49 protein-coding genes and 1 riboswitch (2 of these 50 running past the window's edge) are annotated in these 56,876 nt (G+C 69.4%); of the genes, 31 read left to right on the top strand and 18 right to left on the bottom strand.

Features of this window, described 5'->3' with window-relative positions:
* The 8 genes from FM069_RS15040 to FM069_RS15005 all read left to right on the top strand — a co-directional run.
* A protein-coding gene (locus tag FM069_RS15040) for a lipopolysaccharide kinase InaA family protein (protein WP_143489182.1) crosses the window boundary here: on the top strand, window positions 1–378 show its 3' portion. Its footprint begins 369 nt before the window's first position; 378 of the gene's 747 nt are visible here — the last part of the coding sequence; its start codon lies off the left edge, out of view; the stop codon is at window positions 376–378.
* Window positions 375–1,859, top strand: a complete 1,485-nt coding sequence (locus tag FM069_RS15035) for a lipopolysaccharide kinase InaA family protein (protein WP_143489181.1) — start codon at window positions 375–377, stop codon at window positions 1,857–1,859. The genes FM069_RS15040 and FM069_RS15035 overlap by 4 nt, the downstream gene beginning before the upstream one ends.
* Before the next feature lie 83 nt (window positions 1,860–1,942).
* On the top strand, window positions 1,943–3,697 hold the full coding sequence (locus tag FM069_RS15030) for a carbamoyltransferase family protein (RefSeq protein WP_143489180.1): 1,755 nt from the start codon (window positions 1,943–1,945) through the stop codon (window positions 3,695–3,697).
* Window positions 3,698–3,718: 21 nt separating this feature from the next.
* The gene (locus tag FM069_RS15025; protein ID WP_143489179.1) at window positions 3,719–4,861 is read left to right on the top strand and encodes a glycosyltransferase; all 1,143 of its coding nucleotides are present in this window, start codon (window positions 3,719–3,721) and stop codon (window positions 4,859–4,861) included.
* Between the two features lie 7 nt (window positions 4,862–4,868).
* Window positions 4,869–6,140: a glycosyltransferase family protein gene (locus FM069_RS15020; RefSeq protein ID WP_143489178.1), complete on the top strand. Its 1,272-nt coding sequence runs from the start codon at window positions 4,869–4,871 to the stop codon at window positions 6,138–6,140.
* Window positions 6,141–6,176: 36 nt separating this feature from the next.
* Window positions 6,177–6,920, top strand: coding sequence for a glycosyltransferase family 25 protein (locus FM069_RS15015; RefSeq protein ID WP_233282051.1), 744 nt, complete (start codon window positions 6,177–6,179; stop codon window positions 6,918–6,920).
* Window positions 6,914–8,269, top strand: a complete 1,356-nt coding sequence (locus FM069_RS15010) for an O-antigen ligase family protein (protein ID WP_143489177.1) — start codon at window positions 6,914–6,916, stop codon at window positions 8,267–8,269. Before FM069_RS15015 ends, FM069_RS15010 begins: the two co-directional genes overlap by 7 nt.
* Window positions 8,262–9,104 (top strand): lipopolysaccharide core biosynthesis protein, encoded by an 843-nt coding sequence (locus FM069_RS15005; RefSeq protein WP_143489176.1) that lies wholly within the window; start codon window positions 8,262–8,264, stop codon window positions 9,102–9,104. The genes FM069_RS15010 and FM069_RS15005 overlap by 8 nt, the downstream gene beginning before the upstream one ends.
* Here the strand turns inward: FM069_RS15005 and FM069_RS15000 are convergent.
* Window positions 9,074–9,688 (bottom strand): lipopolysaccharide kinase InaA family protein, encoded by a 615-nt coding sequence (locus FM069_RS15000; protein ID WP_143489175.1) that lies wholly within the window; start codon window positions 9,686–9,688, stop codon window positions 9,074–9,076. The two genes, FM069_RS15005 and FM069_RS15000, sit on opposite strands and share 31 nt — an antisense overlap.
* A gap of 35 nt (window positions 9,689–9,723) precedes the next feature.
* Here FM069_RS15000 and msbA point away from each other — a divergent pair, with 35 nt between their 5' ends.
* From msbA to hldE, 4 genes are all read left to right on the top strand, one after another.
* On the top strand, window positions 9,724–11,514 hold the full coding sequence (gene msbA, locus FM069_RS14995; protein ID WP_143489174.1) for a lipid A export permease/ATP-binding protein MsbA: 1,791 nt from the start codon (window positions 9,724–9,726) through the stop codon (window positions 11,512–11,514).
* Window positions 11,514–12,410 (top strand): GNAT family N-acetyltransferase, encoded by an 897-nt coding sequence (locus tag FM069_RS14990; protein ID WP_143489224.1) that lies wholly within the window; start codon window positions 11,514–11,516, stop codon window positions 12,408–12,410. Before msbA ends, FM069_RS14990 begins: the two co-directional genes overlap by 1 nt.
* Before the next feature lie 19 nt (window positions 12,411–12,429).
* Complete coding sequence (locus tag FM069_RS14985; RefSeq protein WP_143489173.1) at window positions 12,430–13,824, top strand: PIG-L deacetylase family protein; 1,395 nt, start codon at window positions 12,430–12,432, stop codon at window positions 13,822–13,824.
* A gap of 319 nt (window positions 13,825–14,143) precedes the next feature.
* Complete coding sequence (gene hldE, locus FM069_RS14980) at window positions 14,144–15,565, top strand: bifunctional D-glycero-beta-D-manno-heptose-7-phosphate kinase/D-glycero-beta-D-manno-heptose 1-phosphate adenylyltransferase HldE (RefSeq protein ID WP_143489172.1); 1,422 nt, start codon at window positions 14,144–14,146, stop codon at window positions 15,563–15,565.
* A gap of 307 nt (window positions 15,566–15,872) precedes the next feature.
* Here hldE and FM069_RS14970 read toward each other — a convergent pair whose 3' ends face one another.
* The 4 genes from FM069_RS14970 to FM069_RS14955 all read right to left on the bottom strand — a co-directional run bounded on the left by FM069_RS14970 (window position 15,873) and on the right by FM069_RS14955 (window position 19,295).
* Window positions 15,873–16,766, bottom strand: a complete 894-nt coding sequence (locus tag FM069_RS14970; RefSeq protein WP_143489171.1) for a metal ABC transporter ATPase — start codon at window positions 16,764–16,766, stop codon at window positions 15,873–15,875.
* A gap of 137 nt (window positions 16,767–16,903) precedes the next feature.
* Window positions 16,904–17,713, bottom strand: a complete 810-nt coding sequence (locus FM069_RS14965) for an aldo/keto reductase (RefSeq protein WP_143489170.1) — start codon at window positions 17,711–17,713, stop codon at window positions 16,904–16,906.
* Window positions 17,710–18,885, bottom strand: coding sequence for an NAD(P)/FAD-dependent oxidoreductase (locus FM069_RS14960; RefSeq protein ID WP_143489169.1), 1,176 nt, complete (start codon window positions 18,883–18,885; stop codon window positions 17,710–17,712). The genes FM069_RS14965 and FM069_RS14960 overlap by 4 nt, the downstream gene beginning before the upstream one ends.
* 77 nt (window positions 18,886–18,962) lie before the next feature.
* On the bottom strand, window positions 18,963–19,295 hold the full coding sequence (locus FM069_RS14955) for a DMT family transporter (protein WP_143489168.1): 333 nt from the start codon (window positions 19,293–19,295) through the stop codon (window positions 18,963–18,965).
* Window positions 19,296–19,391: 96 nt separating this feature from the next.
* On the opposite strand from FM069_RS14955, the gene FM069_RS14950 reads away from it, so the two are divergent.
* The gene (locus tag FM069_RS14950) at window positions 19,392–20,276 is read left to right on the top strand and encodes a LysR family transcriptional regulator (protein ID WP_143489167.1); all 885 of its coding nucleotides are present in this window, start codon (window positions 19,392–19,394) and stop codon (window positions 20,274–20,276) included.
* Between the two features lie 40 nt (window positions 20,277–20,316).
* Complete coding sequence (gene waaA, locus FM069_RS14945) at window positions 20,317–21,588, top strand: lipid IV(A) 3-deoxy-D-manno-octulosonic acid transferase (protein WP_143489166.1); 1,272 nt, start codon at window positions 20,317–20,319, stop codon at window positions 21,586–21,588.
* Between the two features lie 69 nt (window positions 21,589–21,657).
* Here the strand turns inward: waaA and FM069_RS14940 are convergent, their stop codons facing one another.
* Genes FM069_RS14940 through FM069_RS14930 form a run of 3 tightly spaced genes read right to left on the bottom strand, consistent with a single transcriptional unit; the run spans window position 21,658 to window position 24,663 of the window.
* On the bottom strand, window positions 21,658–22,266 hold the full coding sequence (locus FM069_RS14940) for a helix-turn-helix domain-containing protein (RefSeq protein ID WP_143489165.1): 609 nt from the start codon (window positions 22,264–22,266) through the stop codon (window positions 21,658–21,660).
* 57 nt (window positions 22,267–22,323) lie between these two features.
* Window positions 22,324–24,273: an oxidoreductase gene (locus FM069_RS14935; RefSeq protein ID WP_143489164.1), complete on the bottom strand. Its 1,950-nt coding sequence runs from the start codon at window positions 24,271–24,273 to the stop codon at window positions 22,324–22,326.
* Window positions 24,274–24,312: 39 nt separating this feature from the next.
* Complete coding sequence (locus FM069_RS14930; RefSeq protein ID WP_143489163.1) at window positions 24,313–24,663, bottom strand: AraC family ligand binding domain-containing protein; 351 nt, start codon at window positions 24,661–24,663, stop codon at window positions 24,313–24,315.
* Between the two features lie 348 nt (window positions 24,664–25,011).
* Between FM069_RS14930 and FM069_RS14925 the strand changes: the two genes are divergently transcribed.
* Both FM069_RS14925 and FM069_RS14920 read left to right on the top strand, forming a co-directional pair.
* Window positions 25,012–26,025, top strand: coding sequence for an ABC transporter substrate-binding protein (locus FM069_RS14925; protein WP_233282054.1), 1,014 nt, complete (start codon window positions 25,012–25,014; stop codon window positions 26,023–26,025).
* A 49-nt stretch (window positions 26,026–26,074) separates the two neighbouring features.
* A complete protein-coding gene (locus FM069_RS14920; RefSeq protein WP_143489161.1) occupies window positions 26,075–26,854 on the top strand; it encodes a class II aldolase/adducin family protein in 780 nt (259 codons plus the stop codon).
* 51 nt (window positions 26,855–26,905) lie between these two features.
* Here the strand turns inward: FM069_RS14920 and FM069_RS14915 are convergent, their stop codons facing one another.
* Window positions 26,906–28,348, bottom strand: coding sequence for a TolC family outer membrane protein (locus FM069_RS14915; RefSeq protein WP_143489160.1), 1,443 nt, complete (start codon window positions 28,346–28,348; stop codon window positions 26,906–26,908).
* A gap of 194 nt (window positions 28,349–28,542) precedes the next feature.
* A riboswitch (TPP riboswitch) is annotated at window positions 28,543–28,649 on the top strand.
* Between the two features lie 93 nt (window positions 28,650–28,742).
* Between FM069_RS14915 and thiC the strand changes: the two genes are divergently transcribed.
* Window positions 28,743–30,626, top strand: a complete 1,884-nt coding sequence (thiC, locus tag FM069_RS14910) for a phosphomethylpyrimidine synthase ThiC (protein ID WP_143489159.1) — start codon at window positions 28,743–28,745, stop codon at window positions 30,624–30,626.
* Window positions 30,627–30,668: 42 nt separating this feature from the next.
* Here the strand turns inward: thiC and FM069_RS14905 are convergent, their stop codons facing one another.
* Window positions 30,669–31,424, bottom strand: a complete 756-nt coding sequence (locus FM069_RS14905; protein WP_143489158.1) for an RsiV family protein — start codon at window positions 31,422–31,424, stop codon at window positions 30,669–30,671.
* Window positions 31,425–31,629: 205 nt separating this feature from the next.
* On the opposite strand from FM069_RS14905, the gene FM069_RS14900 reads away from it, so the two are divergent.
* The 9 genes from FM069_RS14900 (at window position 31,630) to FM069_RS14860 (ending at window position 40,781) form a co-directional block, all read left to right on the top strand.
* Window positions 31,630–32,247, top strand: coding sequence for an NUDIX domain-containing protein (locus FM069_RS14900; RefSeq protein ID WP_143489157.1), 618 nt, complete (start codon window positions 31,630–31,632; stop codon window positions 32,245–32,247).
* Window positions 32,238–32,690 carry a DUF1249 domain-containing protein gene (locus FM069_RS14895; RefSeq protein ID WP_143489156.1) on the top strand — a complete coding sequence of 151 codons (453 nt, stop codon included), beginning with the start codon at window positions 32,238–32,240 and terminating at the stop codon, window positions 32,688–32,690. Before FM069_RS14900 ends, FM069_RS14895 begins: the two co-directional genes overlap by 10 nt.
* A gap of 118 nt (window positions 32,691–32,808) precedes the next feature.
* On the top strand, window positions 32,809–33,624 hold the full coding sequence (gene cpdA, locus FM069_RS14890) for a 3',5'-cyclic-AMP phosphodiesterase (RefSeq protein ID WP_143489155.1): 816 nt from the start codon (window positions 32,809–32,811) through the stop codon (window positions 33,622–33,624).
* Window positions 33,625–33,681: 57 nt separating this feature from the next.
* Window positions 33,682–34,293, top strand: coding sequence for a YqiA/YcfP family alpha/beta fold hydrolase (locus FM069_RS14885; RefSeq protein WP_143489154.1), 612 nt, complete (start codon window positions 33,682–33,684; stop codon window positions 34,291–34,293).
* A 13-nt stretch (window positions 34,294–34,306) separates the two neighbouring features.
* A complete protein-coding gene (parE, locus tag FM069_RS14880) occupies window positions 34,307–36,196 on the top strand; it encodes a DNA topoisomerase IV subunit B (RefSeq protein ID WP_143489153.1) in 1,890 nt (629 codons plus the stop codon).
* Entirely contained in the window at window positions 36,193–37,176 is a 984-nt protein-coding gene (locus FM069_RS14875; RefSeq protein WP_143489152.1) for an esterase-like activity of phytase family protein, read from the top strand. The genes parE and FM069_RS14875 overlap by 4 nt, the downstream gene beginning before the upstream one ends.
* A 34-nt stretch (window positions 37,177–37,210) precedes the next feature.
* Window positions 37,211–37,558 (top strand): bleomycin resistance protein, encoded by a 348-nt coding sequence (locus tag FM069_RS14870; RefSeq protein ID WP_143489151.1) that lies wholly within the window; start codon window positions 37,211–37,213, stop codon window positions 37,556–37,558.
* Between the two features lie 52 nt (window positions 37,559–37,610).
* Entirely contained in the window at window positions 37,611–39,872 is a 2,262-nt protein-coding gene (parC, locus tag FM069_RS14865) for a DNA topoisomerase IV subunit A (RefSeq protein ID WP_143489150.1), read from the top strand.
* A 186-nt stretch (window positions 39,873–40,058) separates the two neighbouring features.
* Window positions 40,059–40,781 carry a PqiC family protein gene (locus FM069_RS14860; RefSeq protein WP_143489149.1) on the top strand — a complete coding sequence of 241 codons (723 nt, stop codon included), beginning with the start codon at window positions 40,059–40,061 and terminating at the stop codon, window positions 40,779–40,781.
* Between the two features lie 327 nt (window positions 40,782–41,108).
* Here the strand turns inward: FM069_RS14860 and FM069_RS14855 are convergent, their stop codons facing one another.
* Complete coding sequence (locus FM069_RS14855) at window positions 41,109–42,665, bottom strand: AhpA/YtjB family protein (RefSeq protein ID WP_143489148.1); 1,557 nt, start codon at window positions 42,663–42,665, stop codon at window positions 41,109–41,111.
* Between the two features lie 170 nt (window positions 42,666–42,835).
* On the opposite strand from FM069_RS14855, the gene serB reads away from it, so the two are divergent.
* Entirely contained in the window at window positions 42,836–44,053 is a 1,218-nt protein-coding gene (serB, locus tag FM069_RS14850; RefSeq protein ID WP_143489147.1) for a phosphoserine phosphatase SerB, read from the top strand.
* A gap of 30 nt (window positions 44,054–44,083) precedes the next feature.
* Here serB and FM069_RS14845 read toward each other — a convergent pair whose 3' ends face one another.
* From FM069_RS14845 to FM069_RS14825, 5 genes are all read right to left on the bottom strand, one after another.
* A complete protein-coding gene (locus FM069_RS14845) occupies window positions 44,084–46,147 on the bottom strand; it encodes a GGDEF/EAL domain-containing response regulator (protein WP_143489146.1) in 2,064 nt (687 codons plus the stop codon).
* A gap of 66 nt (window positions 46,148–46,213) precedes the next feature.
* Entirely contained in the window at window positions 46,214–48,022 is a 1,809-nt protein-coding gene (locus FM069_RS14840; RefSeq protein WP_143489145.1) for a molecular chaperone, read from the bottom strand.
* A 213-nt stretch (window positions 48,023–48,235) separates the two neighbouring features.
* Complete coding sequence (gene asd / locus FM069_RS14835) at window positions 48,236–49,099, bottom strand: archaetidylserine decarboxylase (protein WP_143489144.1); 864 nt, start codon at window positions 49,097–49,099, stop codon at window positions 48,236–48,238.
* 40 nt (window positions 49,100–49,139) lie between these two features.
* Entirely contained in the window at window positions 49,140–49,955 is an 816-nt protein-coding gene (rhdA, locus tag FM069_RS14830) for a thiosulfate sulfurtransferase (RefSeq protein WP_143489143.1), read from the bottom strand.
* A 43-nt stretch (window positions 49,956–49,998) separates the two neighbouring features.
* Entirely contained in the window at window positions 49,999–51,522 is a 1,524-nt protein-coding gene (locus FM069_RS14825; RefSeq protein ID WP_143489142.1) for an HDOD domain-containing protein, read from the bottom strand.
* Window positions 51,523–51,640: 118 nt separating this feature from the next.
* Between FM069_RS14825 and motA the strand changes: the two genes are divergently transcribed.
* Both motA and motB read left to right on the top strand, forming a co-directional pair.
* The gene (gene motA, locus FM069_RS14820) at window positions 51,641–52,492 is read left to right on the top strand and encodes a flagellar motor stator protein MotA (RefSeq protein WP_143489141.1); all 852 of its coding nucleotides are present in this window, start codon (window positions 51,641–51,643) and stop codon (window positions 52,490–52,492) included.
* A gap of 10 nt (window positions 52,493–52,502) precedes the next feature.
* Window positions 52,503–53,639 (top strand): flagellar motor protein MotB, encoded by a 1,137-nt coding sequence (gene motB, locus FM069_RS14815; protein WP_143489140.1) that lies wholly within the window; start codon window positions 52,503–52,505, stop codon window positions 53,637–53,639.
* A gap of 26 nt (window positions 53,640–53,665) precedes the next feature.
* On the opposite strand, the gene rsgA is transcribed toward motB, so the two are convergent.
* Window positions 53,666–54,697: a small ribosomal subunit biogenesis GTPase RsgA gene (gene rsgA / locus FM069_RS14810; protein WP_143489139.1), complete on the bottom strand. Its 1,032-nt coding sequence runs from the start codon at window positions 54,695–54,697 to the stop codon at window positions 53,666–53,668.
* Between the two features lie 105 nt (window positions 54,698–54,802).
* On the opposite strand from rsgA, the gene FM069_RS14805 reads away from it, so the two are divergent.
* Window positions 54,803–55,600 carry a class I SAM-dependent methyltransferase gene (locus FM069_RS14805; protein ID WP_143489138.1) on the top strand — a complete coding sequence of 266 codons (798 nt, stop codon included), beginning with the start codon at window positions 54,803–54,805 and terminating at the stop codon, window positions 55,598–55,600.
* Between the two features lie 49 nt (window positions 55,601–55,649).
* Window positions 55,650–56,192, top strand: a complete 543-nt coding sequence (orn, locus tag FM069_RS14800) for an oligoribonuclease (RefSeq protein ID WP_143489137.1) — start codon at window positions 55,650–55,652, stop codon at window positions 56,190–56,192.
* A gap of 36 nt (window positions 56,193–56,228) precedes the next feature.
* On the opposite strand, the gene queG is transcribed toward orn, so the two are convergent.
* Window positions 56,229–56,876, bottom strand: partial view of a tRNA epoxyqueuosine(34) reductase QueG gene (gene queG / locus FM069_RS14795; RefSeq protein ID WP_143489136.1) — the 3' portion only. 438 nt of this gene lie beyond the right edge of the window; the window shows 648 of its 1,086 coding nt (coding positions 439–1,086); its start codon lies beyond the right edge, outside the window; the stop codon is at window positions 56,229–56,231.

Here is a 56,876-nt window from a genome sequence, read left to right as displayed (position 1 = left end):
CTGGATCGCTACCTGCCGGACTGGCCGCGCTTGGAGCCGGCGCGGCGCCAGGCGATCCTGCGCGCCTGCGGTGAGCTGGCGCGACGGCTGCACGGCGCCGGGCAGATGCACGGCTGCTTCTATCCCAAGCACATCTTCCTGCGGGAGCGCGACGGCGCCATCGAGGCGCGCCTGATCGACCTGGAGAAGACCCGCCCGCTGCTGTTCGGCTGGCGCGACCGGGTCAAGGACCTGGAGCCGCTGCTGCGCCGGGCGCCGGTCTGGCAGGAGGCCGACGTGCGCCTGATGCTGGCCGCTTACCTGGGGGAGGGCGGCGACGTCGACGGCTGGTGGCAGCGCCTGTCGCGGCGACGCCGGGACAAGGAGACGCGTCGGTGAGGCTGGATCAGCTCGCCGGCGCCGGCCGCGCCCCGACCCTGCCCCTGGACCTGTCGCTGGCGGACGGCGCCGGCACCGCCAGCCTGCGTCTGGAGCGCTGGCTGCGGGTACTGCCCGGGCGCCGCTACGTGGGCGTCGGCGACTGGCGCGGGCGGCGGGTGCTGGCCAAGCTGCTGGTGGGCGCGCGAGCGGCCCGGCAGTTCCAGCGCGAGCGCGACGGTGCGCGCCTGCTGGCCGACCAGGGCCTGGCGACGCCGGTGCTGCTGGCCGACGGCCTGGCGGAGGGGCAGGGCGGCTGGCTGCTGTTCGACTACCTGGACCAGGCGGAAAGCCTCGACGCCGCCTGGCGCGCGGTGGCCGACGACGTGCCGCTGTCCGACGCCCAGCAGGCGGTGATCGGCGAGGCCCTGGGCGCAGTGGCCCGGCTGCACGCCCGCGGCCTCTGGCAGGCCGACCTGCACCTGGACAACCTGCTGCGCCGCGATGGCGTGGTCTACCTGATCGACGGCGGCGCGGTACAGGCGGAAACCCCCGGCCAGCCGTTGTCCCGGGAGCGGGTGCTGGACAACCTGGGGGTGTTCTTCGCCCAGCTGCCACCGCGCCTGGAGCCCTACCTCGAGGACCTGCTGGTGCACTACCTGCTGGTCAACGCCGAGCACGCGCTGCCCCTGGAGCTGCTGCTGCAACGGGTGGCGCGGGTGCGCCGCTGGCGCCTGCGGGACTACCTGGACAAGGTGGGTCGCGACTGCAGCCTGTTCAGCGCGCGCATCGGCGCCTTCGGCCTGCGGGTGGTGAGCCGCGACCAGGTGGATGCCCTGGCACCCCTGCTGCAGGCGCCGGACCCGGCCCTGGAGCGCGGCGAGCTGTTCAAGACCGGCGGCACCGCCAGCGTCGCCCGGGTCGAGGGGGACGGCCGCTCGCTGCTGCTCAAGCGCTACAACGTGAAGAGCCCGCTGCACTGGCTCAAGCGCTGCTGGCGGCCCAGCCGCGCCTGGCACAGCTGGCGCGAAGGGCACCGCCTGCGCCTGCTGGGGATCGCCACGCCGCGCCCGCTGGCCGTGCTGGAGCGGCGAGTCTGCTGGCTGCGGGGACGCGCGTACCTGATTACCGACTACCTGCCCGGCCAGGATATACTCGCGCGTTTCCGGCCGTACCTCTCCGCGGACGGGCCGTTGCCCACGGATGCCGAGCTGGCGGCCCTGGACCGGTTGTTCGCCGCGCTGATCCGCGAGCGCATCAGCCATGGCGACCTCAAGGGGCACAACCTGCTCTGGGAGGACGACCGGGAGGGTGGACGCTGGTCGCTGATCGACCTCGACGCCATGCGTCAGCACCGCAGCCCGCGCCGCTTCGCCCGCGCCTACGCTCGCGACCGCGCGCGCTTCCTGCGCAACTGGCCGGAAGACAGCGCGCTGCACCGGCTGCTCGACGCCCGAATACCGACAACCGGCGATGGCCCTGAGGGCCCGACGCCGGCCTGATGGCGCCGCCGCTGGCGGCGCCGTGTACCCAACCGACTACCGCGGCCCCTCGTTCGGGCTGCGGGCTTGAAGAGGCTTTACCTGTGGCATTGACGATTTTCGGCCTTTCCGGCGCCCTGAGCCATGACCCCTCGGCCGCGCTGTACATCGACGGCAAGTTGGTCGCCGCGGTGGAGGAAGAGCGCTTCGTGCGCGACAAGCACGCGAAGAACCGCATGCCCTACGAGTCGGCCAAGTTCTGCCTGGAGCAGGCGGGCATCACCCCGGCCGACGTCGACGTGGTGGCCATTCCCTTCGCCCCCATCAGCCTGTTCGGCAAGGCCCGCTGGCACTACGCCAAGCGCTACCTGTACGCCCCGGACCGCGCCCTCGACGCGATCGTCCTGGGCAACCGGCGCTACCGCCGCTACCACAAGCGCATCCAGTGGTGCCTGCAGCAGCTGGGTTTCGACCTGAAGAAGATCAGGATCGAGCCGGTGGAGCACCACCTGGCCCATGCCTCCAGCGCCTACCACTGCTCGGGCTTCACCGAGAAGACCGCGATCCTCGGCATCGACGGCAAGGGCGAGTACGCCACCACCTTCTTCGGCTACGGCGAGAACGGCCGCATCCACAAGATCAAGGAGTTCTACGACCCGGACTCCCTGGGCGGGCTGTACGGCGCCATCACCGAGTACCTGGGCTTCGAGATGCTCGACGGCGAGTTCAAGGTGATGGGCATGGCGCCCTACGGTGATGCGGCCAAGTACGACTTCTCGCGGCTGGCCACCTTCACGGACGGCGAGCTGGTCATCAATACCGAGTACGCCAACGTCATCGGTTTCCGTCGCTACAAGGAAAATGGCAAGGGCTACTACTTCTCGCCCAAGCTGATCGAGTGGCTGGGGCCCAAGCGCGAGGGCGACATCGCCGACGACCCGTACATCCACTACGCGGCCAGCATGCAGGCGCTGTTCGAGAAGCTGGCCCTGGAGATGATGGACTACTACCTGGGCGACATCATCCGCGAGACCGGCAAGGTCGCCTTCGCCGGCGGCTGCGCGCTGAACGTCAAGCTGAACCAGAAGATCATCGCCCGGCCCGAGGTGAAGGAGCTGTTCGTCCAGCCCGCCTCCGGCGACGCCGGCACCGCGGTGGGCGCCGCCGCCTACGTGTCGCACCAGCGCGGCGTGCCGGTGGAGAAGATGGAGCACGTCTACCTCGGCCCGGCCTACAGCAACGAGGACGTGATCGCCGCCTGCGCCCGGCATCCGCAGCAGCCGCGCTGGGAGAAGATCGACGACGTGCCGGCGCGTATCGCCCGGATCATGGTGGACGGCAACCCGGTGGCCTGGTTCCAGGGCCGCATGGAGTTCGGCCCGCGGGCCCTGGGCGGGCGCTCCATCATCGGCTGCCCGAGCATTCCCGGGGTGGCCGACCGCATCAACGAGCAGATCAAGTTCCGCGAGCGCTGGCGGCCCTTCTGCCCGTCGATGCTGGATACCGTGGCGCCGCAGATGCTCAAGGTGGACCACCCGAGCCCGTTCATGACATTCACCTTCGAGGTGAACGAGGAATGGAAGCAGCGGGTGAGCGAGGTGGTGCACGAGGACGGCACCTCCCGCGCCCAGGTGCTGGAGCGCCGCCACAACCCGCGCTGGTACGACCTGATGCTGGCGCTGGAGACGCTCACCGGCAACGGGGTGTCCCTGAACACGTCGCTCAACCGGCGCGGCGAGCCGATGGTCTGCTCGCCCACCGATGCGCTGAACATGTTCTTCGGCTCCGACCTGCAGTACCTGATCATGGAAGACATCCTGGTGGTCAAGGACGGCCCGGCCCGGCGCGAGCCGGACTGAGGCCGCCATGAGCCACTCCCTGTGACCGGGCGCGCACGCCCGACGCCACCCGCGGCCGGCCCGCGGGTGCTGCAGTTCTGCCATGGCTACGATGGCCCCTTCCTCGACTGCGCCCGGCAGTACGCCAGCCTGTTCGCCGGCACGCCGTACGCGGTGACCACGGTCTACCTCACCGGCGCGCCGGACGAGGCGGTGGTGCGGGGCTCGGCCTCCGACGAGGTGATCTTCCTCGACTACCGCAGCCGCGACGTGCGCGGCCTCAAGCTCAAGGCCATCGCCGACCTGCGGCGCCTGCTGCGGGAGCGCGACGTGCGCCTGTGCATCGCCCACCGCTTCAAGCCGGTGTACGTGGCGCTGCTGGGCAGCCGCCTGCCGGTGATCGGCGTGCACCATGCCTTCGGTGACTACCACCGGCTGAGCCGGCGGGTGTTCGCCGGGCTGTTCCGCGCCCGGCTGCGCCTGCTGGGGGTCTCCGACGCGGTGCGCGACGACCTGCGCGCCAGCCTGCCCGACTGGCCGGCGTCCCACATCGAGACCCTGCACAACCGCCTCGACGTGGCCGCGGCCCAGGCCGGCCTGCTGTCCCGCGAGGACGCCCGCCGGGCCCTGGGTCTTTCCGCGGACGCCTGGGTGGTGGGCAACGTCGGCCGCCTGCACCCGGACAAGGACCAGGCCACCCTGATCCGCGCCTTCGCCCGGGCCCTGCCGGGGCTGCCGGCCGGCAGCCTGCTGGCGATCATGGGCAGCGGCCGCCTGGAGGCCGAACTGAAGGCCCTGGCGGCCGAAGAAGGCGTCGCCGACCAGGTGCGCTTCCTCGGCCAGGTAGCGGACGGGCGCCGCTATTTCCGCGCCTTCGACCTGTTCGCCCTGAGTTCCGACCACGAGCCGTTCGGCATGGTATTGCTGGAGGCCATGGCCGCCGGCGTGCCTCTGGCCGCCACCGCGTGCGGCGGTGCCCCGGAGGTGCTGGACGGCACCGGCGCGCTATTCCCCCTGTGCGATGCGACAGCTCTGGCCGACCTGCTGGTGCGCGCCGCCAGCGCCTCCCCCGCCGAGCGCGAGGCCGGAGTGCTGCGCCAGACGGAGCGGCTGGCGGAGCGTTTCAGCGACACGGCGGCCCGGGCGCGATTCTGGTCGCTGCCCATGACCGCCGACTACCGCTGAGGCCGCCATGCAGACTCCACTCCCCGAGCAGGCCTGGCTGGACAAGGCGCGTGCCCTGGACCGCTACCGCTGGCAGATGCTGCGGGAGCGCCATGGCCTGCTGGGCAGCGCCCTGCGCTTCGCCCGCGACGCGGCGGTGGATCTGGCATTCGGCTGGCGCGCGCGGCGGTGCCTGGCGCGCACGCCGGCCCCGCAGCCCTGCGAGATCCTGCTGCTGCAGTCGGCGCCCAAGGTGATCCCCTTCCAGCGCAAGAAACTACTCATCGAGACCCTGCGCGCCCGCGGCCACGCCCTGGTGGAGACCGCCCTGGACGAGCCGCGCCGCTTGCTGGCCGGGCGCTGCCTGGCGCCGCCGCCGCAGCGGGTGCCGCTGCGCTATTTCGGCTACGCCGCCCACGCCCAGTGGCTGGACGCCCACTACCAGCCGCGGCTGCTGCTCAACGACCGCAACGGCAGCCTGTTCACGCCGTTCCTGCGCCTGGCCCTCAATGCCCGAGGCGCCGTCCTGGTGCACCTGGCCCATGCCAGCACGGTGGAAGGCTCGCGGCGCCTGGGCATGAACGACTACGACTACTACTTCCTGTTCGGCCGCAGCTCCCTGGAGGCCCTGCAGGCGCGGCCGCTGCGCTTCGGCGCCTCCCAGGCAGTGCTCAGCGGCTCCCACATGATCGACGACGCCTACGCCCTGCCGCCGCCGGCGCCGGGCGGGCGCACGCTGCTGCTGCTGGGGGTGGGGCCGGACAAGGAAAAGGAACCGGGCTACCAGCGCACTTACGACCTGCTGCGGGACTGGGCCGAGCGGCATCCTGACTGGCGCCTGCTGGTCAAAGCCCACCCGCGCAGCGCCAGCGCCTTCTGGCGCGCGGCGGCCGGGCGCCTGGGCAACGTCGAGCTGCTGCCGCCGGCATGCGGCCTGGCCGAGGCCCTGGGACGCGCCTCGGCGGTGTTCAGCATCATCTCCAACGCGGTGATCGAGGCGACCCTGGCGGGCCGCCCGGTGATTTACGTGAACGTTTCCGGCGAAGCGGATATCTTTGAGCAGGAGCGCTTCTTCGGACCTGCCGTACGCGACCTGCCCACACTGGAATCGCGCCTGGCGGCGCTGGAGCACACCCATCCAATGGAACTGGAAAAATCCAGGCAATTCTGTGAATTTCATCTGGCTCACCGTGTCGCAGGTCTGGCGAACACCGTCGAGGTACTCGAGGCCCTGTTGCAAGGCCGTTCCCGGGATGTCGCCTGTCATCCGCTGCCCCCGGCCCGTCCGGAACCGGCCTGACATGACCTCCGCTACCCTTCCCGCGAGAACCGGCGTGTGAGCAGTGCACCTTCCTTCCTCGATCACGTGTTCGTGATCAACCTGGATTCCCGCGCCGACCGCTGGGCCGAGATGCAGCGGCAGTTCGCCCGCTTCGGCATCGTCGACGCGCGCCGCTTCCCGGCGATTCGCCCGGGGCTGGAGATCGTCGAGCGCGACGAACTGGCCCGCCTGCACACGTTTCTGCGTTACACCGACGGCGACAGCCCGAGCCTGGCGAACAAGGTCCGCGCCACCTGGGGGTGCATGCAGAGCCACCTGGGGGCGATCCGCCAGGCCCAGGAAGCCGGCCTGCCGTATGCCCTGATCCTCGAGGACGACTGCGTGTTCGAGCCCTATACCCTGCCGGTGCTGCGCCAGGTGGAGCGCCAGCTGCAGGGTGTGGAGTGGGACCTGCTGTACCTGGGCGGCACCCTGAAGAAAGGCGGCCGGCGCAGCCGCTTCTCCGCCAACCTCAAGCGCGTGTCCCGGGTGCGCCTGGCCCACGCCTACGTGGTCCACGCGCGGCTGTTCTCGCGAATCCTGGCGGAGGCCAGCCGCTCCGGTCTGCCCCTGGACTGGTATTACTCGGAGAACCTGCAGCCCGAGGTGGCCACCTTCATGGTCAGCCCGACCCTGGCCAACCAGCGCTTGAACGACCTGAGCGACATCGAGGCGGTGAGCCGCCAGCCGAAACTGAAATTCCGCAAGGCACTGGTCCGGTGCTGGAGCCGGATCCGCTACTGGAGCCACCTGTGCTGAATCGCGCGTCGCCGCCCGCCATCGCCGAGCCGCTGCCGCTCGATACGCCGCTCCCCATCCCCGCGCTGGACCTGCGCCGCGACTGGCTGGCCCTGTGGCTGTCGGCCGGGCTGCTCTGGTGGCTGCTGGGGATGCCGCTGCTGCCGTCCAGCAAGCACTACCACCAGGGCCTGATGGCGCTGTTCTGGCTTCCCGGGCTGGTGGCGCTGGTGCGCCATGGCCCGCTGCGGCGGGCCTGGGGCCAGCCGATGATGATCCTGCTGCTGGCCTTCGCCGCCTGGTCGGCCCTGAGCTGGACCTGGGGGCCGCCGACGGTACCCGCGGGCGAGCTGAAAATCTTCTTCTACATCCTGCTGGCGGCCAACGCCGTGCTGGCCCTGGCCTGCCTGTCGCCGGTGCTGTTCTGGCGCAGCCTGGCCCTGGCGGGCCTGCTGGCGGGTTTTTGTGCCTGGCTGGCGCTGGCCTATTTCTACGGCTGGCAGGGCCATGGCTGGCGCGACCGGGTGGTGGGCACCGGGCTGTTGAACCACCCGATCCTCGCCGCCCAGGTGTTCGGCGCCCTGGGCGTGGTGATGGTGGGCCTGCGCCAGCAGGTGCCGCTGCCCGCCACGGCGCGTCGGCTTGCCTGCTGGCTGAGCGGCGCCGGCTACCTGGCGTTTCTGGTGATGAGCCAGTCCAAGGGGCCCTGGCTGGCGGCGGCGCTCACCGTGCTGCTGATTCCCCTGTGGTGGCGCGACACCCGCGCCGGGGTAGGGGTCGCGCTGTTCTCCGCGGCAGGCCTGTTCGCCCTGTGGATGTGGCCGGACTTCATGATGCAGCGCGGGCTGTCGTTCCGCCCCGAGCTGTCCGACCTGGCCTGGCGCCAGTTCCTCCAACACCCGCTGCGCGGCCTCGGCTTCGCCACCGACTACCTGCTGGTGATCAACCCCACCCTGGCCTTCGAGCACGCCCACAACGTCTACCTGCACATCGCCATCCGCCTCGGGGCGGTGGGCCTGGGACTCTGGGCGGCGATGCAGGTCCTGGCGCTCTGGGGCTTCTGGCGCGCCCGGGCCACCCCCGTGGCGCGTGGGCTCTGCGCGCTGATGTGCTTCGCCTGCCTGGCCATGCTCACCGACGGCGTCGGCCCCTGGGTCAAGCCGCGGGAGGAATGGTTCTGCAGCTGGATGCCGCTGTTCATCGGCATGGCCTGGTTGACCCTGCAGCGCCAGGCGCGCCTGGCTGCTGCCGTGCCGGCCATCGCCGAGCGGGCCGCGCCGCTTGCCGCTGAGCGTCCCGTGAGCGGGGCCTGCCCGGCCGTTCTCGTTTCGCCCAAGGACCGACAGAAGGCATTCGGCGACCATGGATGAGCAGATCCAGGCGGCCTCGCCGCTGTTGCAGCGTTACTTTGACGGGGGCGAGAGCCTCGCCCGCATGCGCCACAGCCGCTCCGGTCCGGTGATCATCTTCGCCTCGGGGCCGTCCGCCGCCGGCTTTCCCCTGGACCGCTACCGGCACCTGCCGATGATGGCGGTGAACGGTTCCATCGTGCGCTTCGCCGAGCTGGGCATCCGCCCGCTGTTCTACCTCTGCGACGACCGCGGCTTTGTCCTCGACCGCCTGCCCCTGGCGATCCAGGGCGTGAGCCTGGCGGAGCGTGCCGGCCTCGGCCTGGATGCCCTGAAGACCCTGCTGGGACTCGCCCCCGAGTGCCTGGACGGGCGCGAGGTGCACCTGATGCAGCGGGTCAACCGGCCCCTGGAGGGCGAGCCGCTGTCCAACCGCCGCTACGCCTGGCAAGTGCGCAACGACCCGGACATCGAGTGCGGGTTCTCGCTGTTCCGGCAGAAGCCCAACCGCATCGGCTTCAGCCGCAACCTCGGCAAGGGTTACTTCGGTAGCCGCACGATTCCCTATGCGGGCCTGCAGCTGGCCCATCATCTGGGGTTCGACAAGGTGTTCCTGGTGGGGCTGGACCTCAACCCCGGTCCGGGACGGTTCTACGAGCAGGGGCCGGACGCGGTGCCCAGCCGGATCGACGACGACTACGCCGACTACATCCTGCCCAGCTTCGAGCTGATGGCGCGGCGGGTTTCCGGGCCGGGCTTCCAGGTCTACAACCTGTCGACCGGCAGCCGCCTGCCGGACAGCCTGGTGCCGAAGATCGGCCTCGATCAGCTGGACGCGCTGCTGGCCTCGGCGTAGCAGCGCATCAGCCGCTCCCAGGGGAAATCCTCCACCTTGCGCCGCTGCAGGTAGCTGCGCAGGTGCTCGAAATTGCGCTGCACCAGCGGCCGGCCCAGGGGGCGCCCCTTGAAGCGGATGTCGAGGAAGTCGATCAGGCCGAACTCGCCGACCGGGGTCAGCAGGATGTTGCCCAGGTGCAGCGAGCGGAAGTAGATGCCGCGGCGGTGCAGCTCCAGGATGTAGCGCGCCAGGGCCGGTACCTGCTGGTCGAAGTCGGCGCGGCTGTGGCGGAACAGGGTATCCAGCGGCTGGCCCACCAGCGGGTGGTAGAGGCAGGCGCTGACCGCCTGGGGACGGTCCAGCCAGTAGCAGTCGATGACCCGCGGGGTGTGTATGCCCAGGGCCTGCAGGCGCTCGGCGTGGGCCTGGAAGCGACACGCGGCCGGGCGCAGGCGGTTGAGCAGGCGGTTGCCCCGGGCGCGGAAGATCTTCAACAGCTCGCCGCTGGCCAGCTTCACCACCTTCGGTCCGAGGCTGTCTTTTTCCAGCAGCTCTCCCTGGCTCAGCCAGTCTTGTAATTCGTTCGCTGTTACAATCCGCATCTTGTCTCTCTAGCCAGTCGTACGAGGCTCGCCGAATGGCCAATTCCGCCCAGCAATCCAGTATGAAGATCTACCTGCGATTGCTGAAATACGTTCTACCGTACTGGATTCCCTTCGCCATCAGCATCCTGGGATTCCTGCTGTTTGCCTCCAGCCAGCCGATGCTGGCCGACATGCTGAAGTATTTTCTCGATGGTCTGCAGCAACCCAAGGACGCGATGCTGCTGGGCATACCGCTGGTGGTCGGCGTGCCGCTGCTGATTGTACTCATTGCCATCTACCAGGGCATAGGTTCATTTCTCGGTAACTATTACCTGGCCAAGGTGGCGCGCGGGGTGGTGCACGACCTGCGCTGCGAGCTGTTCGACAACATGCTCACCCTGCCCAACCGCTACTTCGACAACACCAACTCCGGCCACCTGATCTCCCGCATCACCTACAACGTGACCATGGTCACCGGCGCCGCCACCGACGCCATCAAGGTGGTGATCCGCGAAGGCATGACGGTGATCTTCCTGTTCGGCTACCTGCTGATGATGAACTGGCGCCTGACCCTGGTGATGGTGGCGATCCTGCCCATCGTCGCGCTGATGGTGACCACCGCCAGCCGCAAGTTCCGCAAGCAGAGCAAGAAGATCCAGGTGGCCATGGGGGACGTCACCCACGTCGCCTCCGAGGCCATCCAGGGCTACCGCGTGGTCCGCAGTTTCGGTGGCGAACGTTACGAACAACAGCGCTTCCACGACGCCAGCGCCGACAACATGAATCGCAGCCTGGCCATGACCCGCACCCAGTCCATCTACACGCCGATGCTGCAGCTGGTGATCTACATCGGCATGGCGGTGCTGATGTACCTGGTGCTGTACATGCGCGGCGACGCCACCCCCGGTGCGCTGATCGCCTACATCACCGCCGCCGGCCTGCTGCCCAAGCCGATCCGCCAGCTGTCGGAAGTGAGCGCCACCATCCAGAAGGGCGTGGCCGGCGCCGAGAGCATCTTCGAGCAGCTGGACAGCGAGCCCGAGCCCGACCTCGGGCGGGTCGAGCGGGACGCCCTCAACGGCCGGCTGGAGGTCAACGACCTGACCTTCCGCTACCCGGGCAGCGAGAAGCCGGTGCTGGAGAACATCTCCTTCGTCGCCGAGCCGGGGCAGATGGTGGCCCTGGTGGGCCGCTCCGGCAGCGGCAAGTCGACCCTGGCCAACCTGATCCCGCGCTTCTACCGCCATGACACCGGGCAGATCCTGCTGGACGACGTGGACGTGCAGGACTTCACCCTGCGCAACCTGCGCCGGCACATCGCCCTGGTGACCCAGCACGTGACCCTGTTCAACGACACGGTGACCAACAACATCGCCTACGGCGACCTGGCGGGCGCTCCCGACGAGGCCGTGCGCCGGGCCACCGCGGCGGCCTACGCCGACGAGTTCATCGAGCGCCTGCCCCAGGGGTATCGCACCCTGGTAGGGGAGAACGGCGTGCTGCTCTCCGGCGGCCAGCGCCAGCGCCTGGCCATCGCCCGGGCGTTGCTCAAGGATGCCCCGCTGCTGATCCTCGACGAGGCCACCTCGGCCCTGGACACCGAGTCCGAACGGCACATCCAGGCGGCCCTGGACGAAGTGATGAAGGGCCGTACCACCCTGGTGATCGCCCACCGCCTCACCACCATCGAGAAGGCCGACCTGATCCTGGTGATGGATCAGGGGCGCATTGTCGAGCGCGGCACCCACCGCGAACTGCTGGCGCGCAACGGCTACTACGCGCGCCTGCACGCCAAGCAGTTCGAAGAGCGTCACGAGGACGCCGGGCTGGAGCCGAGCGTTTGATCCCCGACGTGCTGCGCGCCTGGCGCGAGCGCGGCTGGACGCCCATCGACGCCGCCGACTACGCCGCCGCCTGGGCCCGCTTCGGCGGCAGCGTCGCCACCCACCCCCAGGTGGTGGAGCGCCTCGCCGGCCTGGCGGGCATCCCGGTGCGCTACCTGGGCTGGCTGCGGGACGGCGAGGTGCGCGGGGCGCTGCCGGTCTGGGGCCGTCACCTGGCGCTGTCCAAGGACGTGCTCAAGCGCCGCGGCCGGCGGGGCCTGTTCGACCTGGGCAATGCCGAGGTGATCCTGCCGGTGGCCGAGGGCGAGCGTTTGCCGGTGCGCCAGCGCATGCGCTACGTGTCCGAGCTCAACGCCGCCAGCGTCGAGACCCTGCGGGTGCAGCCCGAGGGGCTGGCCCTGGCCCGGGAGCCGGAGGACTACAGCAAGAAATTCCGCTACAACCAGCGCCGCGAGCAGCGCCTGCTGGAAGAGGCGGGCGGGGCGATCCAGCCCATGGCCACGCTGGGCCCGGCCGAGCAGGCGACGATCTACGCCGACCTGTTCCAGCGCCGCTGGGGCTTCGAGGCCCCCGGCAAGGCGCGCCTGGAGGAGGTCTTCGGCCTGCTGCGGGAATTCATGACCGGCTCGCTGATCTACCTCAACGACGAGCCGGTGGCGATCCAGGTGCTGTACCGTGTCGAGGCGCCCCGCTGGATCAGCCTGGAGTACATCAACGGCGGCGTCGACCCGGTCAACCGCGCCTTCAGCCCCGGCAGCGTGCTCAGCTTCGTCAACACCCAGGACGCCTGGGCCGAGGCCCGGGCGGTGGGCAAGCCGTTGCGCTATTCCTTCGGCCGCGCGGACCGTGAATACAAGGATCGCTGGTGCCGGCGCGTGGCGGTCTACCAGGTCTGAGCCGGCTGCGGAGGTCGCCATGAGTCGCAAACAGCAACTGCTCGCCCATCACCGCCGGCGCAAGCGCCTGGTGCTGCTGGCCGGCCTGGTGGTTCTCGGCCTGCTGGGGGTGCTGGTCGCCTGGTGGCTGGTGCCGCTGCTGCTGGCGCTGGCCTTCGTCGCCCACGAAGTGTGGTTCGCCGACCACCTGTTCTACCCACCGGATGCGGACTATCGCTTCGCCTTCCCGGCGGACACACCGACCCTGGCGGCCCGCCTCGAAGCCGGCCACCTGCGGCTGGACGGCGTCTGCGGCGAGGCCGATACGCTGATCCTGGAGGTGACCGTGCGCGCCGGCTGGCTCGGCCGCTGGTTCGACCCCCAGGTGTGGCTGGGCGACGACCGCCAGGACCTGGAGCGCGGCGCCGACGGCCGCCGTTACCTCAACTTGTCCGGCCAGGCCACGGCCCTCGACGCCGGCACCCTGCGCGTGCGCAGCCGCTTCTGCCGCCTGGCGGAAACGGCGACCCTCCACGTCATGACCAACCCCGACTACCGCCAGCGCCGGGTGCTGGTGCTGGCGCCCCATGCGGATGACGCCGAGCTGGCCGCCTTCGGCCTCTACGGACGCTGCGCCGACGCCAGCGTGGTGACCGTGACCCAGGGCGAAGTGGAGGCCGAGCGCTATCGCCGGCTGGGCCTGGACGCCGCGGCGGCCGCTCGCCTGAAGGGGCGCCTGCGCACCTGGGACAGCCTGGCGGTGCCGCTCTGGGGCGGCGTGCCGGCGCAGCGTTGTGTGCAGTTGGGCTACTACTGCCTGCAGCTGCCGGCCATGGCCGCCGCGCCGGAGCAGCCCTTCGGTTCGCGGGAATCGGGCAGCGCCGACATCTGCGAGGCCCGTGGCGGCAACCCGCTGGTCCTGCCGGGGGACGCGGATGGCCAGCCCACCTGGTGCAACCTGGTGGCCGACCTCGCGGCGCTGCTGGAGCATTTTCGCCCCGAGGTGGTGGTGACGCCCCACCCGCAGCTGGACCCCCATCCCGACCACATCGCGGCCACCCAGGCCCTGCTGCAGGCCGTGCAGGACTGCGCCTGGCAGCCCGCGACCCTGTTGCTCTACGCCAACCACCTGTACGACAACGACCGCTGGCCCATGGGCCCGGCGGAGGCCGGCGTCGCTCTGCCGCCGGTGTTCACCCCGCTGCCGGCCGATCGCCTGTGGAGCCCGCTGCTGGACCGCGACGCCCGCCTGGACAAGGCCATGGCCCTGGCCATGCAGCACGACCTGCAGGGGCCGTTGCCGGCGAAGCAGCGTCTGCGCCGGGTGCTCCAGCGGGTGTTCGGCGGGCGGCGCTGGCCGGCCACCGGCGAGGACGAGTTCTTCCGCAAGGCGGTGCGCCGCCACGAGTTGTTCTGGGTGCGGGACTTGACCTAGGGTCTGTACGAGAAATGCCGGCGCTGGGTGAGGCGTCCTCAAAAAAGGATTTGGACGGCCATTCACCGCGCGTAGACGCCGCGTCCTCATCTGTTTCTGCCTCGCCAGGCCTTCGCTCGACGAGGTTTCGTAGAGAACCTAGTCTTGGTAGCCGGTGCCCGCGCGTCGCCCGGCATGCCGCGACCCCGGCCCGGGGCGACCCGGTCGGACCGAGGCCCGTCCTCGACACCTTTTCGCACGGCGCCCCTGGCCTCCGGGTCGGCGGCGGCGTTCCAGATGCTATGATCCGCGGCGTTTTTTTCGCCGCTCCGGAGTGTCCATGAAGCTGACCATGCCCCGTTACGATCAAGCCCCCGTGTTGGTGGTGGGCGACGTCATGCTCGACCGTTACTGGCACGGCGGCACGTCGCGGATCTCCCCGGAGGCGCCGGTCCCGGTGGTCAAGGTCGAGCAGATCGAGGACCGCCCGGGGGGCGCGGCCAACGTCGCGCTGAACATCGCCGCCCTCGGCGCCCCGGCCACCCTGGTGGGGGTCACCGGGGTCGACGAGGCGGCCGACAGCCTGGGCGCCAGCCTCGCTGCCGCTGGCGTCAAGGCCTGCTTCCAGCGCATCGCCGGGCAGCCCACCATCGTCAAGCTGCGGGTCATGAGCCGCCACCAGCAGCTGTTGCGCATCGATTTCGAAGAGCCCTTCGCCACCGACGCCCAGGCGTTGCGGGCGGAGGTAGACGCGTTGCTCGCCGGCATTCGCGTGCTGGTGCTGTCGGACTACGGCAAGGGTGCGCTGCGGGATCACCAGGGGCTGATCCGCGCCGCCCGCGAACGTGGCATCCCGGTGCTGGCCGATCCTAAGGGCAAGGATTTCTCCATCTACCGTGGCGCCACCCTGCTGACCCCCAACCTCAGTGAGTTCGAGACCATCGTCGGGCGTTGCGCCGACGAGGCGGACCTGGTGGCCCGGGGCGCGGCGCTGATGCGCGAGCTGGACCTGGAGGCGCTGCTGGTGACCCGCGGCGAGCACGGCATGACCCTGCTGCGCCCGGAGCACCCGCCGCTGCACCTGCCGGCCCGGGCCCGCGAGGTGTTCGACGTGACCGGCGCCGGCGACACGGTGATCTCCACCCTGGCCGCCAGCCTCGCCGGCGGCGCCGACCTGCCCGAGGCGGTGGCGCTGGCCAACCTGGCCGCCGGCATCGTGGTGGGCAAGCTGGGCACCGCCGCCATCAGCGCGCCGGAACTGCGCCGCGCGGTGCAACGCGAGGAAGGCTCGGAGCGGGGCGTGCTGGGTCTGGAGCAACTGCTGGTGGCCATCGAGGATGCCCGCGCCCATGGCGAGAAGATCGTCTTCACCAACGGCTGCTTCGACATCCTCCACGCCGGCCACGTGACTTACCTGGAGCAGGCCCGCGCCCTCGGCGACCGGCTGGTGCTGGCGGTCAACGATGACGCCTCGGTGAGCCGCCTGAAAGGGCCCGGCCGCCCCATCAACACCGTGGACCGGCGCATGGCGGTGCTGGCCGGCCTGGGCGCGGTGGACTGGGTGGTGAGCTTCAGCGAGGACACCCCGGTGAACCTGCTGGCCGAGATCAAGCCGGACGTGCTGGTGAAAGGCGGCGACTACGGCATCGACCAGGTGGTGGGCGCCGACATGGTCAAGGCCCACGGGGGCGAGGTGCGGGTGCTGGGGCTGGTGGAGAACAGCTCCACCACCGCCATCGTCGAGAAGATCCGCTCCCGCTGACCCCGCTTGCCACGCCCTAGGTCCTGTACGAAACGTCGTCGAGCGAAGGTCAGGCAAGGCAAAAACAGGCGAAGAAGCGGCGTTTACGTGCGGTAGATGAGCAGCCTGAGCCTGTCTTTAACGCAGCATCACCGAGCGCAGGCGCTTTTCGTACAGAACCTCGCGCCCCGGGGCGTGGCGCGAGGCCGAGCTACGGTCGAGGTTCGGGACAAGGCGTGGAGCGAAGGTCGGGCGAGGACGTGGCATCTATGCGCATTCCGCCCCGTCTTGACGACGTCTCGCGCGGCCAGGCGTTTTCATGCAGAACCTAGGACGCCTTCGCCGACCGTGGGCGGACCCGGCCCAGCCAATCCTTCCAGCGCACCCGCTCGTCCCGCACCACCCAGCCTTCCTGCTCTGCGAAGCTTTCCGACAGCCACAGGCCACGGGTCGCCACCGGTACACGCTCGCCATAGCGCAGGGTGAACAGCCCGCCGCTGGGGCGGCCGTCCGCCAGTTCCAGCAGGTAGAGGTCCGGACGCCGACGTTCCAGTCGGGCCACCAGTTCGCTGCCCTCGAGGATCTCGTCGACGTGGTAGAGGCTGAGGCGGCGTACCTCCCCCGGCAGGTCCAGGCGCATGTCGTAGACCAGTTGCAGCGACGCGGTGGGCAGGTGCACGTAGGCGCGTGGGCGTTCCAGCAGGGTCAGGCTGCCGCTCTGCACCGGCCGCGCGGCGCCGGACAGCGGGCTCAGGCGGAAATAGGCGGCGTCGCGGTAGTGCAGGCGCTCCTGGTAAGGCGTCGGCAGCCAGGTATCGCCGAAGCGCCCGGCCAGCCAGCCGTCGGCGGTCTCCAGCAGGCATTCCTCGGCGACTTCCTGGATGGCGGTGAGCAGCGGCAGGTTCAGTTCGTGGGCCGGCACGTAGCCGGAGATCAGCTTGAGTACCGTGTCGCCCCGGTCCGGGCGGCGCTGGCGCACCAGCACCCAGTAGTCACGGCCCTCCAGGGTGAGGGTCAGGCGCACCGAGACCCCCAGGTTGGCCAGGGCCACGGCGAAGCGCTGCGGGTCGTCCAACTGCACCGGGCGGCGCCGCGCCAGGGTCTGGGCAAAGTTCAGCGGCAGGCCCTGGCTGCGGTAGGCGAGCCCGTCGGGGCCGGCCTCGACCCACAGCGGCAGGGTCTTGAAGGTGCCCGGGTTCTTGCGGGCGAGGATGCGCGGCATGTCGGTTCCCTCCTGTCATGGACGGCGACGGGCACGGCGAGCGCCCGTCGGCGAGTCATAGCAGGTGAATGTGTCAGGGAGCAACCGGTGCGGCCGCGCCGTCCCCGGTCCCGGACGGGCGGCCGCCCGGGCCGGCCTCAGTGGCCGCGGATCACCGCGGCGGCGGTGGCGACGTTGTGAGCCAGGTGCAGCGGGTCGATGGTGCCGACGATGGCACTGGTGACGCCGGGGTGGCCGAACACCAGCTCGAAGCTGGCGCGCACCGGGTCGATGCCGTGCCCCAGGCAGGCGTGGCCGCTGGCCAGGGCCTTCTTGACCAGGATGCCCTTGCCGTGCGCGGCGGCGTAGTCCAGCACCGGCTTCTCGTCCTGTTCGGCCAGGTTGTAGGTGACCATGGCGCAGTCACCGCGCTGCAGGGCCAGCAGCCCGCCCTCCACGGTCTTGCCGGACAGGCCGAAGGCGCGGATCTTGCCGGCCTGCTTGAGTTCGGCCAGGGCCTCGTAGAGGCCGCTGTCCTCGAGGATCGCCCGGTCGCTGCCGTCGGAATGCACCAGCAGCAGGTCGATGCGATCGGTGCGCAGCCGGGTCAGGCTGCGTTCTACCGAGCGGCGCGCATGCTCCGGGGTGAAGTCGAAGCGCGATTGCCCGGCCTCGAACTCCTCGCCCACCTTGCTGACGATCACCCAGGCGTCGCGCTGGCCCTGCAGCAGTGGGCCCAGGCGTTCCTCGCTGACGCCGTAGGCGGGCGCGGTGTCCAGCAGGTTGATGCCCAGTTCCCGGGCTTGGTGCAGCAACTGCCGGGCGCTGAAATCGTCGGGGATGGTGAAGCCAGCGGGGTATTTCACCCCCTGGTCGCGGCCCAGTTTGACCGTGCCCAGGCCCAGGGGCGAAACGGTCAGGCCGCTGTCCCCCAGGGGCCGGTGCAGCTCGTGCAGGGTCTTGATCATGGCAGTTTCTCCTCCCACACCGGGCGTGCCAGGGGCGGACGCGGCAGGCCGGCCGGCACCGGCGGGGCCGCCGGGCGCACGCCGTCGCGTTCGAGGGCGGCGAATACCCGGTCGGCGAAATCCGGCGCCAGGGCCAGCTTGGTGGGCCAGCCCGCCAGCAGGCGGCCCTGGTCGGCGAGGAAGGCGTTGTCCGGGCGCACCAGGCTGCCCTGGGCCGGTTCGGCGCGGTCCACCCGCAGGGTCGCCCAGCGGGTCTGGGCCTGGTCGATCCAGGGCAGCAGGTCCTCCACCTCGCGCCGCGCGGCGGCGATCTGCGCCGCTTCGTCCCGGGCCACGCCGTCTGCTTCGGCGATGTCGCCCCCCAGGTACCAGACCCACTGGCCGTCGGCGGCCGGGTGGCTGGTGACGGTGATCCGCGGTTTCGGCCCGGCGCCCAGGCAATGGGCGTAGAGCGGTTTCAGCGCCGGCCCCTTGGCCAGGACCATGTGCAGCGGGCGCAGCTGCTGGGCCGGCTGGTGCAGACCAAGGGCCTCCAGCAGGGCGGCGGTGCCGGCGCCGGCGCCGAGCACGATGCGCTGGGCGCGGATTTCACGCTCGTCCACCCGCAGGCCCACCAGCGCGTCCCGCTCCCGCAGGGGCTCGATCCGCTCGCCGGCCAGCAGGCTGTCGCCGGCCAGGTCGGCGAGTCGACCGATCAGGCTGGGCACGTCCAGCACCAGTTCCGCCAGGCGATAGACCTTGCCCTTGAAGTGCGGATCGCGCAGGGCCGGCGGCAGGTCGTCGCCCTTCACCGCGTCGACCCGGCCGCGCATGGCCTTGCTGGCGAAGAAGCTCACCAGGTTGCCCGCCAGGCTGCCCGGCGACCACAGGTAGTGGGCCTCGGACAGCACCCGTACGCCGCGCAGGTCCAGGTCGCCCTGGCCGGCGAGGGCGTCGCGCCAGCGCTGGGGCATGTCGGCGATGGCTTCCGAGGAGCCGGTGAGGGTGCCGTGGAGGGCGTACTTGGTGCCGCCGTGGATGATGCCCTGGGACTTCAGGCTCTGTCCGCCGCCGAGGCCGGCGCGTTCCACCAGCACGGTGGAGTAGCCGGCGCGCTGCAGGCGCGCGTTCAGCCAGAGGCCGGCGATGCCGCCGCCGACGATGAGGATGTCGGTGGAGAGGGGAGGGAGCATGGGCCGCACTCGTGAAAAGCAAGGGGCCCGCAGTATAACTCGCACCTGCCGCGGTCGGCCGCGGCCAGGCGCCGCGCTCAGTGGCCGGTGCTGGCGGAGAACAGCCGGATCACCGCCACGCCGGCGACGATCAGGCCCATCCCCAGCACCGCTGGCAGGTCCAGTTTCTGCCCATAGATCAGGTAGGCGGCGATGCTCACCAGGACGATGCCGAGGCCGGCCCAGATGGCATAGGCGATGCCCACCGGGATGGTCCGCACCACCAGGGTGAGCATCCAGAAGGCGATGGCGTAGCCGCCGATCACCAGGGCCAGGGGCAGCGGCTTCTGCAGGCCCTGCACCGCCTTCATGGAGGTGGTGGCCACCACTTCGGCACCGATGGCGATGGCCAGGTACAGATAACCGTTCATGCGACACCTCGTGAGTCGAGCGGAAAGGGCGCCGATTCTACCGGGGCGGGCGATGGGATAAAGTCGTTACCTATCGTCATCGCAGATGGGTGGGCCATGCGCTGGAACCTGGATCAGTTGCGGCTGTTCGTCGAAGTGGCCGAGGGTGCGTCGTTCTCGGCGGCCGCGCGGCGGCTGCAACGGGCACAGTCGGCGGTGAGCACCGCCATCGCCCTGCTGGAGGCGGACCTGGGCCTGCCGCTGTTCGAGCGCAGCAGCGGTCGCCCGCCGCGCCTCACCGAGGCCGGCCAGGCGTTGCTGGAGGAAGCCCGGGAGGTGGTGCGCCAGGCCCAGCGCCTGGATGCCCGTGCCCTCGGCCTGCGCCAGGGCGAGGAAGTCCTGCTGCGCCTGGCCCAGGACGAGGCGATGCCCTACCCGCCGGTGCTGGACAGCCTGGAAGCCCTGGCCCAGGCCTTCCCGGCCCTGGAAATGCGCCTGGCCAGCGGCGCCCAGGGCGACGTGGCGCGCCGGCTATTGGCGCGGCAGGCCGACCTGGGCCTGCTGTTCCGCCACGAGCACATGCCGGCGGAACTGGAGCGGCGTGCCTTGGGCAGCATCGCCATGGTCACCGTCTGTGGCGCCGGCCACCCTCTGGCGGCGCGGACGGTGGTGGACCGTCGCGAACTGGCGCGGCATCGCCAACTGCTGGTCACGCCGCCCCAGAGCGGCTACCCGGGCGGCGAGCAGGTCGGTCCCCAGGTCTGGCGCGGTGACAGCTTCTACGCCATGGCCGAGCTGGTGCTGCGCAACCTGGGCTGGGCCTGGCTGCCGGTGCACGTGGTGCAGTACCCCACCTACCGGCCTTCCCTGGTGGAGCTGCGGAGCGACTGGACCCCGCCGCCGCTGGTGGTGGAGCTGGTCTGGCGTCGCGACGAGCCCCTGGGCCCGGCGGCGCGCTGGCTGGCGGAGTGCTTCGCCACGCGCCTGGCGGCGTTCGGCTGAACGGCGGCCGCCGGCCGGCGTTTTTGCTACCCTGCGCGCCATGAACCGGACCCTCTACACCCTGCTGCTGCACCTCGCCCTGCCCCTCATCGCGCTGCGCCTGGCCTGGCGCGCCTGGAAGGCACCTGCCTACGCGCGCCGCCTCGGCGAGCGCTTCGCCATCGGCCTGCCGCCCCTGGAACCGGACGGCATCTGGGTGCACGCGGTGTCGGTGGGCGAGAGCATCGCCGCGGCGCCGATGATCCGTGCCCTGCGCGAACGCTACCCGCGGTTGCCGATCACCGTTACTTGCATGACCCCCACCGGCTCCGAGCGTATCCGCGCCCTGTTCGGCGACAGCGTCGGCCACTGCTACCTGCCCTATGACCTGCCCTGGGCCTCGGCGCGCTTCCTGCGCCGGCTGCGCCCGCGGCTGGCGGTGATCATGGAAACCGAGCTGTGGCCCAACCACATCCACCAGTGCGCCCGCCGGGGCGTGCCGCTGGTGCTGGCCAACGCGCGGCTGTCCGAGCGCTCCGCCCGCGGCTACGGGCGTTTCGCCCGGCTGACCGCGCCGATGCTGGCGGAACTCAACCTGATCGCGGCGCAGACCGAAGTGGAGGCCGAGCGTTTCCGCCGCCTCGGCGCCCGGCCCGGCTGCGTGCAGGTGACCGGCTCGATCAAGTACGACCTGCGTATCGACCCGGCGCTGACGGCCCGGGCCGCCGCCCTGCGCGAAGCCTGGGGCGCCACGGCGCGGCCGGTGTGGATCGCCGCCAGCACCCACGCCGGCGAGGACGAGGTGGTGCTGGACGCCCATCGCCGCCTGCGCGCCCAGCTGCCCGACGCCCTGCTGATCCTGGTGCCGCGCCACCCGGAGCGTTTCGCCGGGGTCCACGAGCTGTGCCGGCGGGCCGGCTTCGCCACGGTGCGCCGCAGCCAGGACGAGGCGGTGGGCGCGGATACCGCGGTGCTGCTGGGGGACACCATGGGCGAGTTGCTGTTTCTCTACGCCCTGGCGGACGTGGCGTTCGTCGGCGGCAGCCTGGTGCCGAACGGCGGGCACAACCTGCTGGAGCCGGCGGCCCTGGGCAAGCCGGTGCTGGCCGGGCCGCACCTGTTCAACTTCCTGGAGATCGCCGAGCACCTGCGCGGCGCCGGCGCCCTGGGCACGGTGGCCGATGCCGACGCGCTGGCGGACGCCCTAGCGCGTAGCTGGCGCGATCCGGCGCAGGCCCGGCGCATGGCCGAGGCCGGCCTCGGGGTGCTGCGGGCCAATCAGGGGGCGCTGCAGCGCCTGCTGGACGGGCTGGGCCGGTTGATCGAGGGGTAGTCGCGTTCCGCACCCGGCACACGGCCGGGACGGTCGCCCCGTGGGGCGACGAGGCGGTCGGGCCGCGCTTCAGAAGGTCGGCGGGGTGATCACCCAGAGCACCAGCGCGTCGGTGTCGCCCGGGTTGCCGTAGCGGTGGGGCTCCTGGCTGGAGAAGGCGAAGCTGTCGCCTTCCTTCAGCTGGAAATGCCGCTCGCCGACCCACAGCTCGAACACCCCGCTGAGCAGGTAGCCGGCTTCCTCGCCCTCGTGGCTGTAGCTCTGCTGGCTGTAGGTGCCGGGCGGGAAGCGCGAGTGGAGGATTTCCAGCTGGCGGGTCGGCTGCGGGCTGAGCAGCTCGTCGATGATGCCGTCCTCGTAGTGCACACTGCGGCGGCTGCTGCGCCGCACCACGTAGCCGGCGTCCGCCGGGTCCGCCGCCGCCTCGCTGGCGAAGAACCACTGGATGGTCACGCCCAGGCTGCGGGCGACGTTGAACAGCGCGGGGATCGACGGGTAGGCGAGGTTGCGCTCCAGCTGGCTGAGGTAGCCGGCGGTGAGGCCGCTCTGCTCGGCCAGGGTGCTGAGGGTCATGCCGCGGCGCTTGCGCAGGCCGCGGATGCGAGTGCCGAGGAAATGCGTCTCGGCGGCGGGCACGGCATCCGGGGCGGTGGCGTCCTGCGGGGCTTTGCGGCTCATGCGGCGGTGTCCTGGCGGTCGGTCGGGGGCATTCTAACCAAACCGCCGCGGCCCGGCTCAGATCCGCCAGCCTACCTTGAGCCCTTCGTAGATGGCTTCCTCCGCGGTGCGCGGCGCCAGGCAGTCGCCGATCCGGTAGACCTCCGCCAGCCCCGCCAGGGTGTCGGCCAGTTCGTCCAGGGGCCGGTGGCCCTGGCACAGCACCAGGGTGTCGATGTCCTCCACCAGCATCGGCTCGCCGCTGGCGGTGTGCTGCAGGTAGACGGTGCTGTCGTCGCAGCCATAGAGCCGCGCATAGGAGGTGATCGCCACCCCCAGGCGATGCAGCTCGCCGGCCAGGTGGTCGCGCACGTAGAGCGGCAGGCTTTCGCCGGCGTGGGTACCATTCACCGCCAGGTGCACCCGGTGGCCCTCCCGCACCAGGCGTTCGGCGATGCCCGGGGCGATCCAGTCGGCGCGCCAGTCGGTGACCAGCACCGAGCGGCCGAGCTTCACCTCGCCGCGCAGCACCTGCCAGGCGTCCACCACCTGCAGCTCGCCGGCCTGTTCGAAGGGCGGCCAGTAGGGCAGGGCGCCGGTGGCGACGATCACCACGTCCGGGCGCTCCCGCTCCACCAGGGCGCGGTCGACCCGGGTGTTGCGGCGTACCTCGACGCCGGCCAGCTGCAGTTCCCGCTGCAGGTTGGTGGATGCGCCGCCGAATTCCGCGCGGCGTGGCAGCAACTGCGCCAGGTTGACCTGGCCGCCCAGTTGCCCGGTGGCCTCGCAGAGGGTCACCGCGTGGCCGCGTTGGGCGGCCACCGCGGCGGCCTTCATCCCCGCCGGGCCGCCGCCCACCACCAGCACGCGGCGGCGGACCGGGGTGGGATTCGGCGTGGCGTAGGTCAGCTCGCGGCCGGTCTCCGGGTGCTGGATACAGGAAATCGGGTAGCCGCGGTGGAAGTGGCCGATGCACGCCTGGTTGCAGGCGATGCAGGCGCGCACGTCGTCGTGGCGGCCGCTGCCGGCCTTATTGGGCATCTGCGGGTCGCAGATCAGTGCCCGGGTCATGCCGCACACGTCCGCTTGGCCGCGGGCGAGGATCTGCTCGGCCTCCTGGGGCTGGTTGATGCGCCCGGTGACGAACAGCGGGATGGCCAGGCGCGCCTTGAAGGTGGCGGCCTCGTTCGCCAGGTAGGCGGCCTCGATGGCCATGGGCGGGACGATGTGGATGGCGCCGCCGAGGGATGCCGAGGTGCCGGCCACCAGGTGCACGTAGTCCAGCTCGCCCTGCAGCGCCAGCACCGCCTGCAGCGATTCGTCCTCGCTCAGGCCCTCCGGGTCGCGCTCGTCGGCGGAGATGCGCAGGCCGACGATGAAGTCCTCGCCGGTGGCCGCGCGCACTGCGGCCAGCACTTCGCGGGTGAAGCGCAGGCGCGCCTCCAAATCGCCGTTGTAGCCGTCCTCGCGGCGGTTCACCCGCGGGTTGAGGAACTGAGCCGGCAGGTAGCCGTGGCTGGCCACCACCTCGACCCCGTCCAGCCCGGCGGCGTGCAGGCGCCGGGCGGCGGCGGCATAGCCGGCGACGATCTCGTCGATCAGCGCCTGGTCCAGGGCCCGCGGCATGACCCGGAAGCGCTCGTTGGGCGAGGCCGAGGCGGAGTAGGCCACCGCCAGCAGGCCGTCGGCGGACTCCATGATCTCCCGCCCCGGGTGGAAGATCTGCGACAGCAGCACCGTGCCTTCCGCATGGCAGGCCTCGGCGATGCGCCGGTAGCCGGGGATGCAGGCGTCGTCGGTGGCCATCAGCACGTGGGAGGTGTAGCGCGCGCTGTCGTGGACCCCGGCCACCTGCATGACGATCAGCCCGGCGCCGCCCTGGGCCCGGGCGGTGTGGTAGGCCACCAGGGCGTCGTTGACCAGGTTGTCGGTGGGCATCGAGGTGTCGTGCCCGGTGGACATGATGCGGTTCTTCAGGCGCCTGCCGCGGATCTGCAGCGGGCTGAACAGGTGGGGGAAGGCGGTCATCGGCGGCTCCGGTTCTGTCGTTCTTGTAGGGGCGTCGCGTCAGGCGTCGGGCGCTTGCCAGTCCACCGGGTAGAGGGCATAGAACACCCGCGCCCGCTCGCCCTCGTAGGCCAGGGGCGTGTGCTCCGGCACCCAGATCACGTCCCCTGGCGCCGCCTCGATCACCCGGTCCGCCAGGCGCAGGCGGAAGCGCCCTTCCAGCACCACGATCAGTTCGTCGTAGAGCACCGTCCACTCGATGGAACAGCCGTCGAAGTAGGCGAGGCCGGCGCCCATTGTCTGGCTGTCCGCGGGGCCCAGCAGGCGGCAGAGGGCCGCCCGTTCGGCCGGCTGGCCGGCGTAGGGTTGGAAGGCTTGGGAGGGCAGGGGAAAGTGGCGCACATCGCTCATGACGGAAACTCCACGGAGGGATCTAAGTAATTCCATGGAAATTTACCGACAGTAAAAAATCAACTTGTTTTTTTAAAATTGACTGGTTAGTTTCGAAACCAGGCCATCGCTTCCGGTGTGCCGACCGCGACGTGCTCCACAACAATTACAAGAGGAGAGGCGCATGTACCGTTACCCACGGTTTTCCTCCACGCGGCGGAATCCTCCGCACGCCTGCCTGCCCGGCGAATCCCTCTGTCCGTTGTGCCCGTGCACCCGTCCCTCGCCCGTGCAGCCCGACGCTGCGCGGACGGTCACCTACGACATGGGGTATGCCCGATGAAGCTGTACAAGAACGCTGTGCAACCGATGCTGTTCGCCCTGGGGCTGTGGGGCGCGGCCGCCCACGCCGCCGAGAGCATGGTGGTGGTGGGCTACGGCGGCGCCGGCCAGAAGGCCCAGGAGACGGCCTTCTTCCAGCCGTTCGCCAAGCAGAGTGGCGCGACCCTGCGCCAGGCCGAGTACAACGGCGAGATGGCGCGGATCAAGGTGATGGTGGACACCGGCCACGTGGACTGGGACGTGGTGCAGATCGAGGGACCGGACCTGGCCCGCAGCTGTGACCTGGGGATGTTCGAGCCCCTCGACTGGAAGGCCTTGGGCGGTGACGACCAACTGATTCCCGGCGCGGCCAAGGACTGCGGCTCCGGCGCCCTGGTCTGGGGCGTGGCCATCGCCTACGACGCCGACCGGCTGAAGCAGGCGCCGGCCGGCTGGAACGATTTCTGGGACCTGAAGGCCTTTCCCGGCAAGCGTGGCCTGCGCAAGCGCGCCGTGTACAACCTGGAATTCGCCCTGCTGGCGGACAGGGTGAAGCGTGAGGAGGTGTACACACTGCTGGCGACCCGCGAAGGCCAGGACCGCGCCTTCCGCAAACTGGACCAGATCAAGCCGTCCATCCAGTGGTGGGAAGCCGGGGCCCAGCCGGCCCAGTGGCTGGCGTCCGGCGACGTGGTGATGACCACCGCCTACACCGGGCGCATCGCCGATGCCCACGCCAACGGGCGCAACCTGGCGCTGGTGTGGCCGGGCGCGCTGTACGGCATGGACTACTGGGCGATCATCAAGGGCTCCGAGCACGTGGACCTGGCCAAGCGCTTCATCGCCTTCGCCAACCAGGCCGACGCCCAGGTGAACTACGTGCACGCGATCCCCTACGGCCCGACCAACACCCAGGCGGCTGCGGGCCTGCCCAAGGACGTGGGCCAGTGGGTGCCCACCTCGCCGGACAACCTGGCGGTGGGTCTGGCCATGGACGACGAGTTCTGGGCCGACCACGGCGAGGAACTGGAAGAACGTTTCAACGCCTGGGCCGCCCAGTGACCGCTCGCCCCGGCCGCGCAGGCCGGGGCGCTTTCCCGAGGACCACGCCATGACCACGCCACCGGGGGCCGCCCCCGCCACCGATGAACGCTCGCTGCGGGAAGCCCTGGCCGCCTGCTACCGGCTGATCGCGCATTTCCGCATGAGCGACCTGACCTTCACCCACATTTCCCTGCGCCTGCCGGGCCCCGAGGCGCATTTCCTGATCAACCCCTACGGCCTGATGTTCGACGAGATCACCGCCTCCAGCCTGGTGAAGATCGACCTGGCCGGACGGCCGGTGGAACCCACGCCCTATACCGTCAACCCGGCGGGCTTCGTCATCCACAGCGCCATCCACGCGGCCCGGGCGGATGCCCACTGCGTGCTGCACACCCATACCCGGGCGGGCTGCGCGGTGGCGGCCCAGGCCGGCGGGCTGCTGCCGCTGAACCAGATGTCCATGGAGTTCTACGGGCGCCTGGGCTACCACGACTACGAGGGAATCGCCCTGTCCTTCGACGAGCAGCAGCGGCTGGTGGCCGACCTGGGCGACCACCTGGGGCTGGTGCTGCGCAACCACGGCCTGCTGACGGTGGGGGCCGACGTGCAGCAGGCGTTCATGCGCATGTACTACCTGGAGAAGGCCTGCGACATCCAGATCGCCGCCCAGGCCGGCGGCGAGCTGGTGATTCCGCCGGACGCGGTCTGCCGGCGCACCGAGCAGCAGTTCAACGCGCCCCAGCGGCCGCTGGCGGACAACGAACTGGCCGACCCGGACGGCCTCGACCTGGCCTGGCAGGCGCTGCTGCGCCTGCTGGACCGGGTAGCGCCGGGGTACCGCGACTAGCGGCGGCGCGATACGAAAAAGCCCGGCATCGGCCGGGCTTTTTCGTGGGGCTCAGTACTCGGTGTGGGCGCCTTTCTTGAGCTGGCTCTCGGTCTTCGCCAGGTCCGGCGGCAGGAAGTCCTTGTCCGGGTTGTAGTCCGGCTTGAGGAAGGTCGCCAGGGCCTCCAGGTCGGCCGGGCTGAGGGTGCCGGCAGCCTGCTTCAGGCGCAGGTTGTCGAGGATGTAGTCGTAGCGCGCGTTGTTGTAGTCGCGCACGGTGCCGTACAGCTGGCGCTGGGCGTCGAGCACGTCGACGATGTTGCGGGTGCCGACCTGGTAGCCGATCTCGGTGGCTTCCACCGCGCTCTGGTTGGAGATGATCGACTGGCGGCGCGCCTTGACCTGCTCCACGTCGGTGTTCACCGCGCGGTGGTAGTTGCGGGTGTCCTGCACCACCGAGCGGCGCAGGCCTTCGCGCTGCTGTTCCACCTGGTTCAGGCGCTGGTAGGCCTCGCGGGCCAGGGAGCTGGTCAGCCCGCCGCTGTAGATCGGGATATTCAGTTGCAGGCCGATGCTGCGCTGCTCCACGTCGCTGCCGTAGTGCACCGGGCTGGCGGCGGTGTTGCTGAAGCCCAGGGCGTCGTTGTCGCCCTTCTGGTAGCTGGCCACCGCGTCGACGGTGGGGGCGTGGCCGGCCTTGCGCTGGCGCAGGGTTTCCTCGGCCGCGTCCACCGCGTAGTTGCTCGCCTGCAGGTTGAGGTTCTGCTGCGCCGCGGTGTCGACCCAGGCCTTGGCGTCGTTGGGCGCCGGCACCACCACCGGGAGGGTGTGGAGGATGCCTTCCAGGGAGTTGTAGTCGCGGTTGGTCAGGGTGGTCAGCGCCTGGAAGGTGTCTTCCACGTTGCGCTCGGCGATGATCCGCGCAGCGCGGGCATTATCGAAGCTGGCCTGGGCCTCCAGCACGTCGGTCTTGTCGGACAGGCCCACGTCGAAGCGCTCGTTGGACTGGTCCAGCTGGCGCTTGAAGGCGGCTTCCTCGGCCTTGGTGGCGGCCAGGTTGTCCTGGGCGCGGAGCACCGCGAAGTAGCTCTCGGCGGTCTGCAGGATCAGGTTCTGCGAGGTGGCGGAGAAGCGCAGGGACGCCTGCTCGCTGGTGGCCTGGGCAGCCTTGAGCTGGAACCAGCGGTCGGCGCGGAAGATCGGCTGGCTGAGGTTCGCCTGGTAGACGATGCCGCTGCGGGTGCTGGTGACCGAGGGTTCGTCCAGCTTGGTGCGCGTATCGCTGGTGGAAGCGCCGCCGGAGATCTGCGGCAGCAGGCCGGAACGGGCCTGGGGCACCAGTTCCTTCGTCGCCTCCAGGTCGGCGCGGGCGGCGGCCAGGTCGGCGTTGTTCTTTACAGCGTCCTGATAGACGGTCACCAGGTCGGTTCTGGCCGACAGCGGAACGTCTGCCGCTTGCAGCGTGCCCGAGAAGGCGGAGGCCACGGCGATGGCCAGAGAAAGTCTGCGCAACATGCGGGAGATCCTAGGGTTCAATGAAATTGGACAAGGCTAAGGGGCGCGGCACGAGGGGTCAAGGCGCGCGGCGGCGGCGGTCAGTCCGGTTTGCGATAAGCTCTGTTGCCGCCTCGCAACAATGGCGTGGGTGCCGCCGCGACCGGCGGGTCCGCATCGGCTTGGTTTCTGCCCGGGGCTTGATTAGACTGCGGGGGTTCTTGTCGGGGTGCCTCGAATCGGAGGCTGAGATCGGAGAGTTCCGGATCCCGTTGAACCTGATCAGGTTAAGGCCTGCGTAGGGAACAAGATGTCCTCGCCTGTGGCGATCACTTCTGCACCGCACCCGGTGCGCCCGCGCCTCCTTTCCGTCTTCGTTCTGGTTCGCTCCCGACATCCACCCGAGGAGCCTGCGATGAGCGCCAGACAACAACAGAATCTCAGCGAAAGCGCCACGGTCGACCAGCAGTCGATCCAGCCCTTCCCCCGTTCCCAGAAGATCTATGTAGAGGGCAGCCGCCCCGACATCCGCGTGCCGATGCGCGAGATCAGCCTGGACGTGACCCCCACCGCTTTCGGCGGCGAGATCAACCCGCCCGTCACCGTCTACGACACCTCCGGCCCCTATACCGACCCGGACGCCCGCATCGACGTGCGCCAGGGCCTGGCGGACGTGCGTTCCACCTGGATCGAGGACCGCGGCGACACCGAGCGCCTGCCGGGCCTGTCCTCGGAGTTCGGCCAGCGCCGGCTGAGCGACCCGGAGCTGTCGGCCATGCGCTTCGCCCACGTGCGCAACCCGCGCCGCGCCAGGGCCGGCCACAACGTCAGCCAGATGCACTACGCGAAAAAGGGCATCGTCACCCCGGAGATGGAGTTCGTCGCCATCCGCGAGAACATGAAGCTGGCGGAAATCCGCGAGGCCGGCCTGCTCCGGGAGCAGCACCCCGGGCAGAGCTTCGGCGCCAGCATTCCCAAGGAGATCACCCCCGAATTCGTGCGCAGGGAAGTCGCCCGCGGCCGCGCCATCATCCCCGCCAACATCAACCACGTGGAGCTGGAGCCGATGATCATCGGCCGCAACTTCCTGGTGAAGATCAACGGCAACATCGGCAACTCGGCCCTGGGTTCCTCCATCGAGGAAGAAGTGGCCAAGCTGACCTGGGGCATCCGCTGGGGCTCGGACACGGTCATGGACCTGTCCACCGGCAAGCACATCCACGAGACCCGCGAGTGGATCATCCGCAACAGCCCGGTGCCCATCGGCACGGTGCCGATCTATCAGGCGCTGGAGAAGGTCAACGGCGTGGCCGAGGACCTGACCTGGGAGCTGTTCCGCGACACCCTGATCGAGCAGGCGGAGCAGGGCGTGGACTACTTCACCATCCACGCCGGCGTGCTGCTGCGCTACGTGCCGCTCACCGCCAAGCGGGTCACCGGGATCGTTTCCCGGGGTGGCTCCATCATGGCCAAGTGGTGCCTGGCCCATCACCAGGAGAACTTCCTCTACACCCACTTCGACGACATCTGCGAGATCATGAAGGCCTACGACGTGTCCTTCTCCCTGGGCGACGGGCTGCGCCCGGGCTCCATCGCCGATGCCAACGACGCCGCCCAGTTCGGTGAGCTGGAGACCCTCGGCGAGCTGACCAAGGTGGCCTGGAAGCACGACGTGCAGTGCATGATCGAGGGCCCCGGCCACGTGCCGATGCAGCTGATCAAGGAGAACATGGACAAGCAACTGGAGTGCTGCGACGAGGCGCCGTTCTACACCCTCGGCCCGCTGACCACCGACATCGCCCCCGGCTACGACCACATCACCAGCGGCATCGGCGCCGCCATGATCGGCTGGTTCGGCTGCGCCATGCTCTGTTACGTCACGCCCAAGGAACACCTGGGCCTGCCCAACAAGGATGACGTGAAGACCGGCATCATCACCTACAAGATCGCCGCCCATGCGGCCGACCTGGCCAAGGGTCACCCGGGCGCGCAGATCCGCGACAACGCCCTGTCCAAGGCGCGCTTCGAATTCCGCTGGGAGGACCAGTTCAACCTCGGCCTCGACCCGGACACCGCCCGGGCCTTCCACGACGAGACCCTGCCCAAGGATTCCGCCAAAGTCGCTCACTTCTGCTCCATGTGCGGGCCGAAGTTCTGCTCCATGAAGATCACCCAGGAAGTGCGCGATTACGCCAAGGAAAACGGCCTGACCGACGAGCAGAAGGCCATCGAGGCCGGCTTCGCCGAGCAGTCCGGGCGTTTCAAGGACGAGGGCGGGGTGATCTACCGGCAGGTCTGAACCGCAGCGGAAGGGCCGTGGGCCCTTCCGCTGCCTGGTTCGTCAGCCGCGGCCGGGGAAGTACTCCGGCCGCAGGATGCCGTTGAGCTGCGGGTAGGGGATTTCCAGCTCCGGGTGGCCGCTGGAGTAGGGGGCGATGCTGTACACGTCGTACTTCACCAGCACCGCGCCACGGCCGAGGCCGACGTGGGGCGAGCGCTGGAACGGCCAGTCCTTCGCGTAGTCCGGGCCCAGGCGGTTCTTCGCCAGCCAGCGGCCATGGAAACGCTCCACCACCTGCCAGAAGGCGTCTTCCTGACCCGGTAACAGCATGTCCTGCAGGCTCAGGGCCTGGTGCCGGTTGCGGTCGTAGGTGATGAAGCCGCGGCCCGGCATGCCGTGGGCGCCGCCGGTGTCCAGGTAGCTGGACAGCTCGATCAGCAGCAGCTGGTCGCGCTGCTCCCGCAGCTTGGCCTGCAGGTAGCTGCTCCAGCGCGGCTCGGCGTCCCGCAGGAAGGCCTGTTCGTAGGCCTGCAGGGAGCTGGGCAGCGGGGCAGTGGCATCCGGTGTGTTGCGGGTCATCTCCAGCAGGCGCCGCTCCACCAGCGCATCGAGGCCGGGTTCATCGTCGAAATGCAGGGTGTCGATGTTCACCAGCGGGCATTCGCTGCCGGTGCAGCCCGGCTTGAGGTGTTCCCAGGCCTTGTGCTCGGGCTGCACGGTGCGGGAGGTCAGACCCTGGCAGCCGGCCAGCAACAGGCCAAGGCCGCAGGCGGCGAGGAGCGGGACGAAAGAGCGGGAAATCGGCAGGGCTGGCATGGTGGCGAAAGCATCCGGGCTGGAGGGGAAGACGTGCCGGTTCGACTGCCCGCAGCGGGTCGAGTTCGGCTCCGGCGCCGTCGGTCGGGCGTGCCGGACCGCGGTTCGACTACGCTGCAAAGAGGGCTGCGCCGGTCACGAGGGCACGATAGGATGGCGCGAACGTCATACAGTCTCCACCCCTGAATTACCGAGCGAGAAGCGGATGAGCGACACCTTTACCCCCGGTCCGGACGCCTACGAGATCGTCAAGCGCGAGGATTGCTTTCGCGGGTTCTATCGCCTGGACCGCCTGCACCTTCGTCACCAGCAGTTCTCCGGCGCCATGGGCCCGGTGATCACCCGCGAGCTGTTCGTGCGCCACGATGCGGTGTGCGTGCTGCCCTACGATCCCCAGCGCGATTGCGTGGTGCTCACCGAGCAGTTCCGTGTCGGCGCCCTGGGCAAGACCGACAACCCCTGGCTGCTGGAGATCGTCGCCGGGCTGATCGACAAGGACGAGCAACCTGAGGAGGTGGCCCATCGCGAGGCCGAGGAAGAGGCCGGCCTGACCTTCTCCGCCCTGTGGCCGGTGACCCGCTACTTCCCGTCCCCGGGCGGCTCCGACGAACTGGTGCACCTGTTCGTCGGCCGTTGCGACAGTCAGGGCGTGGGGGGCGTGCACGGCCTGGAGGAGGAGGGCGAGGACATCCGCGTCCACGTCTGGCCGCTGGAGGACGCCCTGGCCGCGGTGCGCGACGGGCGCATCAACAATGCCGCCAGCATCATCGTGCTGCAATGGCTCGCCCTCAACCGCGCTGAAGTGCGAGGGCTGTGGTCGTGACCCTGGTCCGCGACCGCTACCGGGTCGACCTGGCCGGGCTGCAGGCGGTCTGCGAGTCGAACTACGCGCGGTTGCTGCGCCTGCTGCCGGCCATGCGCGATGGCGCTAGCGAGCGGCGGGTGGCCCTCAGCCAGGGCGAGCGCCTGGTGGGGGTGCTGGTGCTGGAAGTGCTGGAGAACTGCCCCTATACCAGCACCCTGCGGGTGCGCCAGGAATACGCCCTGCCGTGGCTGCCGTCGCCGCAGATGGAGGTGCGGGTTTATCACGACGCGCGCATGGCCGAGGTCACCGGCGCGGAGAACGCCCGGCGTTTTCGCAGCATCTACCCTTACCCCAACGCGGCCATGCACCAGCCCGACGAGAAGAGCCAGCTCAACCTGTTCCTCGGCGAGTGGCTGAGTCATTGTCTGGCCTGTGGCCACGAACTGGCGCCGGTCCTTTAGAAAAAGCGCTTCCCGCCGATCACTGACCGCGCTAACTGTGATCTGCACCCCGCTTCGCGGGTTTACCCCTGCCGCACGGCGCTACCATAATCCCGCGTAGCCACTAGGAGACGGCCCGTTGCCGAGTTCGCCCCCCCACGCCCCCGATTCCCCCGTGCTGCTGGTGCAGTTGTCCGACAGCCACCTGTTCGCCCAGGCGGACGGCCGTCTGCTGGGCATGGACACCTGCGACAGCCTGACCCTGGTGATCGAGCGCGTGCTGCAGGAGCAGCCGACGATCGACCTGATCCTCGCCACCGGTGACCTGTCCCAGGACGGCTCTGTGGCGTCCTACCAGCGTTTCCGCGACCTCACCGCGCCGATTCCGGCGCCGGCCCGCTGGATTCCCGGCAACCACGACGACATGCCCACCATGCGCGCGGCTTTCGCCGACAGCGGCGTGCTGGACCCGGTGGCCGACGTGGGCGCCTGGCGCGTGGTGATGCTGGATTCGTCCATCGTCGGCGCGGTGCCCGGCTACGTCGATGACGAGCAACTGGCCCTGCTGGAGCGCGCCCTCGCCGATGCCGGCGAGCGCCATGTGCTGATCTGCCTCCACCACCACCCGGTGTCCATCGGCTGTCGCTGGATGGAGCCCATCGGCCTGCGCAACGCCGATGCCTTCTTCGCCGTCCTGGACCGTTTCCCGCGGGTACGCGCGGTGCTCTGGGGCCACGTGCACCAGGCCTTCGACCGCGAGCGCAACGGTGTCCGGCTGCTGGCCTCGCCGTCCACCTGCGTGCAGTTCGCGCCGGGCAGCGAGCAGTTCCAGGTGGGCCAGGAAGCCCCCGGCTACCGCTGGCTGCGCCTGCACGCCGACGGCACCCTGGAGACCGAGGTGTCGCGGGTGACCGGCATCGATTTCGAGATCGACTACAGCGTCAAGGGCTACTGAGGCCGGCCGCGGGCCGGCTTGCAGGTGGCCGCGTCCAGCTTGTAGCCTTCCGTCCCCATGACGACCCTTCTTTATATCCACGGCTTCAACAGTGCGCCCGAATCCCGCAAGGCACGACAACTGACCCGGTTGATGACCCGGCTGGGGCGCGCGGACAGCCTGCGCGTGCCGGCGTTGCACCACCACCCGCGCCAGGCCATGGATCAGTTGGAGGAAGCCATCGGCGCCCTGGGCGCGCCGCTGCTGGTGGGCAGTTCCCTGGGCGGCTACTATGCCACCCACCTGGCCGAGCGCCACGGGCTGCGGGCGCTGCTGATCAACCCCGCGGTGACCCCGCATCGCCGTTTCGACGGCTACCTCGGTCCGCAACGCAACCTCTACACCGGGGAAACCTGGACCCTCACCGAGGACCATGTCGCCGCACTGGCCGAGCTGGAAGTGCCGCCGCCCGCCGACCCCGCGCGCTACCAGGTCTGGCTGCAGACCGCCGACGAGACCCTCGATTACCGCCACGCCGAGGCCTACTACCGGGGCTGCGCGCTGCGCATCGAGGCCGGTGGCGACCACGGCTTCCAGGGCTTCGCCGCCCGGCTGCCGGCGCTGCTGGCATTCGCCGGCATCCCGGCCGACGCCTGGCGCGACCTCGATTTCTCCGCATTCACCGACTGACGATCCGAGACCCATGGCCACCTACAACGCCGATGCCATCGAAGTCCTTTCCGGGCTCGACCCGGTGCGCAAGCGCCCGGGCATGTACACCGACACCTCCCGGCCGAACCACCTGGCCCAGGAAGTCATCGACAACAGCGTCGACGAAGCCCTGGCCGGCCATGCCCGCTCGATCCAGGTGATCCTCCACGAGGACAATTCCCTGGAAGTGCTGGACGACGGCCGCGGCATGCCGGTGGACATCCACCCCGAGGAAGGCATCCCCGGGGTCGAGCTGATCCTCACCAAGCTCCACGCCGGCGGCAAGTTCTCCAACAAGAACTACCAGTTCTCCGGCGGCCTGCACGGCGTCGGCATCTCCGTGGTGAATGCCCTGTCCAGCCGGGTGGACGTGCGGGTCAAGCGCGACGGCAACGAGTACCGCATGGGCTTCGCCGATGGCTTCAAGGCCAGCGACCTGGAGATCGCCGGCAGCGTGGGCAAGCGCAACACCGGCACTGCCGTGCGCTTCTGGCCGGACCCGAAGTACTTCGATTCGCCGAAGTTCTCCCTCAGCCGCCTCAAGCACGTGCTCAAGGCCAAGGCCGTGCTGTGCCCGGGCCTGGCGGTGAGCTTCGAGGACAAGGCCAGCGGCGAGCGGGTGGAGTGGCACTACGAGGACGGCTTGCGCTCGTACCTGGCGGACGCCGTGAGCGAGTACCCGCGCCTGCCCGAGGAGCCCTTCGTCGGCAGCCTGGCGGGCAGCAAGGAGGCGGTGGACTGGGCCCTGCTGTGGCTGCCCGAGGGCGGCGAAGGGGTGCAGGAAAGCTATGTCAACCTGATCCCCACCGCCCAGGGCGGCACCCACGTCAACGGCCTGCGCCAGGGCCTGCTGGACGCGGTGCGGGAATTCTGCGAATTCCGCAACCTGCTGCCCCGCGGGGTCAAGCTGGCGCCGGAGGACGTCTGGGAGCGTATCGCCTTCGTCCTCTCCATGAAGATGCAGGACGCGCAGTTCTCCGGGCAGACCAAGGAGCGCCTGTCCTCCCGGGAGGCGGCGGCGTTTGTCTCCGGGGTGGTCAAGGACGCCTTCAGCCTGTGGCTCAACGCCCACCCCGAGCGGGGCCTGCAGCTGGCGGAACTGGCCATCAGCAACGCCGGGCGGCGCCTCAAGGCCGGCAAGAAGGTGGAGCGCAAGAAAATCACCCAGGGCCCGGCGCTGCCCGGCAAGCTGGCCGACTGCGCCGGCCAGGACCCGATGCGCGCCGAGCTGTTCCTGGTGGAGGGCGACTCCGCCGGCGGCAGCGCCAAGCAGGCCCGTGACAAGGAATTCCAGGCGATCATGCCCCTGCGCGGGAAGATCCTGAACACCTGGGAAGTGGATGGCGGCGAGGTACTGGCGAGCCAGGAGGTCCACGACATCGCCGTGGCGGTGGGGGTGGACCCGGGCGCCAGCGACCTCAGCCAGCTGCGCTACGGCAAGGTCTGCATCCTCGCCGACGCCGACTCCGACGGCCTGCACATCGCCACCCTGCTGTGCGCGTTGTTCGTCCGCCACTTCCGCCCGCTGGTGGAGTCCGGCCACGTTTACGTGGCGATGCCGCCGTTGTACCGCATCGACCTGGGCAAGGAGGTCCACTACGCCCTGGACGAGGCGGAGCGGGACGGCATCCTCGAACGCCTGGTGGCGGAGAAGAAGCGTGGCAAGCCCCAGGTCACCCGCTTCAAGGGCCTGGGCGAGATGAACCCGCTGCAGCTGCGGGAAACCACCATGGACCCCAACACCCGCCGGCTGGTGCGGCTGACCCTGGAGGACACCGAGGGCACCGTGGAGAAGATGGACATGCTGCTGGCGAAGAAGCGCGCCGGCGACCGCAAGTCCTGGCTGGAATCCAAAGGCAACCTGGCCGAGGTCCTGGCGTGAGGCGCATCGCCGCGCTGCTGGTGGCGCTGCTGCCGCTGGCGGCCACGGCCCAGGACGCGCCCTGGCCGGAACTGCAACTGAGCCGCGAATACGTGGTGGACGGCATCCCCGGCGGCAACCTTTCCGGCCTCGCCTGGTGCGGCGACGCGCTATGGACCGTATCGGACCGGGAAGACGACCGGGTCTACCGGCTGCACCCCGGGGACGGGGTGATGCGTGCCGAGGCCGAGGTCTTCCAGGTGGAACCGCCCCCGGACAGCGGCCTGCCCTGGGGCCAGCGCATGCGCACCTGGCTCACCGGCAAGGCCCGCGGCGGCCAGCTGGACTTCGAAGGCCTGACCTGCGACAGCGCGGGCAACCGCTACCTGGTCAGTGAATCCCGCGCCACGGTGTTGCACCTGCCGCCGGGCGGTAGCCCGCGCTGGCTGGCGCTGCCGGAGAACCTGGTGCGCCAGGCCCGGGCCAGCGGCATGCTGGTGACCTTCAACGCCATGTTCGAGGGCATCGCCGTGGATCCGGAGGGCGAGCGCCTGTGGCTGGCCGCCGAGCGTGAGCGCCGCGGCCTGCTGGTGCTGCACAAGCAGCAGACCGCCTGGAGCTGCACCGGCGGCTGCGTACTGTACAGCGAGGGCGGCACCGAGCCGGCCCCGGCCGCCCTGGGGGGCAAGGAGCTGTCCCGGGACTTCTCCGACCTGGCCTTCCACGCCGGCAAGCTGTTCACCCTGGAGCGCCAGGCGCATCGCCTGTGCCGGCGCAAGACCGCCGACGCTACGGTGGAGCGCTGCTGGTCGTACGCGGCCGAGGCCCTCACCGACGCCCGTCGCTACCCCGTGGACTATGGCAGCGCCGAAGCCCTCTGGCTGGACGACGAGGGCGCCTGGATCGGCGTCGACAACGGCAACCATCGCCGGGGCGACGGCGAGAACCGGCCCATCGTCTGGCGCTTCGCCGCCCCCGCCGGCGGCTGGAGTGCGCCATGACCCCTTCCCCGATTACCTGCGGAGACCTGTCACCATGAGCGGATCGATCCTGGCCACCGTGCCGGTGCTGGCGTCCCTAGACCTCGACGAGAGCCGGGCCTTCTATACCGAGCGCCTGGGCTTCGAAGTGCGCCTGCAGGTGGACGATTGCCTGATCGTCGCCCGGGACGGCGCCGAGCTGCACTTCTGGGCGTGCACCGAGCGGCATGTGGCGGAAAACACCTCCTGCTACGTGCGCTGCGCCGACAGCGAGGCGCTGCACCGCGAGTTCCAGTCCCGCGGGCTGGACCTGGCGCCGCCGGCGCTGCGCGCCTGGGGCATGAAGGAGCTCTACGTCATCGACCCCCACGGCAACCTCCTGAAATTCGGCGAGCCGGCGTGAAGCCTGCCTTCCCCGGCCTCGTCGCCGACCCCCTTTGCAGCGGAACCCCTCGATGAGCGAATCCCTCGACCTGAGCCTGGACGGCGTGGAACGGCGCTCCCTCGCCGACTTCACCGAGCAGGCCTACCTCAACTACTCCATGTACGTGATCATGGACCGCGCGCTGCCCCACATCGGCGACGGCCTCAAGCCGGTGCAGCGTCGGATCGTCTATGCCATGAGCGAACTGGGTCTGGACGCCGACTCTAAGCACAAGAAGTCGGCGCGCACCGTCGGCGACGTGCTCGGCAAGTACCACCCCCACGGCGACTCCGCCTGCTACGAGGCCATGGTGCTGATGGCCCAGCCGTTCAGCTACCGCTACACCCTGGTGGACGGGCAGGGCAACTGGGGCGCCCCGGACGATCCCAAGTCCTTCGCCGCCATGCGCTACACCGAGGCCCGGCTGTCGCGTTATTCCGAAGTGCTGCTGGGCGAGTTGGGCCAGGGCACGGTGGACTGGGTGCCGAACTTCGATGGCACCCTGGACGAGCCGGCAACGTTGCCGGCGCGCCTGCCCAACCTGCTGCTCAACGGCACCACCGGCATCGCCGTGGGCATGGCCACCGACGTGCCGCCCCACAATCTGCGGGAAGTCGCCACCGCCTGCGTGCGCCTGCTGGACGAACCGAACGCCACGGTGGAGCAGCTCTGCGAACACGTGCCCGGGCCCGACTACCCCACCGAGGCCGAGATCATCACGCCCCGGGCCGACCTGCTGAAACTCTACGAGACCGGCCGCGGTTCGGTGCGCATGCGCGCCGTGTACCGGGTCGAGGACGGCGACGTGGTGGTCACCGCCCTGCCGCACCAGGTCTCCGGCGCCAAGGTGCTGGAGCAGATCGCCGCGCAGATGCAGGCGAAGAAGCTGCCGATGGTGGCGGACCTGCGGGACGAGTCGGACCACGAGAACCCCTGCCGCATCGTCATCATCCCGCGCTCCAACCGGATCGACGTGGACGGGCTGATGCAGCACCTGTTCGCCACCACCGACCTGGAGTCCAGCTACCGGGTCAACACCAACGTCATCGGCCTCGACGGCCGTCCCCAGGTGAAGAACCTGCGGCAGTTGCTGGTGGAGTGGCTGCAGTACCGGGTGGGCACCGTGCGCCGGCGCCTGCAGTTCCGCCTGGACAAGGTGGAGCGGCGCCTGCACCTGTTGGAAGGCCTGCTGGTGGCCTTCCTCAACCTCGATGAAGTCATCCTCATCATCCGCACCGAGGACCAGCCCAAGCCGGTGCTCATGCAGCGCTTCGAGCTGAGCGAGCTGCAGGCCGACTACATCCTCGACACCCGCCTGCGCCAGCTGGCCCGCCTGGAAGAAATGAAGATCCGTGGCGAGCAGGACGAGCTGGCCAAGGAGCGCGACGCCCTGCAGGCGCTGCTGGGCAGCGAGGCCAAGCTGAAGAAGCTGGTGCGCAAGGAACTGCTGGAAGATGCCAAGAAGTACGGCGACGACCGCCGCTCGCCCATCGTCGCCCGGGGCGAGGCGAAGGCCCTGTCGGAAACCGAGCTGATGCCCACCGAACCGGTCACCGTGGTGCTCTCGGAGAAGGGCTGGGTGCGCTGTGCCAAGGGCCACGACATCGACGCCGTCGGGCTGTCCTACAAGGCCGGCGACGGCTTCAAGGCGGCCGCCCCGGGGCGCTCGAACCAGTACGCGGTGTTCATCGATTCCAGCGGCCGCAGCTATTCCCTGGCCGCCCATTCGCTGCCCTCCGCCCGCGGCCAGGGCGAGCCCCTCACCGGGCGCCTGACGCCTCCGCCGGGGGTGTCCTTCGACTGCGTGCTGCTGCCGGACGACGACGCCCTGTACGTCATCGCCTCGGACGCCGGCTATGGCTTCGTGGTCAAGGGCGAGGACCTGCAGGCGAAGAACAAGGCCGGCAAGACCCTGCTCAGCCTGCCCGCCGGCGCCCGGGTGATCGCCCCGCGGCCCCTGGCCAGCCGCGACGACGACTGGCTGGCGGCGGTGACCACCGAGGGCCGGCTGCTGGTGTTCCCGGTCCGCGACCTGCCGCAACTGGCCAAGGGCAAGGGCAACAAGATCATCGGCATCCCCGGCGAGCGGGTCGCCAGCCGCGAGGAATACCTCACCGACCTGGCGGTGCTGCCGGCCGGCGCGACCCTCACCCTGCAGGCCGGCAAGCGCACCCTGTCCCTGCGTCCGGCGGACCTGGAGCACTACAAGGGCGAGCGCGGGCGGCGTGGCAACAAGCTGCCCCGAGGCTTCCAGCGGGTCGAGGGGCTGCAGGTGGAACGGGGCGGCGAGTGAGCCGTAACCCGGGCGTCGTATCGGCATCCGCCGACACACCCTGTGGTGCTATTCCGTCATCCGCGACTGGAGTCGGAGACGACATTCGCGGATGATAGGCAACCCCTCTGGACCGCGCTCCGGTGCCCTGTCAGGACGCCGCGCCCCGCGTCGGCGAACGGGTTGCCGCTAACGAGATTGAATGCGATGAACAGGGTTCGACTCCCCATACTGCTCCTGCTGGCCGGCGTGCTCGGCCTCGGCGGCTGCGCCGCACGTGCGCCGATCCCGCTCTACCAACTGGACAACGGCAGCCCCGAGCTGCCGAAGAAGAACCAAGGCGTGGCGGTGCTCCTCGGCCCGGTCCACGTGGCTGACTACCTGCAGCGGGAAGCCCTGCTGCAACGCCGTGCCGACGGCAGCCTGGTGGCGGCGCGGGACGGCCGCTGGGCCGGCAGCCTGTCCGCCGACATCGACCAGGTGCTGCTGCGCCAGCTGGCCTCGCGCCTGGACAGCCAGCGCCTGGTGCTGGCTCCCACCCAGCCCGGCTTCACCCCCGACATCCAGGTGCTGCTGAGCATCAGCCGCTTCGATTCCGGTCCGGAACTGCCGGCGGTGCTGGAGGCGCAATGGCGCCTGCTTGACCGCAACGGCCGCCTGCGCGACAGCCGCCTGGTGCGCCTGGAACAACCGCACCAGGGCACGCCGGCCGCCCAGGTGGAAGCCCAGAGCGTGCTGCTGCGGCGCCTGGCGGAGCAACTGTCCATCGCCGTGCAGCCCCTGGCCACCGCCCAGGCTTCCGCCGTCGCGAGCCCCGCCAGCGAGCCGCCCAAGTCTTCCCAGAGCCCGTCCCGCGCCCACACCCCGGACAAGCCGCGCATCCCCATGGCGTCGCCGGTGCGCAACGACGTTGAAGTGTTCCGCTTCTGATCCCGGACAGGCCGCACCGAGTGCGGCCTCGTTTCTTCTGACGCCCCCCCACACATGCTTCGGCAAGACTGCCGACGCATGTGTTGTCCTGCCCGGTATGGGTGGGCCATGGCCATGCCAATCCGCTTACCTGACGTCCTGAGGCCGCGCTTCGAAAGCATGCGCGGTGTCGTGGTACAGCCGTTTTGCACGGGAAGTGGAGGAGGGGTGGCTTCGATGACGGTGACGAAGCCATGCGCCGCGCGCAGCCCGCGTGGCGCTCGCCTGAAGAATACGCAGGGGGAGTGAGTCGACCCGGCGGCAGGATGCCGGCCGGGTCGCAGGGCGTCAGCGCCGCTCGTGCATGCGCGTCAGCTGGCGCTCCAGCAGCGCCGGGTAGGGGTCCAGCAGGCGCTCGACGCAGCAGGCCCCTTCTGGGCTGGCGATGGCGCGGATGCGGGCGCGCTGGCGCACCAGCGGGTCGTCGGCGATGGCCCGCTCCACCAGCAGCAGGTTGCGGCTGTGCTGGCTCAGGGCGATGGCGCTCTGGGTGGTCTCGTCCAGCAGCAGGTCGCCCTGGCCCAGGGTGCTGAGGTCGCCGCCCAGGGTCAGGCCCAGCTGCAGTTGCAGGGCGATGCCGCTGTCGGCCACCTCGATCTGCAGGGCATGGCCCAGGGCGCGCAGCAGTTCGCCGCAGCACAGGGCGTGGGTGAGGTATTCCTCGGCATTGTCGCGGCTATGGAACAGCATCAGGCTGCCGCCATCGCTCAGGGTGTGCAGCCGGCCCTGGTAGAGCTCGGCCGCCTGGTCCAGGCAGTCCCGGTAGCGTTGCAGCAGGTCCATCAGGCGCGAGCGGGGCAGCCGGCGCAGCTGGTCCTGGGCGCCCAGCTGGATCGCCAGCACGGCGCTGTACTGGGCCTTCTGCGGCGCCGGCGGCACGTAGGGCGCGGAGGGCTCGTCCACCGACGGGCGCAGGTCGGAGAACGGGTCGTCATCGTCCGCGGTGAACAGGGTGCTGGAGGCGTCCTCCTGCACGTCGTAGCGCGTGTCCCGCAGGTCGCGGACCTGGAAGCCCGGTTCGTCGAAACCCGGCTCGTCGTCGAAGCGCTCGTCGATGCCGCTGTCGGCCCGGTTCACGTCGCCGTAGTTGACGTCGTAGGCGTCCTCTTCTTCGAACAGCACCTCTTCTTCCAGCTCCGGTACCGGCGGTTTCTCCGGCACCAGTAGGCCCTGGAGCTGGCGCGCCAGGTCGCCGATCTCGTCCTGGCGGGAGGCCGCGGGCGCGGGGTCGTCCGGGTCGCGCAGCCAGACACGCAACTGCAACAGCGGCGTGGAAATATGGCGGCCCAGGCGCAGGCTGAGGGACAGGGTCAGGGCCAGCAGGATCAGGCTGATCAGGCCCATGCTCTGCAGGCTGATGGTCATCGGCTGCTGGAACTGCTGCATGTCCAGGCTCAGCCGCAGATGCCCGGCGATCACCTCCTGGAAGGTGATGGGGGTGGAGTAGAGGCCCTCCGTCTCCCCCAGCAGGCCCTGCTTGGGCCGCGAGCCGGCCTCGGCGAGGATGCGGTTGTCCACGCTGTAGATGGCGGCGTGGGCCACCAGCGGGTTCTTCACCAGGTTGTTGAGCAGCACGTTGAGGCTGAGGATGTCGTTGGACACCAGCAGCTCGGTGGCAGAGGCCGCGGTCTGGCTGGTCAGGCTCTGGCCCAGGGCATCAGCCTGCTGCTGCATGGCCTGCTTGAACTGCATCCCCATGACCCAGGCGTAGATCACCAGGGCCAGCGCCACTAGAAATACAGTGTGGCTGACGACCCGCAGGGCCAAGGGAACGCGCCGCTGGCGCAGGGCGTGGAAGATCAGCAGGAAGAAATTATCGGGTTTGACGGACGTGGGCCGGGTCACGGAGCGCGGCTCTTTTCGGACAGGGTAGGTCGCGCAGTATACGGAAAGCCTTCCTGCCACTAAAGAAACAAACTCTCCCGGCCGTCAGCGGGCCCGCGCCAGAGCCTTTTCCCGCCACCGGCGGTTTTGCGGGGTAGAATGGCCGCCTTCTTTGCTTGGGAGATGGCGCCTTGCGCGAGATAGTCCTGATCAACATCACTGGGGAAGACCGTCCCGGGCTCACCGCGGCGATCGCCGGTGTATTGGCCCAGGGCGGTGTCACCGTCCTCGATATCGGCCAGGCGGCCGTGCACGGCATGCTGTCGTTCGGCCTGCTGGTGGAAATCCCCGGCACCGACACCGCCGCCGGTCTGCTCAGGGGCGTACAGCAGGTGGCCCATGAGCTGGACCTGCAGGTGCGCTTCACGCCGGTACCCGATGCCGAGTACCGGCAATGGGTCGAGCGCCAGGACAAGGGTCGCTACGTGGTCACCCTGCTCAGCCGCAAGGTCAGCGCCGAGCACCTGCAGCGGGTCAGCGCCGTCGTCGCTCGCCACGGGTTGAACATCGACCGGATCGACCGGCTGTCCGCCCGCATGCCCCTGGACAGCGAACAGGAAGCCCTGGGCAAGGGCTGCCTGGAATTCGCCGTGAGCGGCGACCCCGCCGACCTTGAGGCGCTGCGCGCGGATTTCTTCGAGGCGGCCCAGGCCCTGGACGTGGACATCGCCTTCCAGCAGGAAACGGTGTTCCGTCGCAATCGCCGGCTGGCGGTGTTCGACATGGATTCGACGCTGATCGAGGCGGAGGTGATCGACGAACTGGCCAAGGCGGCCGGCGTGGGCGAGAAGGTGGCGGCCATCACCGAGCGGGCGATGCGCGGTGAACTGGATTTCCGCGCCAGCTTCACGGAGCGCCTGGCCCTGCTCAAGGGGCTACCCGAGGACGTGCTGGCGGGCATCGGGGCGTCCCTGCGCCTGACCGAGGGCGCGGAAACCCTGTTCGCCGAACTCAAGCGCCTGGGCTACAAGACCGCGATCCTCTCCGGCGGCTTCAGCTATTTCGCCCGCCAGGTCCAGCAGAAGCTGGGCATCGACTATGTGTTCGCCAATGAGCTGGAGATCGTCGACGGCCAGCTCACCGGCGTGGCGGTGGAGCCCATCGTCGATGCCCAGCGCAAGGCCGACCTGCTGCGGGAACTGGCCGAGCGGGAAGGGCTGCAACTGGAGCAGACCATTGCCGTGGGCGACGGCGCCAACGACCTGCCGATGCTGGCGCTGGCCGGCCTCGGCGTGGCGTTCCGGGCGAAGCCGCTGGTGCGGCGCTCGGCGAAGCAGGCCATCACCACCCTGGGGCTGGATGGCGTGCTCTATCTGCTGGGGTATCGCGATCGCGAGAGCGGTCGCTGAGGCGACGGGGCCGGGCGCCCGGCCCTGGCTTCACTCGTCGGAAGCGAAGTCGTAGTCCATCGCCTGGCTGGGGCCTTGCAGGTAGTAGCCCTGGATGTAGTTGATCCCGGCCTGCCAGAGGGTCGCCAGCACGCTGGCGCTCTCCACGAACGGCACGATGGTCAGCTTGGCCTGGGCGTGCAGGTTGGCCACCAGGTTCTTCAAGGCTTCCTGGTTTTCCGCGTTGCTCAGGTCCTGGGCGAACGACCCGTCCACTTTGACGAAGTCCACGTTCAGGTGCTTGAGGGTGTTGAACGGGTTCAGCGCACAGCCGAACTGGCTCAGCGCCACCTTGCAGTGCAATTGCGCCAGTCCCTGGGTGAGCACCTTCGCCTGCTTCAGGTAGGCGATGGCGTCGGGCTCGCTCAGCTGCAGGATCAGCGAGTCGGACGGCAGCCGCGCCGCCTTCAGTGCCACGCTCAGCCACGGCAGCAGGGTCGGGTCCTGCAGGCTGGCGCTGGACAGGTGGACGAACAGGCGCGTGCTGTGGCCCTTGCTGCGATGCTCGGCGAGGAGCTTCACCGAGTTGAGGATCACCCAGCGGTCGATCTTCTCGGCCAGCCCGGCATCCTTGGCGGCCACCAGGAAATCCCCCGGCGGCACTTCCTTGCCCTGAGGGCTGAGCAGGCGCAACAACACCTCGTAGTGCTCGAAGGTATCGCCGCGCAGGCTGATCACCGGCTGGAACAGCAGGCGGAAGCTGTTGGTGTCGAGGGCATGGCGGACCATGGCCAGGACATTGCCGCGGTTGGCGGCGGCCATCAGTTCCTCGGCCGGGTTGTACAGCTTGACGCCGTTGCCGTCGGTCAGCTCGTCGGCGCTGCGGTGGGCGCGATCCACCACGTCCTGGGCTTTGACGGTCTTTTCGTCGAGGCCGGCGACGCCGATGGACAGGGTGGTCTGAACGGTGCGGCCGCTGACGTCGAACAGTTGGCTCTCGACCTTCTTCAATAGCGCCTGGAGGCTGGGCTGCAGTTGCTCCGGGGTCTGCCCGGGCTGCAGGACGCCGAACACGTCGTCGCCGAAGCGGGCCAGCTGGGCCTCGCCATTGAAGTGGCCACGCAGCAGATTGGCCAGGTCGGTGAGCAGCAGGTCGATCCCGGCGATGCCGATGTCCGCCAGCAGGGTGGCGTAGCGATCGACCCGGATGTAGGCGAGGCTGGACGGCTGCGCGGCGTTGACCGCCCGCTGCACCGCGCCATCCAGCAGTTCGAGGAAATAGCTGCGGTTGTACAGGCCGGTGACCAGGTCCTGGCTGCTGATCTCCCGCAGCTTCTCTTCCAGCTCGGCGTTGCCCGCGTCGGTGCGGATCACCACCTGGATGCACGGCTCGCCGTCGTAGGTGGCGGGAGAGAAGCTCATCCGTGCCTGGAACTTGCCGGCGTCGGCCTTGCTGCCGTCGCAGACCAGCTCGGCGTTGCCTTCGCTCGGGTAGTGCTTCAGGAAATCCTTGAACGCGGCCTGGTCGCTGGCCGCGATCAGGTCGATCATCGGCATGCCTTCCAGTTCTTCCGCATCCTCGTAGCCGAACAGCTCCACGTAGGCGCGGTTGGCGTAGATGTGCATGCCGTCGTGGACGTAGGCGATGGCGTCCACCGAGCTGTCCAGCAGCAACTGGCAGCGCTTCTCGGTCTCGCGCAGGGCGACTTCCGCGGCGCGGCGGGCGCGGCGTTCTTCCAGGTTGGCGAGTTCGCGGTTGGCCACCAGCACCAGGCGCTCGTCTTCGCCCAGGGGCACGGCATCCTGGGCGCCTAGAGTCAGGGCCTCGGTGATGAGGTCGGTATCGGTACCGTCCACCAGTTGGATGAAGGGGATGTCCTTGGCCTGGCGGCGGATCGCGGCGAGGGCTTCGCCGGGGTCGAGGCCGTCGCTGAGCGGCGCGGCGATCAGCAGGTCCCAGCTCTGCTGCAGGGCATCCTGCAGGTCGTCGCTGGACGTCAGGCGGTGGACGCGGGTGGCGCGTCCCGCATTGCGGAACAGGCTGACCAGGCGCTCGGCTTCGTTCTGCGAGTCCTCGAGGATCAGCAGCCGGATGGTTTTCTTTTCGATGGCCATGGCTCGGTCGTTAAGACTGCGCCGAACGGGCGCAAAGCAGCGACAAAAGGGGGTAGGAGCCGCAATCTACAGCGACTTCCAGAGTGAGTCAAAGTCTTCCTCGCCGCTGGTTTCCTGGGCTTTCGAAGCTGTGACGGGCTTCCCGACCTGAGTGCTCGCTTCCTCGAACGGACGGTATTCGAACTGGTTGAAGCTGCCGGTGGAGGTCTGCCGGCGGGTGAGCACCGCGCGGCGCTCGTCGCCCTGCAGGTTGATCTGCACCTTGTTGCCTTCCTGGAACGGCAGGCGCGGCGTGAGCAGGGTGGCCGGCCGCGAGATCGCGCTGATTTCCGGCAGCAGCAGCGCCCGCAGGTACTGGCTGCTCTGCTCGGCCTTGCGCAGCAGCTGCAGCCCGCAAGGGGTGGCATGGGGGGCGATCAGTTCGATGCCCATCTGGGTGCCGCCGCCGCGCACCTGGCGAATCCAGCGCACCACCGCGATGCTCCAGCCGTGGCCGGGGGCGTCCTGGATGCCCAGCAATTCGCCGGCCTGCAACTGGCTCGGCACTTCCTTGGGCCAGCTCAGGCAGTAGCCGCCGGGGCTGTGGTTGACGATGGGCAAGGGGTAGGTGGGGTAGCTTTCGCTGCTGCTGGGCGGCGAGTGGTGCTCGCCGTTGGCGGACGGCGGCTTCTGATACTGGATTTCCTCGTAGGGCAGGCCTTCGTCCCAGTTGGTGGGCTGGGCATCGAAGGCGCCGGCCCAGACGTCGGGCCCGCCGCTTTCGGTCTTGAACACCGCATGGTGGACTTTCGGCGGTTGCTTGAGCACGTCGCTGAAGGACTTCTGCCCGGCGAGGAAGAAGTGCAGGGCGCTCATGCCGATGCAGGTGGTCAGGCTGCCCTGGCCGGGGTTGCGCTGGAAGGTACGCTCGGAGATGTCGCCCCAGGCCGAGCTGAGATGCTGCAGCAGGTCGAGGCTGAAGCCTTCGGGCACCAGCAGGCGCGACTTGCCGCGGGATTCGGGGGAGAGCAGCAGGTACTCCTTGATCGCGTCCACCAGCGGCAGGGGGTCGATCCCCAGCAGGTTTTGCAGCTCGCCTTCCTTGAACAGCGACTTGTAGCGCGGCGGGCCGTCCATCTGCGGCGCCACCACGAACAGTGAGGTGGGCGCCTCGGCGTTCTGCAGGTTCACCAGCGCCGACCAGGGCTCCAGCACCTCGGCGAGGCGGGCGATGCCGTTCTGGCGCATCTGGTTGCAACGGGCGCAGCCCAGGAGCAGCGCCACCAGGTAGGTCTGCTCGATGCTCAGGCCCTTGCTGTGAAACGCCAGGCCGTCGCGCACTACCACGTTCTGCAGGTGGCGATAACGGGCGATCTGGTAGAGCTGGTGCAGCTCCAGCCACAGGCCTTCCGGCACCGGGCAGTACAGCTGGCTGGCGCGGATCAGCGGGCCGCAGAGGCTGTGGGACGCCCGCTGCAGGGCTACGGTGAGCAGTTGCGCCCGGTCACGCTGCGCCTTGGGCGCCTCCTGGGCGACGATCAGCTTGTAGCCCACCGCCAGGTGGTTCTGCAGGGCCTGGCACAGGTTGGCGACCTTGCGCGGACGCTCGTCCAGCACGATCGCCTGGTTGAGGAAGTGCCGCTCCAGATGCTTGCAGACGTAGTAGACCTCGGGGCGGATCAGCTCGAGCAGTTGCAGGCGGTTCTCCGCCGGCGTCACCAACTGGTTGATTTCCACCAGGCTCTGGTAAAGCTGGCGGGCGGTCTCCCCCAGGTTCGCCTTCGGCAACGCCTCGATCCAACGCTTGAGGTCGCGCGGACTGGCGTCGCAAAAGGAGAGGCTCTGCTTGCTCGGGGTCGGCACACGCAGAAGCAGGTGGGGACTCTGATTATCCATCTAACCGAATGACTCCAGCGGTACTGACAGGTTTCGTCTATGCAGGCTTTCCGAACTCTAGCAGCATCCCGAGGGGGCCGCAGCCTGACCCCGGGCGGCGCGCTGGCACCGAAGGGGCGGTGCCCATGATGCCTGATGGCAAAAAGCCTTTAGGTCCGACTGCGCGCCAAAGTTCCCGGTTCCGACCTTCGTGCAGCCAGGTTCGACGGACGGTCAGGCCTGTACCGCCTGGCCCAGGCGCTGGCCCATGCGCACCGGGCTACCGGCCAGCAGGGCGTCGTCCCAGCGAACCGCCTGGGGCCCGAACAGTACGATGGCGGTCGATCCCAGCTTGAAGCGCCCCAGTTCGGCGCCGGCCTCCAGGTGGATCGGCCCCCGTGCGGCTTCGTCGTAGCGCACGGTCTTCAGTTCGCGCTTCGGCGGGGTGACCAGGCCAGCCCATACGGTTTCGATGGAGGCGACGATCATCGCGCCCACCAGCACCACCGCCATGGGGCCTCGCTCCGTATCGAACAGGCAGACCACCCGCTCGTTGCGGGCGAACAGTTCCGGTACGTTTTCCGCCGTGGTCTGGTTGACCGAGAACAGCCGGCCGGGCACGTAGACCATCTCCCGCAGGGTGCCGGCCAGGGGCATGTGGACCCGGTGGTAGTCCCGCGGCGACAGGTAGACGGTGGCGAACTCGCCGCCCATGAAGGGCGCGGCCCGCTCGGCGTCGCCCCCCAGCAGTTCCAGCGCGCTGAAGCTGTGGCCCTTGGCCTGGAAGATACGCCCGTGCTCGATGCGCCCGAGCTGGCTGATGCCGCCATCGGCCGGGCTGAGTACCGCGCCGGGTGTGGTGTCCAGCGGCCGGGCGCCCTCTTTCAGGGCGCGGGTGAAGAAGGCGTTGAAGTGCTCGTAGGCGGCCAGGTCTTCCACCTGGGCTTCGCCCATGTCCACCTGGTAATGCCGGGCGAAGCGGCTGATGAAGGCGTCCTTGAACCAGCGCACCCGGCACTCGGCGACGCAGCCGGCCAGGCGCGACAGCGCGTGGTGCGGCAGCAGGTACTGGCTGGCGATGAACAAGCGGTCTTTCATGGAGTGTCCTCGAGGCACGATCGGGTCCGGTCGGGTCGGATCAGGTTTCCACCGGCGTGTCCGGGTGGTTGCCCCACTCGGACCAGGAACCGGCATAGCCCTTCACCCGCGGGTAGCCCAGGGCCTTGGCCACCAGGTAGGTGAAACCCGAGCGGTGATGGGTCTGGCAGTGGGTGACGATTTCCTTGTCCGGGGTCAGGCCCCGCTCGTCGAGCACCTGGGCGATATCCGCGCGGATGCGCAGCGCGTTGTCGCGGTCCATGCCCTGGGTCCATTCGAAGTTGATCGCCCCGGGGATATGCCCGGCCTTGGCGGCGAGCACCTTGCTGCCGTCGTATTCGCCGGGCGCGCGTGCATCCCAGATGGCCAGGTCGGCGGCGCCCAGGCGCGCCTGCAGGTACTCGCGGGTGGCGGTCGGCTCGTCGTGCAGGCTCACCGGCACGGGACCGCCGGCGGCGGGCGGAACGTCCCGGGACAACGGGCGGCGGTCTGCCAGCCAGGCGTGCAGGCCGCCATTGAGGTAGTGGTAGCGATGATGGCCGATCACGTCCAGCAGCCAGATGAAGCGCCCGGCCCAGCCACCGCCTTCGTCGTCGTACACCACGTAGACCGCATCGTCGCGGTGGCCCAGTTCGCCGAACAGGGCTTCCAGGTCGCTTTGGGCCGGTAGCAGGCCCGGAGCCGGGGGCTGGCCCCATTGCGTGCGTTTCGGGTCGACGAAACGCGCGCCGGGCAGGTGACCCTCGGCATAGCGCGCTGCGCTGGTGAGGTCTACCAGGATCAGTTCCGGCGCTTCCAGGCGCGCAGCGAGGTCGGCCGGCTCGATCACCAGCGGCAGCGAAGAGAAGGCGGACATGACGGCCTCCGAAGCGGGTAAAGGGCGGATTGTAACGGAAAGGTCAGCGCCCGCGGCGGGCGAAGTGGCCGAGAGCCCGCTCGATGCATTGCACGGTCTTGCCGAACGCCTGCAGGCTGACTTCGGAGAACGGCAGGCCATCCTGGTCGGTCACCACCAGCATCGCGACCCGGTCGTGGCTGGCGATGGAGCGCAGGATCAGGTGCTCGCCGGTGAACAGGCCCTTCAACTGGCCGGGGAGGAAGGCGGAGAACTGTGCGGCGTTGGCCGGGGTCAGGCGTAATTGCCCGGCCTGGGCGAGCAGGCGCTTGAGGATCTGGCTCTGGGACGGGTCGAGGCTCAGCCCGGCGGTGTGCTTCAGCCCCGCCGCCTGCTGGGCCAGGAGCCGGCCGCTGCTTCGGTCAAGCATCAGAATCAGCGTACGGCGCATGCCGCAGGCCTGGATCGCATCCCGGGCGCTGGCGGTCAGTTGCACCACGTTGGCGAAGGCGCTGGGCTCCTTGAGCAGCAGGGTGCACTGGGTGCGCCATGCCTGCAGCGCGTCGACCGAGGGGGGCGCCGGCGGCGTGTCGTGGGCGACGTGGAAGCGCCGTTCCTCCCAGGGCCAGAGCAGCGCGGTGGCCGGGTGCCAGAGGCCGGGGCGGTGGTGGGCGCGGGCGCTCTGCGCCGCATACTGGTGAATCTGCTGCTGCAGTTCGCCCATGGGCAGGCGCATGTACAGCGCGGTCAGGCGCTGCCAGCGCAGGCTGTGCAGGCAGGTCCAGTTGTCATGGGAAGAGAGGGCGATGCCGTTGGCCAGCAGGATGGTGTTGGCCGGATGGGTCAGCCAGCGGCTCAGCCCGGGGTCGGCATCCAGGGCCTGCTGCTGATGCAGCGGCGAACCCTGCGCCCGGGTGATGAACAGGGCCTTCACCAGCAGGCGTCGGTCGTTGTTCAGCAGGCGGTAGCCCTGGAGCACCCAGTCGGGCAGTCGCCATTGCTCGGCCAGGGCCAGGCAGATGGACAGCAGCGGCACGCCCAGCAGGTCCAGCTCCACCTTGCGCTCCGGTTCGCCGTGGGTCAGCACCCGGCGTTCCCACTCGGGGTACAGCTGCGGGTGCAGCACCAGCAGCGGCCAGAGCGGCGCGAGGAACAGCAAACTGTTGCATTGTATTTCCTGCCACAGGCGGGCGAGGCGGGCACCAAACAGGCCGCTGGCCTGCTGCATGGCATGCTGGCTGATCATCTGGATCTGCCGCAGCGGCAGGGGAATCTGCTCTTCCGGCACGGCCGGGAGGCGGTTCAGCAGCTCCTCGCTGCGCTTGAGGCCGAGGCGGTTGAGGGCACCCTCGATGCTTTCGGCGGCGCTGCCCAGGGCGCTGGAGGCGCGGTTCGCCTCGCGTATCAACTCCAGGGCTACGGAAGGGCTGCCCTGGATCGCCTCGGCGATGTCCCGCAGGGAATTGCTGCTGGAGCCCAGCACGTGACGCAGGCGTTCGTGGTTCGCCGTGGAGACCGGCAAACGCACGCCGTCCAACTGCCGGGTCCAGTCGGCGAGGGTGCGCGGCAGTGGTTTCGGGCTGGGCATAGGGGTTGAGCCAAACTGGCTTTTAACCTTAACTGGCTATAGTCTGGCGCATAAGTACCGATAAATAGAAGGGTTGTTTCGCGCCCCCCTTCCGACTGACTTCCTGCAAGACTCTTCTATGGCAAAAATCATCGGCATCATCGTCGTATTCGCCAGCGTGCTCGGTGGATATGTGCTCTCCCATGGCAAAATCGGCGCGCTGATCCAGCCCTTCGAAGTGATGATCATCGGCGGCGCGGCCCTGGGGGCGTTTCTCCAGGCCAACCCCGGCAGCACCTTCATGCACGTCTTCAAGAAAGCCTTGAAGATGTTCAGCTCGCGCTTCACCCACACCTTCTATCTCGAAGTGCTGAAAATGCTCTACGAGATTCTCAACAAGAGCCGCCGCGAAGGCATGATGGCCATCGAGGCGGACGTCGAGGACCCGGCGGCCAGCCCGATCTTCAGCAAGTACCCGGCGATCCTCAAGGACGAACGCATGATGGCCTTCGTCTGCGATTACCTGCGCATCATGTCGTCCGGCAACATGGCGCCCCACGAACTGGAGGGGCTGTTCGACATGGAGCTGAACAGCTTGAAAGAAGAGCTGGAGCACCCATCCCATGCGGTGGCGCGATTGGCCGACGGCCTGCCTGGCTTCGGGATCGTAGCGGCGGTGCTGGGGATCGTGGTGACCATGGCGCTGCTGGGCGAAGTGGCCCAGGCCGAACTGGGGGTCCACGTGGGTGCCGCCCTGGTGGGGACCTTCCTGGGTATTCTCGCGGCGTACGGCTTCTTCGGCCCGCTGGCGGTCTCCCTGGAGCATGACGCCAAGGAAGAGCTCAACGTCTACGAGGCGATCAAGGCCTGCCTGGTGTCGTCGGCCTCCGGCATGCCGCCGACCCTGGCGGTGGAGTTCGGCCGCAAGGTGCTCTTCCCCGCCCACCGTCCGAGCTTCTCCGAGCTCGAACAGGCCATGCGCGGCAGCTGACGGCTGAGCCATGGAGAACAATCAGCCGATCATCGTCAAGCGCGTCAAGAAGAGCGCAGCGGGCCACCACGGCGGGGCGTGGAAGATCGCCTTCGCCGACTTCGCCACGGCGATGATGGCGTTCTTCCTGGTGCTGTGGCTGATGTCCTCCGCCACGCCGGAGCAGAAGAAGGCCATCTCCGGTTACTTCCAGGACCCCATCGGCTTCACCGAGAGCGCGAGCCCCTATGTGATCGACCTGGGCGGCACGCCCACGCCGGCGCCGGACCGCACCCTCAACCCCGAGCTAAAGGACGCCCCCAATGCCCAGGAGGCGGCCACCGATTCCGTGCACAAGGACCAGGTGGACCCCAAGCAGGTGGAGACCCTGGCGGACCAGATGGAGCGTGAACGCCTGGAACTGCTGCTCCAGGAGCTGCAGAACAAGGTGGAGGAAAACCCCGAGCTGAAGCGCTTCAAGGACCAGATCCTGTTCGAGATCACCCAGGACGGGCTGCGCATCCAGATCATGGATGCCGCCAACCGGCCGATGTTCGACCTGGGCAGCGCCCGCCTGCAGCCGTATTTCGAGGACATCCTGCTGTCCATGGCCGACACCATCAAGGCGGTGCCGAACAAGGTCAGCATCAGCGGCCACACCGATGCCAAGCCCTTCGCCGGCACCGGCCCGGGCGGCTTCGGCAACTGGGAGCTGTCGGCGAGTCGCGCCAACGCCGCGCGGCGGACCCTGATCACTGGCGGTTACCCGGAGGACCAGGTGGCGCGTGTGGTGGGCTATGCCTCGTCGGCGCTGTTCGACCGGGAAGACCCGCTGAACCCGGTGAACCGGCGTATCGACATCACCGTGCTGACCAAGAAGGCGGAGCGGGACATCAAGGGCGAGCAGAGTGGCGATGCCAAGGCGTCTGATGCCAACCCGGCGCCCCCCGCCGGTGAGAGTGGCGCGCCTGCGACGCCGACCAATCCCGCCACGCCGGCCAACCCTGCGACGCATTCTGCGCCCGCCCAGGGCAAGCCCGCGGCCTCCCTCAACCCCGGCGCGACGCCTCCCGCCTCAGGCGACCCGCTGCAGGCGGACGCGCTGCGACAGAAACTCAACGCCTTCGACCAGGGCGCCCTGAAGATGGACGAGCCGAAGGAGCCCTGAGCGTCCACGGCTCGCGCCATTCCCGCTCAATAATCCGGTTCGGCGATCCCCGCCACGATGTGGCGATAGCTGTTCATGCGTTGAGGGTGGATGCGTCCGTCCTCCAGCGCAGTCAACAGGGCGCAACCGGGTTCGCGGTCGTGCTTGCAGTCGCGGAAGCGGCAGGTGCCCAGCAGGTTACTGAACTCGATGAAGCCCGCCTCCACGTCCTGGCGGCTGACGTGGCCCAGGCCGAATTCCCGGATGCCGGGCGAGTCGATCAGCTCGCCGCCCCCGGGGAAGTGGAACAGGCGCGCGGTGGTGGTGGTGTGGGTGCCCTTGCCGGTCTGCTCCGAGAGGGCGCCGACCCGGGTGTCCACGCCCGGCAGCAGGCTGTTCACCAGGGACGACTTGCCCACCCCCGATTGGCCGACGAACACCGCCACATGGCCATCCAGGCGCGTCTGCAGGTCCTGCATGCCGCCGCCCGCATGGGCCGAGACTTCCAGCAGCGGGTAGCCCAGTTGGCGATAGACGTCTAGCAGGTCGTCCAGCGCCGCGGCGTTGTGCTCGTCGATCAGGTCCGCCTTGTTCAGCAGCAGCAAGGGCTGGATGCCGGCGTGCTCGGCCGCGACCAGGTAGCGGTCGATGAGGTTGGCGTGAGGCTGTGGCAGCGGGGCGAAGACGATCACGATCAGGTCGACGTTGGCGGCCACGGGCTTCAACTGGCCGCGGCTGTCTGGCCGGCACAGCTCGGATGCCCGCGGCCGCTGCGCGACGATCACGCCGCTGCCCTGGTGGCCGGCACGCCAGACCACCTGGTCGCCGGTGACCAGGGTCGGCAGGTTGGCGCGCAGGTGGCAACGTCGGACCTCGCCCGCCAGCTCGCCGCCCAAGGCTTCGACTTCCACCTGGACCCCGAAGTGGGCGATCACCAAGCCCTCCTGCTCCGGGCCCAAATCGCTGCCTTCCAATTGCTCCATGGCGCGGTTTTCCCGGCGGGCGGCGCGGGAGGCGCGTTCTTCCTGGATCTTCTCGATCCGCCAGCTTTGCCGGCGAGTGAGGTGGCGTTTGGCCATGGAGTTTCCGAGTCGTGGGGAAGGGCGGCGCGAGTCTAGCATGGGCCCAGGTGCCGACCACGGTGGGGCTGGCTACACTGCCCGCACGTCCTGCCGAGTGTCCCCATGCGTCTGAATCCTCGCCGCTTCCCCGCCCTGCTGGCGCTCCTGGCGCACCTGCTTGCTTTGTTGGCCACCGCGCTCCTGCTCGGGGTCGGCGCGAGCCTGGGCATCCGCGTCGGCGGCATGACCGCTGCGCTGGTGGAAGGGGTGATCGCTGCGGTGATCGGGCAGTGCTGGGGGCTGTCGGTGTGGTGGCTACCCATCAACCTGTTCTTCGTCCCGGCGCTGCTGGCGCTGCAAGGACGCCACCTGCCACCGTTGCTGCCGCTGGCCGGCTTCCTGCTGGCGTTGTCGCTGAACTGGAACAGCCTGGGCGAGCGGGTACCGCTCTACCTGACCGGCCGCCGCACCGAGCGTCGGCTGGCCGAGCTGCTGGCGACCCGCGGAGCGGCGTTCACCTTCATGGACCTGGGCTGTGGCCTGGGCGGCACCCTGGCGAGGCTGGCGCGGGCCTTTCCCGAGGCACGCTTCGAAGGGGTGGAGACGGCGCCGCTGAGCTTCCTCATCGCCTGGCTGCGCAGCCTGCCCCTGGGCAATTGCCGGGTGCGCTACCGCAACCTGTGGCACGTGGAGCTGGGGGCGTGGGACGTCGTCTACTGCTTCCTTTCGCCCGCGCCGATGCCTGCCCTGGGCGACAAGGCCCGGGCCGAGATGCGCGAGGGCGCCTGGCTGGTCAGCAACAGCTTCGACATCCCCCAGTGGCCGCCCTCCACCTGCCTCGAGGTGGATGACCTGCGCGGCTCGCGCCTGCTGTGCTGGCGCCTGGGCGAGGCCGGCGACCGTGCGGCGAAAATCCGCTAGGGCGTAGCGCCGATTCGCTAGACTGCGCGCTACAGCCGAGGAGTACATCATGCCCGACCCGCAAAACCTGATCTGGATCGACCTGGAAATGACCGGCCTGAATCCGGACAGCGACCTGATCATCGAAATGGCCACGGTAGTCACCGACTCCGACCTGAACATCCTCGCCGAGGGCCCGGTGATCGCCGTCCACCAGAGCGACGCGGCCCTGGACGGCATGGACGAATGGAACACCCGCCAGCATGGCCAGAGCGGGCTGACCCAGCGGGTGCGGGAAAGCCGCATCGACGCCGCCGAGGCGGAGGCCCAGACCGTGGCGTTCCTGGCGCAGTGGGTGCCGAAGGGCAAGTCGCCCATGTGCGGCAACAGCATCTGCCAGGACCGGCGTTTCCTGTTCCGCCACATGCCGACCCTGGAGCGCTACTTCCACTACCGCAACCTGGACGTGTCCACCGTCAAGGAACTGGCCGCCCGCTGGGCGCCGAGCGTGCGCGAAGGCTTCAGCAAGGGCAGCACCCACCTGGCCCTGGACGACATCCGCGAGTCCATCGCCGAACTGCGTCACTATCGCCAGCATTTCTTCAAGTTCTGAGCCGCACCCTGAACCCGGGCGGCCCGTCGCGCCGCCTCAGCCCCGCCGGTGGCGCGCCAGCGCCCATTCCACGTGTTCCCGCACCAGCGCCGACGGATGTTCGCGCCGGGAGGCCAGTGCCTCCAGCACCGCGATGGTCGACGGCGCGTTGCCCAACCCCACCGCCAGGTTGCGCAGCCAGCGCTCGTAGCCGGCACGACGCAGGGGCGAGCCCTCGGTACGGCTGAGGAATTCCGTCTCGTCCCAGCGGAACAGCGCCGCCAGCTCGGCATTGTCCAGGCCGTGGCGCGGCTGGAAGTCGCCCTGCCCGGTGGGCGTAGCGAACCGGTTCCACGGGCAGACCAGCTGGCAGTCGTCGCAGCCGAACACCCGGTTGCCGATCAGCGGCCGCAGCTCCTCCGGGATCGGCCCCTTGAGCTCGATGGTCAGGTAGGAAATACAGCGCCGGGCGTCCAGCACGTAGGGGCTGACGAAGGCCGCGGTGGGGCAGGTATCCAGGCAGGCCGAGCAACGGCCGCAGTGCTCGCTGCCATGGGGCGGGTCCACCGGCAGCGGGATGTCGACGAACAGTTCGCCGAGAAAGAAGAAGCTGCCGGCCTTGCGGTTGAGCACCAGGGTGTTCTTGCCGATCCAGCCCAGGCCGGCCTGCTCGGCGATGGCCTTTTCCAGCACCGGCGCGCTGTC

This window comes from Pseudomonas mangiferae, assembly GCF_007109405.1.
In the GTDB taxonomy this organism is placed as follows: Bacteria; Pseudomonadota; Gammaproteobacteria; order Pseudomonadales; family Pseudomonadaceae; genus Pseudomonas_T; species Pseudomonas_T mangiferae.
This window is presented reverse-complemented; position numbering and strand designations above follow the sequence as displayed.

Excerpts from the sequence above, each read along its gene's own strand:
- parE (WP_143489153.1), top strand. The coding sequence starts at position 34,307 with ATGGCCACCTACAACGCCGATGCCATCGAAGTCCTTTCCGGGCTCGAC.
- rhdA (WP_143489143.1), bottom strand. The coding sequence starts at position 49,955 with ATGTCCGCCTTCTCTTCGCTGCCGCTGGTGATCGAGCCGGCCGACCTC.
- parC (WP_143489150.1), top strand. The coding sequence starts at position 37,611 with ATGAGCGAATCCCTCGACCTGAGCCTGGACGGCGTGGAACGGCGCTCC.
- FM069_RS14920 (WP_143489161.1), top strand. The coding sequence starts at position 26,075 with ATGACCACGCCACCGGGGGCCGCCCCCGCCACCGATGAACGCTCGCTG.
- FM069_RS14930 (WP_143489163.1), bottom strand. The coding sequence starts at position 24,663 with ATGAGCGATGTGCGCCACTTTCCCCTGCCCTCCCAAGCCTTCCAACCC.
- FM069_RS15020 (WP_143489178.1), top strand. The coding sequence starts at position 4,869 with ATGCAGACTCCACTCCCCGAGCAGGCCTGGCTGGACAAGGCGCGTGCC.
- FM069_RS14860 (WP_143489149.1), top strand. The coding sequence starts at position 40,059 with ATGAACAGGGTTCGACTCCCCATACTGCTCCTGCTGGCCGGCGTGCTC.
- orn (WP_143489137.1), top strand. The coding sequence starts at position 55,650 with ATGCCCGACCCGCAAAACCTGATCTGGATCGACCTGGAAATGACCGGC.
- FM069_RS14900 (WP_143489157.1), top strand. The coding sequence starts at position 31,630 with ATGAGCGACACCTTTACCCCCGGTCCGGACGCCTACGAGATCGTCAAG.
- FM069_RS14965 (WP_143489170.1), bottom strand. The coding sequence starts at position 17,713 with ATGATCAAGACCCTGCACGAGCTGCACCGGCCCCTGGGGGACAGCGGC.
- rsgA (WP_143489139.1), bottom strand. The coding sequence starts at position 54,697 with ATGGCCAAACGCCACCTCACTCGCCGGCAAAGCTGGCGGATCGAGAAG.
- FM069_RS14985 (WP_143489173.1), top strand. The coding sequence starts at position 12,430 with ATGAGTCGCAAACAGCAACTGCTCGCCCATCACCGCCGGCGCAAGCGC.
- FM069_RS14935 (WP_143489164.1), bottom strand. The coding sequence starts at position 24,273 with ATGACCGCCTTCCCCCACCTGTTCAGCCCGCTGCAGATCCGCGGCAGG.
- FM069_RS15005 (WP_143489176.1), top strand. The coding sequence starts at position 8,262 with ATGGATGAGCAGATCCAGGCGGCCTCGCCGCTGTTGCAGCGTTACTTT.
- FM069_RS14925 (WP_233282054.1), top strand. The coding sequence starts at position 25,012 with ATGCTGTTCGCCCTGGGGCTGTGGGGCGCGGCCGCCCACGCCGCCGAG.
- FM069_RS14870 (WP_143489151.1), top strand. The coding sequence starts at position 37,211 with ATGAGCGGATCGATCCTGGCCACCGTGCCGGTGCTGGCGTCCCTAGAC.
- FM069_RS14970 (WP_143489171.1), bottom strand. The coding sequence starts at position 16,766 with ATGCCGCGCATCCTCGCCCGCAAGAACCCGGGCACCTTCAAGACCCTG.
- FM069_RS14950 (WP_143489167.1), top strand. The coding sequence starts at position 19,392 with ATGCGCTGGAACCTGGATCAGTTGCGGCTGTTCGTCGAAGTGGCCGAG.
- motA (WP_143489141.1), top strand. The coding sequence starts at position 51,641 with ATGGCAAAAATCATCGGCATCATCGTCGTATTCGCCAGCGTGCTCGGT.
- FM069_RS14805 (WP_143489138.1), top strand. The coding sequence starts at position 54,803 with ATGCGTCTGAATCCTCGCCGCTTCCCCGCCCTGCTGGCGCTCCTGGCG.
- FM069_RS14955 (WP_143489168.1), bottom strand. The coding sequence starts at position 19,295 with ATGAACGGTTATCTGTACCTGGCCATCGCCATCGGTGCCGAAGTGGTG.
- thiC (WP_143489159.1), top strand. The coding sequence starts at position 28,743 with ATGAGCGCCAGACAACAACAGAATCTCAGCGAAAGCGCCACGGTCGAC.
- FM069_RS14825 (WP_143489142.1), bottom strand. The coding sequence starts at position 51,522 with ATGCCCAGCCCGAAACCACTGCCGCGCACCCTCGCCGACTGGACCCGG.
- msbA (WP_143489174.1), top strand. The coding sequence starts at position 9,724 with ATGGCCAATTCCGCCCAGCAATCCAGTATGAAGATCTACCTGCGATTG.
- FM069_RS14845 (WP_143489146.1), bottom strand. The coding sequence starts at position 46,147 with ATGGCCATCGAAAAGAAAACCATCCGGCTGCTGATCCTCGAGGACTCG.
- waaA (WP_143489166.1), top strand. The coding sequence starts at position 20,317 with ATGAACCGGACCCTCTACACCCTGCTGCTGCACCTCGCCCTGCCCCTC.
- asd (WP_143489144.1), bottom strand. The coding sequence starts at position 49,099 with ATGAAAGACCGCTTGTTCATCGCCAGCCAGTACCTGCTGCCGCACCAC.
- FM069_RS14905 (WP_143489158.1), bottom strand. The coding sequence starts at position 31,424 with ATGCCAGCCCTGCCGATTTCCCGCTCTTTCGTCCCGCTCCTCGCCGCC.
- FM069_RS14840 (WP_143489145.1), bottom strand. The coding sequence starts at position 48,022 with ATGGATAATCAGAGTCCCCACCTGCTTCTGCGTGTGCCGACCCCGAGC.
- FM069_RS15000 (WP_143489175.1), bottom strand. The coding sequence starts at position 9,688 with ATGCGGATTGTAACAGCGAACGAATTACAAGACTGGCTGAGCCAGGGA.
- FM069_RS14940 (WP_143489165.1), bottom strand. The coding sequence starts at position 22,266 with ATGAGCCGCAAAGCCCCGCAGGACGCCACCGCCCCGGATGCCGTGCCC.
- hldE (WP_143489172.1), top strand. The coding sequence starts at position 14,144 with ATGAAGCTGACCATGCCCCGTTACGATCAAGCCCCCGTGTTGGTGGTG.
- FM069_RS14960 (WP_143489169.1), bottom strand. The coding sequence starts at position 18,885 with ATGCTCCCTCCCCTCTCCACCGACATCCTCATCGTCGGCGGCGGCATC.
- motB (WP_143489140.1), top strand. The coding sequence starts at position 52,503 with ATGGAGAACAATCAGCCGATCATCGTCAAGCGCGTCAAGAAGAGCGCA.
- FM069_RS14915 (WP_143489160.1), bottom strand. The coding sequence starts at position 28,348 with ATGTTGCGCAGACTTTCTCTGGCCATCGCCGTGGCCTCCGCCTTCTCG.
- FM069_RS14885 (WP_143489154.1), top strand. The coding sequence starts at position 33,682 with ATGACGACCCTTCTTTATATCCACGGCTTCAACAGTGCGCCCGAATCC.